Annotated in this window: 54 protein-coding genes and 2 pseudogenes (1 of these 56 only partly in view); 21 read left to right on the top strand and 35 right to left on the bottom strand. The window is 51.6% G+C overall.

Features of this window, described 5'->3' with window-relative positions:
• Together sbcC and araJ are read left to right on the top strand one after the other, a co-directional pair.
• On the top strand, window positions 1-2940 hold the 3' portion of the coding sequence (sbcC, locus tag G434_RS04015) for an exonuclease subunit SbcC (RefSeq protein WP_000698903.1). It extends 204 nt beyond the left edge of the window; only the last 2940 of its 3144 coding nucleotides appear in the window; the start codon falls outside the window, past its left edge; it ends in the stop codon at window positions 2938-2940.
• Between the two features lie 125 nt (window positions 2941-3065).
• The gene (gene araJ, locus G434_RS04020) at window positions 3066-4250 is read left to right on the top strand and encodes an MFS transporter AraJ (RefSeq protein ID WP_001323243.1); all 1185 of its coding nucleotides are present in this window, start codon (window positions 3066-3068) and stop codon (window positions 4248-4250) included.
• A 142-nt stretch (window positions 4251-4392) separates the two neighbouring features.
• On the opposite strand, the gene mak is transcribed toward araJ, so the two are convergent.
• The gene (mak, locus tag G434_RS04025) at window positions 4393-5301 is read right to left on the bottom strand and encodes a fructokinase (RefSeq protein WP_001219315.1); all 909 of its coding nucleotides are present in this window, start codon (window positions 5299-5301) and stop codon (window positions 4393-4395) included.
• Window positions 5302-5425: 124 nt separating this feature from the next.
• On the opposite strand from mak, the gene rdgC reads away from it, so the two are divergent.
• A complete protein-coding gene (gene rdgC, locus G434_RS04030; protein ID WP_001298537.1) occupies window positions 5426-6337 on the top strand; it encodes a recombination-associated protein RdgC in 912 nt (303 codons plus the stop codon).
• A 77-nt stretch (window positions 6338-6414) separates the two neighbouring features.
• On the opposite strand, the gene G434_RS30060 is transcribed toward rdgC, so the two are convergent.
• The 7 genes and pseudogenes from G434_RS30060 to G434_RS04060 form a co-directional block, all read right to left on the bottom strand.
• Entirely contained in the window at window positions 6415-6498 is an 84-nt protein-coding gene (locus tag G434_RS30060) for a protein YkiD (RefSeq protein ID WP_120795376.1), read from the bottom strand.
• Window positions 6495-6836, bottom strand: a pseudogene (locus G434_RS0126055) (DUF2773 domain-containing protein); the annotation flags it as partial. The gene G434_RS30060 and the pseudogene G434_RS0126055, both read right to left, overlap by 4 nt.
• A gap of 147 nt (window positions 6837-6983) precedes the next feature.
• Window positions 6984-7268, bottom strand: a complete 285-nt coding sequence (gene ppnP / locus G434_RS04040; protein WP_000941942.1) for a pyrimidine/purine nucleoside phosphorylase — start codon at window positions 7266-7268, stop codon at window positions 6984-6986.
• 71 nt (window positions 7269-7339) lie between these two features.
• Window positions 7340-8017: an AroM family protein gene (locus G434_RS04045; RefSeq protein ID WP_001276417.1), complete on the bottom strand. Its 678-nt coding sequence runs from the start codon at window positions 8015-8017 to the stop codon at window positions 7340-7342.
• Between the two features lie 257 nt (window positions 8018-8274).
• Complete coding sequence (gene yaiA / locus G434_RS04050; RefSeq protein ID WP_001142439.1) at window positions 8275-8466, bottom strand: protein YaiA; 192 nt, start codon at window positions 8464-8466, stop codon at window positions 8275-8277.
• A gap of 49 nt (window positions 8467-8515) precedes the next feature.
• Window positions 8516-9040 (bottom strand): shikimate kinase AroL, encoded by a 525-nt coding sequence (gene aroL / locus G434_RS04055; protein WP_000193393.1) that lies wholly within the window; start codon window positions 9038-9040, stop codon window positions 8516-8518.
• A 182-nt stretch (window positions 9041-9222) separates the two neighbouring features.
• Complete coding sequence (locus tag G434_RS04060; protein WP_000158145.1) at window positions 9223-9681, bottom strand: YaiI/YqxD family protein; 459 nt, start codon at window positions 9679-9681, stop codon at window positions 9223-9225.
• Between the two features lie 119 nt (window positions 9682-9800).
• On the opposite strand from G434_RS04060, the gene proC reads away from it, so the two are divergent.
• Window positions 9801-10610: a pyrroline-5-carboxylate reductase gene (proC, locus tag G434_RS04065; protein WP_001304841.1), complete on the top strand. Its 810-nt coding sequence runs from the start codon at window positions 9801-9803 to the stop codon at window positions 10608-10610.
• Window positions 10611-10626: 16 nt separating this feature from the next.
• Here the strand turns inward: proC and adrA are convergent, their stop codons facing one another.
• The 5 genes and pseudogenes from adrA to G434_RS30375 all read right to left on the bottom strand — a co-directional run bounded on the left by adrA (window position 10627) and on the right by G434_RS30375 (window position 14442).
• Window positions 10627-11742 (bottom strand): diguanylate cyclase AdrA, encoded by a 1116-nt coding sequence (adrA, locus tag G434_RS04070; protein WP_000484048.1) that lies wholly within the window; start codon window positions 11740-11742, stop codon window positions 10627-10629.
• Between the two features lie 101 nt (window positions 11743-11843).
• Window positions 11844-12164: a phosphate starvation-inducible protein PsiF gene (gene psiF / locus G434_RS04075; RefSeq protein WP_001295332.1), complete on the bottom strand. Its 321-nt coding sequence runs from the start codon at window positions 12162-12164 to the stop codon at window positions 11844-11846.
• Window positions 12165-12282: 118 nt separating this feature from the next.
• Window positions 12283-13698 (bottom strand): alkaline phosphatase, encoded by a 1416-nt coding sequence (phoA, locus tag G434_RS04080; protein ID WP_000814390.1) that lies wholly within the window; start codon window positions 13696-13698, stop codon window positions 12283-12285.
• Between the two features lie 99 nt (window positions 13699-13797).
• A complete protein-coding gene (gene iraP, locus G434_RS04085) occupies window positions 13798-14058 on the bottom strand; it encodes an anti-adapter protein IraP (protein WP_000792975.1) in 261 nt (86 codons plus the stop codon).
• 181 nt (window positions 14059-14239) lie between these two features.
• A pseudogene (locus tag G434_RS30375) lies at window positions 14240-14442 on the bottom strand (hypothetical protein).
• A 77-nt stretch (window positions 14443-14519) separates the two neighbouring features.
• Here G434_RS30375 and ddlA point away from each other — a divergent pair.
• Window positions 14520-15614, top strand: coding sequence for a D-alanine--D-alanine ligase (gene ddlA / locus G434_RS04090; RefSeq protein WP_000413693.1), 1095 nt, complete (start codon window positions 14520-14522; stop codon window positions 15612-15614).
• A gap of 202 nt (window positions 15615-15816) precedes the next feature.
• Here the strand turns inward: ddlA and G434_RS30055 are convergent, their stop codons facing one another.
• Window positions 15817-16029, bottom strand: a complete 213-nt coding sequence (locus G434_RS30055; RefSeq protein WP_001295334.1) for a DUF2754 domain-containing protein — start codon at window positions 16027-16029, stop codon at window positions 15817-15819.
• 259 nt (window positions 16030-16288) lie between these two features.
• Between G434_RS30055 and G434_RS04100 the strand changes: the two genes are divergently transcribed.
• Window positions 16289-16597 carry a YaiY family protein gene (locus G434_RS04100; RefSeq protein WP_000763151.1) on the top strand — a complete coding sequence of 103 codons (309 nt, stop codon included), beginning with the start codon at window positions 16289-16291 and terminating at the stop codon, window positions 16595-16597.
• 57 nt (window positions 16598-16654) lie between these two features.
• Here G434_RS04100 and yaiW read toward each other — a convergent pair whose 3' ends face one another.
• Both yaiW and sbmA read right to left on the bottom strand, forming a co-directional pair.
• The gene (gene yaiW, locus G434_RS04105; protein ID WP_000092043.1) at window positions 16655-17749 is read right to left on the bottom strand and encodes a surface-exposed outer membrane lipoprotein YaiW; all 1095 of its coding nucleotides are present in this window, start codon (window positions 17747-17749) and stop codon (window positions 16655-16657) included.
• Window positions 17750-17761: 12 nt separating this feature from the next.
• Window positions 17762-18982 (bottom strand): peptide antibiotic transporter SbmA, encoded by a 1221-nt coding sequence (sbmA, locus tag G434_RS04110; RefSeq protein WP_001304845.1) that lies wholly within the window; start codon window positions 18980-18982, stop codon window positions 17762-17764.
• A gap of 351 nt (window positions 18983-19333) precedes the next feature.
• On the opposite strand from sbmA, the gene ampH reads away from it, so the two are divergent.
• Window positions 19334-20491: a D-alanyl-D-alanine-carboxypeptidase/endopeptidase AmpH gene (gene ampH / locus G434_RS04115; protein WP_000830757.1), complete on the top strand. Its 1158-nt coding sequence runs from the start codon at window positions 19334-19336 to the stop codon at window positions 20489-20491.
• On the opposite strand, the gene iprA is transcribed toward ampH, so the two are convergent.
• Both iprA and G434_RS04125 read right to left on the bottom strand, forming a co-directional pair.
• Window positions 20492-21115, bottom strand: a complete 624-nt coding sequence (iprA, locus tag G434_RS04120; RefSeq protein ID WP_001295817.1) for a hydrogen peroxide resistance inhibitor IprA — start codon at window positions 21113-21115, stop codon at window positions 20492-20494.
• Between the two features lie 85 nt (window positions 21116-21200).
• Window positions 21201-24107 carry an autotransporter outer membrane beta-barrel domain-containing protein gene (locus G434_RS04125; RefSeq protein WP_000556534.1) on the bottom strand — a complete coding sequence of 969 codons (2907 nt, stop codon included), beginning with the start codon at window positions 24105-24107 and terminating at the stop codon, window positions 21201-21203.
• A 525-nt stretch (window positions 24108-24632) separates the two neighbouring features.
• Here G434_RS04125 and hemB point away from each other — a divergent pair.
• A complete protein-coding gene (gene hemB, locus G434_RS04130; RefSeq protein ID WP_001305473.1) occupies window positions 24633-25607 on the top strand; it encodes a porphobilinogen synthase in 975 nt (324 codons plus the stop codon).
• Between the two features lie 39 nt (window positions 25608-25646).
• Here the strand turns inward: hemB and tauD are convergent, their stop codons facing one another.
• From tauD to tauA, 4 genes are read right to left on the bottom strand one after another with little or no spacing between them, the layout of a single operon-like run.
• Entirely contained in the window at window positions 25647-26498 is an 852-nt protein-coding gene (gene tauD / locus G434_RS04135) for a taurine dioxygenase (RefSeq protein WP_000004074.1), read from the bottom strand.
• Window positions 26495-27322, bottom strand: a complete 828-nt coding sequence (gene tauC / locus G434_RS04140) for a taurine ABC transporter permease TauC (protein WP_000114601.1) — start codon at window positions 27320-27322, stop codon at window positions 26495-26497. The genes tauD and tauC overlap by 4 nt, the downstream gene beginning before the upstream one ends.
• Window positions 27319-28086 (bottom strand): taurine ABC transporter ATP-binding subunit, encoded by a 768-nt coding sequence (tauB, locus tag G434_RS04145; protein WP_000939335.1) that lies wholly within the window; start codon window positions 28084-28086, stop codon window positions 27319-27321. Before tauB ends, tauC begins: the two co-directional genes overlap by 4 nt.
• 12 nt (window positions 28087-28098) lie before the next feature.
• The gene (gene tauA / locus G434_RS04150) at window positions 28099-29061 is read right to left on the bottom strand and encodes a taurine ABC transporter substrate-binding protein (protein ID WP_001018416.1); all 963 of its coding nucleotides are present in this window, start codon (window positions 29059-29061) and stop codon (window positions 28099-28101) included.
• Window positions 29062-29669: 608 nt separating this feature from the next.
• Between tauA and G434_RS04155 the strand changes: the two genes are divergently transcribed.
• The 7 genes from G434_RS04155 to fghA all read left to right on the top strand — a co-directional run bounded on the left by G434_RS04155 (window position 29670) and on the right by fghA (window position 35413).
• Entirely contained in the window at window positions 29670-30341 is a 672-nt protein-coding gene (locus tag G434_RS04155) for a PIG-L deacetylase family protein (protein ID WP_000362009.1), read from the top strand.
• A gap of 9 nt (window positions 30342-30350) precedes the next feature.
• Complete coding sequence (locus tag G434_RS04160; protein WP_000860430.1) at window positions 30351-31547, top strand: glycosyltransferase family 2 protein; 1197 nt, start codon at window positions 30351-30353, stop codon at window positions 31545-31547.
• Window positions 31525-32106, top strand: coding sequence for an LbetaH domain-containing protein (locus G434_RS0126035; RefSeq protein WP_001308433.1), 582 nt, complete (start codon window positions 31525-31527; stop codon window positions 32104-32106). The genes G434_RS04160 and G434_RS0126035 overlap by 23 nt, the downstream gene beginning before the upstream one ends.
• Window position 32107: 1 nt before the next feature.
• Entirely contained in the window at window positions 32108-32881 is a 774-nt protein-coding gene (locus tag G434_RS04165) for a YaiO family outer membrane beta-barrel protein (protein WP_000596107.1), read from the top strand.
• Window positions 32882-33068: 187 nt separating this feature from the next.
• Complete coding sequence (gene frmR / locus G434_RS04170; protein WP_001141271.1) at window positions 33069-33344, top strand: formaldehyde-responsive transcriptional repressor FrmR; 276 nt, start codon at window positions 33069-33071, stop codon at window positions 33342-33344.
• A 34-nt stretch (window positions 33345-33378) separates the two neighbouring features.
• Complete coding sequence (gene frmA / locus G434_RS04175; protein WP_000842102.1) at window positions 33379-34488, top strand: S-(hydroxymethyl)glutathione dehydrogenase; 1110 nt, start codon at window positions 33379-33381, stop codon at window positions 34486-34488.
• A 91-nt stretch (window positions 34489-34579) separates the two neighbouring features.
• Window positions 34580-35413 carry an S-formylglutathione hydrolase gene (fghA, locus tag G434_RS04180; RefSeq protein ID WP_000419039.1) on the top strand — a complete coding sequence of 278 codons (834 nt, stop codon included), beginning with the start codon at window positions 34580-34582 and terminating at the stop codon, window positions 35411-35413.
• A 124-nt stretch (window positions 35414-35537) separates the two neighbouring features.
• Here fghA and G434_RS04185 read toward each other — a convergent pair whose 3' ends face one another.
• The 8 genes from G434_RS04185 to G434_RS04220 form a co-directional block, all read right to left on the bottom strand.
• Window positions 35538-36077 (bottom strand): DUF2058 domain-containing protein, encoded by a 540-nt coding sequence (locus tag G434_RS04185; protein WP_001096718.1) that lies wholly within the window; start codon window positions 36075-36077, stop codon window positions 35538-35540.
• A 100-nt stretch (window positions 36078-36177) separates the two neighbouring features.
• Window positions 36178-37389: a 3-(3-hydroxy-phenyl)propionate transporter MhpT gene (mhpT, locus tag G434_RS04190; protein WP_000107645.1), complete on the bottom strand. Its 1212-nt coding sequence runs from the start codon at window positions 37387-37389 to the stop codon at window positions 36178-36180.
• Window positions 37390-37564: 175 nt separating this feature from the next.
• Complete coding sequence (gene mhpE, locus G434_RS04195) at window positions 37565-38578, bottom strand: 4-hydroxy-2-oxovalerate aldolase (RefSeq protein ID WP_001013499.1); 1014 nt, start codon at window positions 38576-38578, stop codon at window positions 37565-37567.
• Window positions 38575-39525 carry an acetaldehyde dehydrogenase gene (gene mhpF, locus G434_RS04200; RefSeq protein ID WP_000044321.1) on the bottom strand — a complete coding sequence of 317 codons (951 nt, stop codon included), beginning with the start codon at window positions 39523-39525 and terminating at the stop codon, window positions 38575-38577. Before mhpF ends, mhpE begins: the two co-directional genes overlap by 4 nt.
• Window positions 39522-40331: a 2-keto-4-pentenoate hydratase gene (gene mhpD, locus G434_RS04205; protein ID WP_000160742.1), complete on the bottom strand. Its 810-nt coding sequence runs from the start codon at window positions 40329-40331 to the stop codon at window positions 39522-39524. The genes mhpF and mhpD overlap by 4 nt, the downstream gene beginning before the upstream one ends.
• Before the next feature lie 9 nt (window positions 40332-40340).
• Complete coding sequence (gene mhpC / locus G434_RS04210) at window positions 40341-41207, bottom strand: 2-hydroxy-6-oxonona-2,4-dienedioate hydrolase (protein WP_000121898.1); 867 nt, start codon at window positions 41205-41207, stop codon at window positions 40341-40343.
• A 17-nt stretch (window positions 41208-41224) separates the two neighbouring features.
• Window positions 41225-42169 carry a 2,3-dihydroxyphenylpropionate/2,3-dihydroxicinnamic acid 1,2-dioxygenase gene (gene mhpB / locus G434_RS04215; protein WP_000543457.1) on the bottom strand — a complete coding sequence of 315 codons (945 nt, stop codon included), beginning with the start codon at window positions 42167-42169 and terminating at the stop codon, window positions 41225-41227.
• A gap of 1 nt (window position 42170) precedes the next feature.
• Window positions 42171-43835, bottom strand: a complete 1665-nt coding sequence (locus tag G434_RS04220) for a bifunctional 3-(3-hydroxy-phenyl)propionate/3-hydroxycinnamic acid hydroxylase (RefSeq protein ID WP_001007420.1) — start codon at window positions 43833-43835, stop codon at window positions 42171-42173.
• Between the two features lie 190 nt (window positions 43836-44025).
• On the opposite strand from G434_RS04220, the gene G434_RS04225 reads away from it, so the two are divergent.
• The 5 genes from G434_RS04225 (at window position 44026) to lacA (ending at window position 51197) form a co-directional block, all read left to right on the top strand.
• Window positions 44026-44859 (top strand): DNA-binding transcriptional regulator, encoded by an 834-nt coding sequence (locus G434_RS04225; RefSeq protein WP_001309295.1) that lies wholly within the window; start codon window positions 44026-44028, stop codon window positions 44857-44859.
• Between the two features lie 76 nt (window positions 44860-44935).
• Complete coding sequence (gene lacI, locus G434_RS04230; RefSeq protein WP_000805899.1) at window positions 44936-46018, top strand: DNA-binding transcriptional repressor LacI; 1083 nt, start codon at window positions 44936-44938, stop codon at window positions 46016-46018.
• A gap of 122 nt (window positions 46019-46140) precedes the next feature.
• Entirely contained in the window at window positions 46141-49215 is a 3075-nt protein-coding gene (gene lacZ / locus G434_RS04235; protein ID WP_000177868.1) for a beta-galactosidase, read from the top strand.
• A gap of 51 nt (window positions 49216-49266) precedes the next feature.
• The gene (lacY, locus tag G434_RS04240) at window positions 49267-50520 is read left to right on the top strand and encodes a lactose permease (RefSeq protein ID WP_000291549.1); all 1254 of its coding nucleotides are present in this window, start codon (window positions 49267-49269) and stop codon (window positions 50518-50520) included.
• Window positions 50521-50585: 65 nt separating this feature from the next.
• Window positions 50586-51197: a galactoside O-acetyltransferase gene (gene lacA, locus G434_RS04245; protein ID WP_001445686.1), complete on the top strand. Its 612-nt coding sequence runs from the start codon at window positions 50586-50588 to the stop codon at window positions 51195-51197.
• Window positions 51198-51284: 87 nt separating this feature from the next.
• Here the strand turns inward: lacA and cynX are convergent, their stop codons facing one another.
• Genes cynX through cynT form a run of 3 tightly spaced genes read right to left on the bottom strand, consistent with a single transcriptional unit; the run spans window position 51285 to window position 53632 of the window.
• Window positions 51285-52466, bottom strand: coding sequence for a cyanate transporter CynX (gene cynX / locus G434_RS04250; RefSeq protein ID WP_001309293.1), 1182 nt, complete (start codon window positions 52464-52466; stop codon window positions 51285-51287).
• Window positions 52467-52471: 5 nt separating this feature from the next.
• Complete coding sequence (gene cynS / locus G434_RS04255; protein ID WP_000616247.1) at window positions 52472-52942, bottom strand: cyanase; 471 nt, start codon at window positions 52940-52942, stop codon at window positions 52472-52474.
• Between the two features lie 30 nt (window positions 52943-52972).
• Window positions 52973-53632: a carbonic anhydrase CynT gene (cynT, locus tag G434_RS04260; protein ID WP_000658644.1), complete on the bottom strand. Its 660-nt coding sequence runs from the start codon at window positions 53630-53632 to the stop codon at window positions 52973-52975.
• A 109-nt stretch (window positions 53633-53741) separates the two neighbouring features.
• On the opposite strand from cynT, the gene cynR reads away from it, so the two are divergent.
• A complete protein-coding gene (cynR, locus tag G434_RS04265; RefSeq protein ID WP_000952477.1) occupies window positions 53742-54641 on the top strand; it encodes a transcriptional regulator CynR in 900 nt (299 codons plus the stop codon).
• Between the two features lie 132 nt (window positions 54642-54773).
• Here the strand turns inward: cynR and codA are convergent, their stop codons facing one another.
• A complete protein-coding gene (gene codA / locus G434_RS04270; protein ID WP_001309292.1) occupies window positions 54774-56057 on the bottom strand; it encodes a cytosine/isoguanine deaminase in 1284 nt (427 codons plus the stop codon).
• Window positions 56047-57306: a cytosine permease gene (gene codB / locus G434_RS04275; protein ID WP_000076236.1), complete on the bottom strand. Its 1260-nt coding sequence runs from the start codon at window positions 57304-57306 to the stop codon at window positions 56047-56049. Before codB ends, codA begins: the two co-directional genes overlap by 11 nt.
• Between the last annotated feature and the right edge of the window lie 365 nt (window positions 57307-57671).

Raw genomic sequence — 57671 nt, 5'->3', positions numbered from 1 at the left:
AATGATCTCATGACCCGCGATACCGCCGAATGTCTGGCGGAAGTGGAGTTTGAAGTCAAAGGTGAAGCGTACCGTGCATTCTGGAGCCAGAATCGGGCGCGTAACCAGCCGGACGGTAATTTGCAGGTGCCACGCGTTGAGCTGGCGCGCTGTGCCGATGGCAAAATTCTCGCCGACAAAGTGAAAGATAAGCTGGAACTGACGGCGACGTTAACCGGACTGGATTACGGGCGCTTCACCCGTTCGATGCTGCTTTCGCAGGGGCAATTTGCTGCCTTCCTGAATGCCAAACCCAAAGAACGCGCGGAATTGCTCGAGGAGTTAACCGGCACTGAAATCTACGGGCAAATCTCGGCGATGGTTTTTGAGCAGCACAAATCGGCCCGCACAGAGCTGGAGAAGCTGCAAGCGCAGGCCAGCGGCGTCGCGTTGCTCACGCCAGAACAAGTGCAATCGCTGACAGCGAGTTTGCAGGTACTTACTGACGAAGAAAAACAGTTACTTACCGCGCAGCAGCAAGAACAACAATCACTAAACTGGTTAACGCGTCTGGACGAATTGCAGCAAGAAGCCAGCCGCCGTCAACAGGCCTTGCAACAGGCGTTAGCCGAAGAAGAAAAAGCGCAACCTCAACTGGCGGCGCTCAGTCTGGCACAACCGGCACGAAATCTTCGTCCGCACTGGGAACGCATCGCAGAACACAGCGCGGCGCTGGCGCATACTCGCCAGCAGATTGAAGAAGTAAATACTCGCTTACAGAGCACAATGGCGCTTCGCGCGAGCATTCGCCACCACGCGGCGAAGCAGTCAGCAGAATTACAGCAGCAGCAACAAAGCCTGAATACCTGGTTACAGGAACACGACCGCTTCCGTCAGTGGAACAACGAACTGGCGGGTTGGCGTGCGCAGTTCTCCCAACAAACCAGCGATCGCGAGCATCTGCGGCAATGGCAGCAACAGTTAACCCATGCAGAGCAAAAACTTAATGCGCTTGCGGCGATCACGTTGACGTTAACCGCCGATGAAGTTGCTAGCGCCCTGGCGCAACATGCTGAGCAACGCCCACTGCGTCAGCGCCTGGTCGCGCTGCATGGACAGATTGTTCCCCAACAAAAACGCCTGGCGCAATTACAGGTCACTATCCAGAATGTCACGCAAGAACAGACGCAACGTAACGCCGCACTTAACGAAATGCGCCAGCGTTATAAAGAAAAGACGCAGCAACTTGCCGATGTGAAAACCATTTGCGAGCAGGAAGCGCGCATCAAAACGCTGGAAGCTCAACGTGCACAGTTACAGGCGGGTCAGCCTTGTCCACTTTGTGGTTCCACCAGCCACCCGGCGGTCGAGGCGTATCAGGCGCTGGAGCCTGGCGTTAATCAGTCTCGATTACTGGCGCTGGAAAACGAAGTTAAAAAGCTCGGTGAAGAAGGTGCGACGCTACGTGGGCAACTGGACGCCTTAACAAAGCAACTTCAGCGTGATGAAAACGAAGCGCAAAGCCTCCGACAAGATGAGCAAGCACTTACTCAACAATGGCAAGCCGTCACGGCCAGCCTCAATATCACCTTGCAGCCACAGGACGATATTCAACCGTGGCTGGATGCACAAGATGAGCACGAACGCCAGCTGCGGTTACTCAGCCAACGGCATGAATTACAAGGGCAGATTGCCGCGCATAATCAGCAAATTATCCAGTATCAACAGCAAATTGAACAACGCCAGCAGCAGCTCTTAACGGCATTGGCGGGTTATGCGCTGACATTGCCACAGGAAGATGAAGAAGAGAGCTGGTTGGCGACGCGTCAGCAAGAAGCGCAGAGCTGGCAGCATCGCCAGAACGAATTAACCGCGCTGCAAAACTGTATTCAGCAACTGACGCCGATTCTGGAAACGTTGCCGCAAAGTGATGAACTCCCGCACAGCGAAGAAACTGTAGCGCTGGAAAACTGGCGGCAAGTTCACGAACAATGCCTCGCGTTGCAAAGCCAGCAGCAAACGTTGCAGCAACAGGAGGCTCTGGCAGCGCAAAGTCTGCAAAAAGCCCAGGCGCAGTTTGACACCGCGCTACAGGACAGCATTTTTGACGATCAGCAGGCATTTCTTGCGGCGTTAATGGATGAGCAGACGCTAACGCAGCTGGAACAGCTGAAACAGAATCTGGAAAACCAGCGTCGTCAGGCGCAAGCGTTGGCCATTCAGACAGCAGAAACGCTGACACAGCATCAGCAACACCGACCTGGCGGGTTGGCTCTCACTGTAACGGTGGAGCAGATTCAGCAAGAGTTAGCGCAAACTCAGCAAAAGTTGCGTGAAAACACCACCAGTCAGGGCGAGATTCGCCAGCAGCTGAAGCAGGATGCAGATAACCGTCAGCAACAACAAACCTTACTGCAGCAAATTGCTCAAATGACGCAGCAGGTTGAGGACTGGGGATATCTGAATTCGCTAATAGGTTCCAAAGAGGGCGATAAATTCCGCAAGTTTGCCCAGGGGCTGACGCTGGATAATTTAGTCCATCTCGCTAATCAGCAACTTACCCGGCTGCACGGGCGCTATCTGTTACAGCGCAAAGCCAGCGAGGCGCTGGAAGTCGAGGTTGTTGATACCTGGCAGGCAGATGCGGTACGCGACACCCGTACCCTTTCTGGCGGCGAAAGTTTCCTCGTCAGTCTGGCGCTGGCGCTGGCGCTTTCGGATCTGGTCAGCCATAAAACGCGTATTGACTCGCTGTTCCTTGATGAAGGTTTTGGCACACTGGATAGTGAAACGCTGGATACCGCCCTTGATGCGCTGGATGCCCTGAATGCCAGCGGCAAAACCATCGGTGTGATTAGCCACGTTGAAGCGATGAAAGAGCGTATTCCGGTGCAGATCAAAGTGAAGAAGATCAATGGACTGGGCTACAGCAAACTGGAAAGTGTGTTTGCAGTGAAATAACTATTCAGCAGGATAATGAATACAGAGGGGCGAATTATCTCTTGGCCTCGCTGGTCGTTATCCTGCAAGCTATCACTTTATTGGCTACGGTGATTAGTAGCCGTTCTGGTGGTTGTGATGGTGGTATGAAAAAAGTTATTTTATCTTTGGCTCTGGGCACGTTTGGTTTGGGGATGGCCGAATTTGGCATTATGGGCGTGCTCACGGAGCTGGCGCATAACGTAGGAATTTCAATTCCTGCTGCCGGGCATATGATCTCGTATTATGCGCTGGGGGTGGTGGTCGGTGCGCCAATCATCGCACTCTTTTCCAGCCGCTACTCACTCAAACATATCTTATTGTTTCTGGTGGCGTTGTGCGTCATTGGCAACGCCATGTTCACGCTCTCTTCGTCTTACCTGATGCTCGCCATTGGTCGGCTGGTTTCCGGCTTTCCGCATGGTGCATTTTTTGGCGTCGGCGCGATCGTGTTATCGAAAATTATCAAACCCGGCAAAGTCACCGCCGCCGTGGCGGGGATGGTTTCCGGGATGACAGTCGCCAATTTGCTGGGCATTCCGCTGGGAACGTATTTAAGTCAGGAATTTAGCTGGCGTTACACCTTTTTATTGATCGCTGTTTTTAATATTGCGGTGATGGCATCGGTCTATTTTTGGGTGCCGGATATTCGCGACGAGGCGAAAGGGAAGCTACGCGAACAATTTCACTTTTTGCGCAGCCCGGCCCCGTGGTTAATTTTCGCCGCCACCATGTTTGGCAACGCAGGTGTATTTGCCTGGTTCAGCTACGTAAAGCCATACATGATGTTTATTTCCGGTTTTTCGGAAACGGCGATGACTTTTATTATGATGTTAGTTGGGCTAGGGATGGTGCTGGGGAATGTGCTAAGTGGCCGGATTTCAGGACGTTATTCACCACTGCGCATTGCGGCAGTAACTGACTTTATTATTGTGCTGGCACTGCTGATGCTCTTTTTCTTCGGCGGCATGAAAACAACGTCGCTTATTTTTGCATTTTTTTGTTGCGCGGGATTATTTGCCCTTTCAGCACCACTGCAAATATTGTTACTGCAAAATGCCAAAGGCGGAGAGTTATTAGGTGCCGCAGGTGGGCAAATAGCGTTTAACCTCGGTAGCGCCGTCGGCGCATATTGCGGTGGTATGATGCTGACGCTGGGGCTGGCATATAATTACGTGGCGCTACCTGCCGCCCTGCTTTCGTTTGCTGCGATGTCGTCGTTGCTGCTGTATGGTCGCTATAAGCGCCAGCAAGCGGCGGATAGTCCGGTGCTGGCGAAACCAGTGGGGTAGATTGCAGTCACGGAGCACGTTGCTTATTGCCGGATGCGGCGTGAACGCCTTATCCGCCCTACGCGGTTCTGGCACATTTTGCAGGCCTGATAAGACGCGGCAAGCGTCGCATCAGGCATGATGAGCCAATTGCCTACGTTTTTTACTCTTGTGGCCATAACCATGCAGCGCCGCGTACGCCGCTGGAATCACCGTGCTTCGCCTTACGCACCGGCGTTTCACATTCGCCGCCGAAGACAAATTGTTTAATCAACTGCGGAACCGTTTGATATAAACGGTCTACATTGCTCATCCCGCCCCCCAGGACAATCACATCCGGATCGAGAATATTCACGACATGTGCCAGCGATTTTGCCAGCCGCAGCTCGTAGCGACGCAATGCCAGTTCCGCTACCGGATCGCTTTCTTCAACCAGGCGGATAATTTCACTGCCTTTCAGCGCATGTCCGCTCAAACGACGATAATCCGTCGCGAATCCCGTGCCCGAAATAAAGGTTTCAATACAACCTTGTTTACCGCAATAACAAGGGACTTCCTCGCGATAACGCAGTTCGTCTTCGTCCATCCACGGTAGCGGATTGTGTCCCCACTCACCTGCCGTGCCATTGCCGCCGATATGCGCCCGCCCATTGAATGCCACGCCCGCGCCGCATCCCGTGCCGATAATCACGGCAAATACCGTCTGCGCTCCCGCTGCCGCGCCATCTACTGCTTCTGAAACCGCCAGACAGTTGGCGTCATTTGCCAGCCGCACTTCCCGCTGCAACCGCGCGCTTAAGTCTTTATCGAATGGCTGACCGTTGAGCCAGGTTGAATTGGCATTCTTCACCACGCCGGTGTAAGGCGAAATTGAGCCAGGAATGCCCATCCCTACTGTTCCGCGCTGCCCTGTCGCCTGCTCCGCCATATCAACCAGCGTGGCGATCGTTTCAATGGTCTGGCGGTAATCATCACGCGGCGTGGGCAGACGATGGCGGTACAACTGCTCCCCTGCATCGCCCAGTGCAATCACTTCAGTTTTGGTGCCGCCTAAATCGATACCTATACGCACGGTACTCTCCTTATTTTTTTCAATATCAATAGCGTAGAGACGGACAACCGGATTGGCAATGCAAGGCCGCCGACAATTCGTTATCATGCCCGCTAAATTTAACGACAAGGCCGTGGAAATTATCATGCTGTGGTTCAAAAATTTAATGGTTTACCGTCTTAGCCGCGAGATTTCGCTGCGTGCAGAAGAGATGGAAAAACAGCTAGCCTCGATGGCATTTACCCCATGCGGCAGCCAGGACATGGCGAAGATGGGCTGGGTTCCTCCGATGGGATCGCACAGCGATGCGTTAACGCACGTTGCCAATGGTCAAATTGTTATCTGCGCGCGCAAAGAAGAAAAAATCCTCCCGTCTCCGGTGATTAAACAGGCGCTGGAAGCGAAAATCGCCAAACTGGAAGCGGAACAGGCGCGTAAGCTGAAGAAAACCGAAAAAGATTCGCTGAAAGACGAAGTGCTGCACTCTCTGCTGCCACGTGCTTTCAGCCGTTTTAGCCAGACAATGATGTGGATCGACACGGTTAACGGTTTGATTATGGTGGACTGCGCCAGTGCCAAAAAAGCGGAAGATACGCTGGCATTACTGCGTAAAAGCCTGGGGTCGTTACCGGTTGTACCATTGAGCATGGAAAACCCGATTGAACTGACGCTGACCGAATGGGTACGCTCCGGCAGCGCGGCACAGGGCTTCCAGCTGCTTGATGAAGCCGAGCTGAAATCGCTGCTGGAAGATGGTGGAGTGATCCGCGCGAAGAAACAAGATCTGACCAGCGAAGAGATCACCAATCACATTGAAGCCGGAAAAGTGGTGACTAAACTGGCGCTCGACTGGCAGCAGCGCATTCAGTTTGTGATGTGCGACGATGGTTCGCTCAAGCGTCTGAAGTTCTGCGACGAGCTGCGCGATCAAAACGAAGATATCGACCGTGAAGATTTCGCCCAGCGTTTTGATGCCGATTTCATCCTGATGACTGGTGAACTGGCAGCGTTAATTCAAAACCTGATTGAAGGATTAGGTGGCGAAGCACAACGTTAATTGCTGATTTACCTTTAATGCCGGATGCGACGCCTGCCGCGTCTTATCCGGCGTACGAAGCCACACCAGGCATATAATTATTCGCTACGGCGGGCAATAATTTTTAGCGCAGCAATATTATGCGTTTTACGCTGTAACTTGCTCCATGGGCGTTGTGTCATTGTTTTTCCTCAAGCCGGTGACGCGCTTCACTGCGAATTTTCCGCGTTGCCCCGGTTTTCACTAAATCCCGTAACTGCGAAAGAGCGGGTTGATCGACAAATAAGAGTAATGATGGATCATCTTTTAACCACATCGTTTTCACATCGGCAGCCAACTGTGGATTATTAATAACCAACGCCCGATCCTGAGGCTCAGTCAATGCCGTTAACAACGACGCCGGGGTATGTGCGTTGCGCAATGCCGTTTGGCGCAAATGATCATTGCGACTTTGCAGCAATGCACGCCACCATTCATCATCTGATTTATCTTTTATCGTCGCCAGTTCCGCAACAATATCTGGAGATCTTCGCTGATATTTATATCAACCTTGATGAATTATGAATATATCGGAAATCGAAAAAATCGCAGCAAAGGAAATATTATTATGGGTTTATGAGAGAACATTTCAGAAAAATGCCCTCCCGTTCAAGGGGAAGGCGAGGAATTACAGATAGCGGCACAGATAAGAGGTGGGTTCGGCAACTTGCAGATGAAACTCACTGTGACCGGGAACATTAAACACCGAACCGGCTTCATACACTTGCCAGTCGGTCGCGTCAGGCAGTAACACATTCAGCGCGCCACTGATTACCGTCATCTCTTCCGGCTCAGCGGTGCTGAAGGTGTATTCGCCTTCAACCATAACACCCACGCTGGCGCGACCAGTGCTGCTGCTGGAAAAGCCGATCGATTTCACTTTGCCGGAAAAGTACTCATTACTTTGAAGCATAAACTGGCCCTGTCTGGTAGTTGAACATCTACTTCACTATAGGGGCCAGAGGCGCTGGCTGTCACGCAAAATTACACCAGTAATTCCGCAGCCAGCCGTGCAATCAATACGTTAGAGAGCAAGACAGGAACATCGAGCTGTTTTTGCAGTAAATCGCGATGACGCTGGTTAAATCCCAAACAATCCAGCATGATGACATCTGCCCCTTTTGCCAGTAATTCTTTCCCGGCATCAATGATTTTTTGTTCTGAATCATGAATGGGGTTACCCAATGAAAATACTGGCGGTTTCTGCAAAATTTGCCATTTTTGCGCCTGAACGGTCAGCAACTCCTCAACCGGTACGATAACCCCCACCTGATGATCTTCAACAATAGAGGAAACCAGCGGTGGCAATATCCGCGACGGCTCAAGAAAGATCGTATTACGCGCAGTCATACTACTAATGTTTGCTGTACTCATTAATAAAATGACGTCATAACCCTGATTATCGAGCACTTCAACCACACCTTGCAGGTCTCGTTCCACTTTACGACGCGAAACATGGGCCAGCTGGTTGTCATTTAATAATGTGAGAATGGTGTCTTCGCCTGCTTCTGGCGCGTACTCCGCCATCACTTCTTCACGACTTAACTTCCCCAGCAGGCTATGATGGGAAATATTATCTTCGTCAATGTATTCTGTCAGGAGCGGCAAAACTTCCTGCATAGGTACAATGCCGATGGTCAGGATCGCCAACGACGCACTCATTGTTCTTCCACCTTACTTTTATTTCGTCGTTAATTACCGGGCAAGCGCTAAGCACCACTGCTGACACTTACCTGTGCTACAAATGACAAAAAGCGTAGCAGCAGACCTGCACGGCATAATGTAAAGATTCCAAATGATTCCAGTAATGGATTGTTATTGTCTAATATTCTAATTATTTGAAAAACATGAATTGTGAAAAATGTGACGCAGATCCCTTGTGGTGGCACTCAGAATCCCTTCCGAGCAGTCTGATGCGGTCACTCTTTGTCAGGGTCCTCATAGCGTTTTTTCGCATCCATCGCTTCCTGAGCGGTCGGATGTTCACTGATCAACGAGTCTGGTTTAGGATGATCGGCTCTGAGTTGGTACCAGGTTACCGTCTGTCCTGGTTTTCCTTTTTCAATCGTCACTATATATGCTTCACGAGGATAAGGCGGTTTCGTTGGCATCGTTCTTCCTTATTTCACGGGATGAACGTTAAGTATAGGCGCTCGAAAATCAACAATTGATCGTCTGTGCCAGGGCACTGCGAATTTCAGAAATCACCTGGCTGGGTTCGTTTGTTGCGTCGATGATAATATGCGCAACTTCGCGATATAGCGCATCGCGTTCTTCCAGCACTTCCTGAACTTCTTCGCTCAGCGGTTTCCCCGTTAAGGTTGGCCGTAAATCTTCTTCCGGTGCAGCTTGCAGTCGGTTAACCAGGACTGATACTGGCGCACACAAATAAACCACGATCCCGTTATTTTGCATAAAGTGACGATTAAATTCCGTCAGAATAATGCCGCCGCCCGTAGCGATAACGGTGGATGGCGCAGTTACCGCTTCCAGCGCCGCCGTTTCTCTGGCGCGGAATCCCGCCCACTCTTCCCTTTCGACGATCTCCGCGACCGTCATATTGAGCTGTGATTGCAACCACTGGTCGGTATCGACAAATCGACGGTTAAGCGAATCGGCAAGGGCCATTCCGACCGTTGTTTTACCACAGCCCCGAGGCCCGATCAGAAAAAGAGGTTGTGTCATCGTGGGTTTTCCCCAATAGGTCGCAATGCGGCGAAAGCCGGTGTCATGAGAATAGCGATCATACCATCAAACTAGTACAATTTCGATTGTAAAGAAAAAATTCCACTTAAAGTGAAAATTTTAATACATCCCTTACTATACCAATAAATATTCAAGAATGAAGTGTAAATAATAAATTACATTCAGCCACGACTACGTTGCACTTCCAGCCACCACTTCTCCAGCTCCGCGGCAAAGGCCTGGCGGTCACGTTGTGAAAGACTATCTGGTCCCCCGGTCTGGATCCCACTGGCGCGTAAGGTATCCATAAAATCGCGCATCGTCAGACGCTCACGAATGGTCGCTGGAGTGTAACGTTCGCCGCGTGGATTAAGCGCCGCCGCGCCTTTCTCGATGGCTTCAGCAGCCAAAGGAATATCTGCGGTGATCACCAAATCGCCCGCTTCACACTGCCGGACAATTTCGTTATCGGCAACGTCGAAACCTGCCGCGACGCGCAGCGTACGAATAAATCGCGATGGCGGCACGCGTAAACTCTGGTTTGCTACCAGTACCAGCGGCAACTGCATACGTTCAGCCGCGCGATACAAAATCTCTTTAATTACATTGGGACACGCGTCGGCATCCACCCAAATTGTCATAAAGTCATCCTTTGTTGGGTAATCCTCTATTGTGTCGCGCTTTTGCCTTCCGGCATAGTTCTGTTTATGCTTCTGCCAGCGATTATCAAAACAATGAATTTCACGGCAGGAGTGAGGCAATGGAAAAGAAAATCGGTTTTATTGGCTGCGGCAATATGGGAAAAGCCATTCTCGGCGGTCTGATTGCCAGCGGTCAGGTGCTTCCAGGGCAAATCTGGGTATATACCCCCTCCCCGGATAAAGTCGCCGCCCTGCATGACCAGTTCGGCATCAACGCCGCAGAATCGGCGCAAGAAGTGGCGCAAATCGCCGACATCATTTTTGCCGCCGTTAAACCTGGCATCATGATTAAAGTGCTTAGCGAAATCACCTCCAGCCTGAATAAAGACTCTCTGGTCGTTTCTATTGCTGCAGGTATCACACTCGACCAGCTTGCCCGCGCGCTGGGCCATGACCGGAAAATTATCCGCGCCATGCCGAACACTCCCGCGCTGGTTAATGCCGGGATGACCTCCGTAACGCCAAACGCGCTGGTAACCCCAGAAGATACCGCTGATGTGCTGAATATTTTCCGCTGCTTTGGCGAAGCGGAAGTAATTGCCGAGCCGATGATCCACCCGGTGGTCGGTGTGAGCGGTTCTTCGCCAGCCTACGTCTTTATGTTTATCGAAGCGATGGCCGACGCTGCCGTGCTGGGCGGGATGCCACGCGCCCAGGCGTATAAATTTGCCGCTCAGGCGGTAATGGGTTCCGCAAAAATGGTGCTGGAAACGGGAGAACATCCGGGGGCACTGAAAGATATGGTCTGCTCACCGGGAGGCACCACCATTGAGGCGGTACGCGTACTGGAAGAGAAAGGCTTCCGTGCCGCAGTGATCGAAGCGATGACGAAGTGTATGGAAAAATCAGAAAAACTCAGTAAATCCTGATGACTTTTGCCGGACGTCAGGCCGCCACTTCGGTGCGGTTACGTCCGGCTTTCTTTGCTTTGTAAAGCGCCAAATCTGCCGATTTCAACCACTCACGATAGTGACTCATTTGTGGGTTCAGCGGCGCAACCCCCACACTAATCCGTAAAGTTACCTGTGGCGTATTCGGCAGACGTAATGTATTTAGCCCTTCATGCACTCGTAACATGGCGGTAATGGCGCTCTCAGCTGGCGTACCGGACATGATTACCGCAAACTCATCGCCGCCAAACCGACCAATCACATCGCTACCGCGCAGGGTTATTTGTAATTGTCGGGTAAGCGCCACAATCGCTTCATCGCCCACATCATGGCCCCAGGTATCGTTGATGCTCTTGAAATGGTCGATATCGATAATCAGTAATGTCGCATCGCGGTTATGCCGCCGACAGTTATCAAATTCATTGCGTAACATAGTTTCCCAATGACGTCGGTTATACACGCCCGTCATACCGTCGCGGGTACTCATGACCTGCAACCTGCGTTTATGTTCCGCCAGTTTAGTCGCCGTCTGGTAGCTGACCCAGCCAAACAGCAGAGGATAAATGACGATAATGGGAAGGGAGAGCCACCATTCCAGCGGCGCACTATTGAACGACACGGTGATGCCCGTCAGTTCAAGGGTGACAAGACAGGAAACCACCATCAACACCAGACCCGCGACAAACAGACGGGGGCCGCCTGCCCCCATCAAATTCAGACACATAATCATCAACATCGCGGTGGAAGGCAGCACGTTTACGCCCATTACGCCTACCCACATTCCCGCTAATACTGCATCGGTTTTTAAGTTGTAAATTTCCCGGCTAAGCGGATCGACGGCCCTGCTCGCTATCTGCCAGGCTAAATGCGGCCAGACGAACGCCCAGCCGACCAACACCAGCCACCACCAGCCCGGCGGCGGGTGCGAAACCAGCGTTGAAGCAATCGGTAAGAACATACCAGCCAGGCCAACCGCGCGGGGTAGTCTGACGCGACGGGCGAAGCGCAGCCCGGACCGCTGATGTTCGTTTTGAGGAGTTAAAGGAGGTTCCTCCCCATGCGCCGCCGCTTTTTTGAAAAAGTTTTCATCATTCATTATTTTTGGGAACATTCAGAAACAATTTTCCCAAATTATAGAGACGGGGCTAAAGGCAGAAGTATGAAATTTCGGGTGAGCCATTTTCGTAGCTCACCCGTTAGCACTATCAGGTATCAGGCGGCTTTCTTGAGGCAGGCGCTCATAAACTTATTACGATCATCACCTTTCAGAGATTGTTGCGTTGCTTGATTATTACATTCGCGCATCTTTTGCTGCTGTGGCGTCAAACTTTTTTCACCAGGCGCAGACTTGCTGTTCTTCAGGCAATCACTCATGTAGGTCTTACGAGCATCCCCTTTCAACGCCTGCGCCGTCGCCTGCTGATTACAGGAGGTCATACGCTGTTGTTGCGGGGTTAAGGTTCTCTCGGCAGCGCCGACGGTGGTTAAAAAAACCAGACCGAAAAGCAAGGTAACCAGTAATGTTATTTTCATAGCACCATCCCTCTTCATGTTTTAACCATGAGCATATGCGCCCGTGATCTGCCATTAAGTCTGGTTGCTAACAGCAAAAAAACCACCCGACAGCGAAAATTCACTGCCGGGCGCGGTTTTATTTCAGCCCCAGGGCGGCTTTCATGGTGTAGAAGAGATCGGTCTGGTCGGTCAGTCCAACGACATTGGCGGCATGTGGGCCATACGCAGCAATACGCAGCTGACTACCGGTATGTTCTTGTGAATCCTCTTCAGAGTTCCCGTAACTCATCACCATCACTGCGCCATCTTTGGTATTTAGCGCCTGGGTGAGGCCCGGCGCTTTGGTGTCCGGCGCAACAATCTGGCTGGCGTGGGCGTGATCAGCGGTGACTATGACCAGCGTGTTGCCATCCTTTTTAGCGAATTCCAGCGCACGTTGTACGGCTTCATCGAGATCGACCGTCTCGCCAATTTGCCCACAAGGATTCGCAGCGTGATCCTGTTTATCGATTGATGCACCTTCAACTTGCAGGAAAAAACCTTTCTCATTTTTACTCAACAATTCAATGGCTTTGTCGGTCATCTGCGCCAGGGTCGGTACGCTGTCATTACGTTGCGGATTAGGCGTACAGGTAACTGCGGGCTTGTCGATATTGCCGTGGTACGTTGCTTTCGGTCCTAGCCAGCGCACTGGCATATTGCCGTCAGCAAACAGTCCTAGCAGGGGTTTTTGCTGGTTCGCTTCCGTCACCGCATTTAGCGAGGCAGCATCACTCACCAACTGATAACCACGCGCCTGTGCCTGTTCACGCAGCGTTTTTCCCTGCCATTCGCCGACGGTTGCCGTTTCAGCAAAGGTTTTTGCGCCGCCGCCAAGCGTAACATCGGCACGAGCGTTAAGCAGCTGTTCGGTAATCGATCCTTTCCCGCCTTTTTCCAGAGCGTTACCCGGACATTTTTCACTGGTCGCGCTCGGACCGTAGCATTTGCGCGAGGTCACATGCGCCACCAGCGCGGCGGGCGTGGCATCCTGCAACTCTGCGGTAGAAACGTTACCGGTCGCCAGACCTGCGGCTTTTGCCATTTCCAGAATCGTTGGGTGATCTTTTTCGTGAATATCGACGCCCAGCGCACCGTTATAGGTTTTGACACCGGTTGACCAGGCGGTTGCTGATGCAGCCGAGTCGGTAACGTAGTCCGGTTTGCCGGTTTTTTTATTCAGCGCATAGTGTGTGTATTGTCCGGTAAGCGGTAAGGCATCGATACCTTTAAAAAAGCCGCCCGCACCTTCGGCATAATTGCGTGCAGCAGTAATTTCCGAGTCCCCCATCCCATCGCCAATCAGCAAAATAATATTTTTTGCAGGTTTATCGCTAAGAGAATCACGCAGAGCAGCGGTCTGATCACCCGTTAAGCGGCGAGCACCGCCGGGTGCAGTAATATCGCCCTGAGCAGCCCGGTTTTCCAGAACAGGCATTTCTGGTGTCCGGGCTTTTGTCACAGGGGAAAACAGTAACGGTAAGAGTGCCAGTGCAATAGTGCTTTGTTTCACTTTATTTTCTCCATGTACAAATACATTAAAAATAAAAACAAAGCGACTATAAGTCTCGGCCGTGACAGCTTTATGACAGCTGTTGAAAAGATTAACTTTTTACTGACGAGGATGCTTCAATAACTTCTTTACATAATTGCGCAGCAGCTCCGTATCGTCGTCAGGAATGCTGGCATCGGGCTTTACCTCGTACAGCGCCCCCTCTACCTGATCAATCAACCTTTGTTGGTCATTTTGCGCCATATTGCGAAGCATTGCAGTGACGATAATCTCCAAAGCTTCTACCTGCGCGCACAGTTCTTTCGACTCTTCTTCTTTTTGGGCAAGCTTAAATAACAACTCAGCAATGAGATTTTTCATGTCTGTATTTCCTTATCCAAAGTATGGAGAAGTTAACATTATGTTTCACAACTTCATAGTGTCTGGAAGTATTATTTTTATGACAAAGGAAATACTTTGCGCAAATATTTTTTGTTTGATTACCAGCGAAACGTTTCTCTTATTTTAATAATTACCCACACAAAATATAGGCTTTTAATTATCAACCTTTATTATAAATAAAAGTTATGAAATATATTCTCTTCGTTAACTTATAATTAAGAGAAAAAACTCACTGCATGGCCATACAAGCCAGGAATAAATTAGCTTCCCGTTCATCATTTTTGTGATCTTGCGCACATCATTGAGATAACGCACTTTCTTCACCAGTACGTTGCACGCTTTGTCAGCAGAAGATTGCAACATTCTGTCAGAAGGCCGCGAATCCCCCGTTTTGTCGTGGTAATGTATGCACTTTGTGTTAGACGGGATAGGTTTTTAAGATGGAAAAACTGCGGGTAGGAATCGTTTTTGGTGGTAAATCAGCGGAACATGAAGTGTCTCTGCAATCGGCAAAAAACATTGTCGATGCCATTGATAAAAGTCGCTTCGACGTTGTGCTGCTGGGCATTGATAAACAAGGGCAATGGCACGTCAGCGATGCCAGCAATTATCTGCTAAATGCAGACGATCCTGCCCATATTGCATTGCGCCCTTCGGCGACCAGTCTTGCGCAGGTGCCTGGTAAACATGAACATCAGCTTATCGACACGCAAAACGGTCAGCCGTTGCCGACGGTGGATGTCATTTTCCCGATTGTCCACGGTACGCTGGGCGAAGATGGTTCTTTGCAGGGAATGCTGCGGGTCGCCAATTTACCGTTTGTAGGTTCTGATGTTCTGGCTTCAGCGGCCTGTATGGATAAAGATGTCACCAAACGTCTGCTGCGCGATGCCGGGCTGAACATTGCGCCATTTATTACCCTGACGCGCGCTAATCGTCACAACATCAGTTTTGCCGAAGTGGAGTCTAAACTGGGGTTACCGCTGTTTGTAAAACCGGCTAATCAGGGCTCTTCTGTTGGTGTCAGCAAAGTAACCAGTGAAGAACAGTACGCAATTGCCGTCGATCTGGCGTTCGAGTTCGACCATAAAGTGATCGTTGAGCAAGGGATCAAAGGTCGTGAGATCGAATGCGCAGTTCTGGGCAACGACAATCCGCAAGCCAGCACCTGTGGCGAGATCGTACTCACCAGCGATTTCTATGCCTACGACACCAAGTACATTGATGAAGATGGCGCGAAAGTGGTAGTTCCGGCAGCCATTGCGCCAGAAATCAACGATAAGATCCGGGCGATTGCCGTTCAGGCTTATCAGACGTTGGGATGCGCAGGCATGGCGCGTGTAGACGTGTTTTTAACCCCAGAGAACGAAGTGGTGATCAACGAGATCAACACACTGCCTGGCTTCACCAACATCAGTATGTATCCGAAGCTGTGGCAAGCCAGCGGTCTGGGTTACACCGACCTGATCACCCGTTTGATTGAACTGGCGCTGGAGCGTCACGCTGCGGATAACGCATTGAAAACCACAATGTAATTTTTAAATGCCTGATAACTTTTATTGGGCATTTAAGACTGATGGAAAAAGTAAGATTGCCTGATGCGCTTTGCTTATCAGGCCTACCAGATAATTGCAATATACTGATTTTGCATGATTTTGTAGGCAGGGTAAGGCGTTCGCGCCGCATCCGGCAAAAACAACGAGCACTTTGTCAGCTCCCAGAACGCCCAATCCTCTGTTATTGGGCGTTTTCAGTTTCTTCATCGCGACGACGAATAATCAGCCCCGCCAGCCAGAAACTAATCACCCACGTCACCAGACCGACGGCATAGGTCTGCCAACCTTTTGCTTCAAATCCCAGTAAACCCACCACGCCATTAAGAATGAATATAAGGCCAATGGCGAACGCATAGTAGTGCCAGTCACGGCGGATTTTTACAGGCAAGTTCATGGCAGCTCCGTTAACGAAAAACAACATCCTTGCATATTCTGCAACAACCGTCTGTGGCGTAGACAACACTTCCGTAATTGTTAATAAATTTAACTTAAGGTTATCATTTTGTGACTCACGACGAAGATTCACGCTTCGGGAATATTCCCAACATCAATTTACCATGATTCTGATATTGACAATCTAAATGTCCTGTCAGACTTGCCATAAGCCGCTGGTATCACACCAGAAGAGAAGCAGATGACTTCCGGAGGTTTTTATGGCTGATTTCACCCTGTCAAAATCGCTGTTTAGCGGAAAATATCGCAATGCCTCTTCAACGCCTGGCAATATTGCCTATGCGTTGTTTGTGCTGTTTTGCTTTTGGGCTGGGGCGCAATTGCTGAACCTGTTAGTGCATGCGCCCGGCGTCTATGAGCGTTTAATGCAGGTCCAGGAAACAGGTCGCCCACGGGTGGAAATTGGTTTAGGTGTCGGCACCATTTTCGGGCTGATCCCGTTTTTAGTAGGCTGCCTCATTTTTGCAGTAGTGGCGCTATGGCTGCACTGGCGACATCGTCGCCAGTAAGATTTACTTGCCAGATAGGGCCTAAAACGCCTTATCTGGCATGACATTCCTGTTTGATCACTGTTTCATACAACGCGCCCGCCGTTCGTCTACGCGCTTCGCAAACCAGGCCGTAGTCAGGTTGCGGGTGATTTTCGGGCTTTCCAGTTGAATGCCAGGCAACATTTCGCGGGGTAGTGATTTCCCCGTTTTCGCTTCGGCAAGTTGATAAACTTTCTTGTACAGCGCCGTCTCCTCAAAAGAGAAGCTGTCGCCTTTCTCTAACTGGCGGCGAATTTCACTGTCGCTCATCCCCAGTTTTCCCGCCAGTTTGCGCGTTGCCAGTTCGGTTTTCCCGGGCTCTTTACTGTCGTAACGAATTAAATCACCGTCCAGTGCCAGCTTCACGCCGCTGGCCTTACTGACCGCGTTCTGAAACGCGGCATTACGGCTGGCGTACCAGCCAGCGTTAAAATCAGCAAAACGGTATATCGGCGCGCTATAGCTGGCGGGATAATTCAGTAAATGGTAAGTACCAAACCACAACCCGCCGCGACGACTGAAGACTTCCTGACGGACTGTACCGTCCATTTTCCACGGATACCCTTTGGTATGCTGTTCGGCAAAAGCAATGCTGACCTGCATCGGCCCACCGGTGCGCACCGGATTAAGCGAACCAAACAACGTCTGCCCCATTGGCACCATGCTGATCAGATCGTCAAAAATCGCGCTCAATTGCTTTTCTGTACGCACCGAATCTAACCGCTCGCTATAGCTTTTGCCGTTTGGCGATTTGATTTTTAGCGCGGTATGCACCAGAAAAGCAGGAATGTGCATCCGTTCAGCACGACGGTCAATCTCTTGCCAGGCGATCTTGCTTAAGCCCGGAACGGCCGGATCTGCCTGATAATTTGACTCCTGCTGCGCCACCGCCAGCACCGAGCAGACGTTTTCCAGCGTCGGTGCCAGCCCCTGACTTTCAAACGTGGTGGCGAGATCTTTCGCCCAGGCATCGCGGTCTTTCACGCTCGCAGGCATCTTCTGCCGCACGACGCTCGCCACATCTATCGCTTTTTCGCCCTTTTTCAACGGTTGCGGAGCCTGACTACTACACCCCGCTAAAACCAGAACCGCCAACAATGACAGCGAAGATAGATGATTGACGCGCGACATTACTTCTCCTTTTTAGCTCAAGGTATGGGTTACTTCCTGAATTTTGTCACCATCCAGCTCATGTTCAAAGCTGCGCAGACGTTTGTAGATAGACATCAACTCAACCAGTGTGGTCCATGAGTTAATCAGGTACTGGAAAGCTCCGCGAACCTGACCAAAAACGTTGGTAATCTGCGTCATCAGGCCGAGCGTAATCGTACCGGCAACAATTGACGGAAACAGCAAGAACAAACCGAAAACGTTATCGACCTGCAAATAGAGAATGCGGGCGATGTTGAAATACATATAGTGAAAATAGAGGCGGAAATAGTTTTTCCGTACGGCGCTAAACAGCTCGCGTACCGTAGGCGGCGTCGCGCGCGTGGCATCGTCTTCACCATAAACCAGCTCTTTACGGTAGGCAGCCTCTACACGCTGGTTTTTAAACTCCAGCCCCGGCAGTTTGATCCCTACCACTGCCAGCAATCCGGTCCCCATCAGCGACCAGACGATAGCGGCAATCACCAGGCCATACGGAATGTGCCCGACAATCGGCAGCTCCGGCACATGCGCGGAGAGCGTTACCAGCACCGGCAGGAAGGCGATCAACGTCATGATAGCGTTGATAAAGCTGACGCCCATATTCTCCAGCGTTGAAGCAAAACGCATGGTGTCTTCCTGCACACGCTGTGCGGCACCTTCGATATGACGCAGTTGTTGCCAGTTCGCCATGTAATATTCGTTCATCGCTGTACGCCAGCGGAACACGTAGTGACTGACAAAGAAGTTGTTCAGCACACTGATCACCACCGCGATCAGCGCAATCCCCAGAAAGACGCCCACTTCGCGGTAAAATTGTTCGATGGTGACTTTATGCGGCGAACTTAGCGCGGTTTGAATCAGATCATAGAACGGCGCATACCAGGCGTTGACGGCGACCCCGACTTCCACCAAAAACCAGGTGACGAAGATGATCAGTGCAGTACCGAGTATTGACCAGTATTGCCAACGATGCGGGCTGTAGATAAACCAGAACAATGCAAAAAGTCCTACACAAACAATGTAGTAAGCGTAAAAAATCAGAAAATCCAACGACCAGAAACGCGCGGCGCTAATCGGGATTTGCCCGGAAGCTCCGGTGATACGCGCCACCCAGTCACCCCCACCTGCTTGCCAGAAGATAACGGCAATCAATGCCCAAACAAAGGCCGAGAGAAAAAACGTTCCCGGCTTTGGGAAAAAAGACTTAAACATATGCACTCCTGCTAACTTCTTATCGTTTTAACAACTGCTGTGTATTAACCGCATGACCGCTACAAAGAGTCAGCCAAATGAAACCGCCCATTGTGACCCATAGCAAGGCGCTTAGTTCGCCAGCCTGAGCATAAGAATTGTTTCGACGGATTTCACAAACCAAAGATTGTTTACATAAGCGGATTAACACGCGCAGGATCACAAATGCAGGCATTGGTGAGCAGGAAAAAGATCGTGTTTACGCGCCGTTACGTTTTTAACACTATTATTGCACTAATTCGCCCTTTGCAATCCATCAATGAGTAGTATAAATACGCTCAGTTACCTTCATTCAATCTATGGACACCACCGTTGAAACGTAGTCTGCTTTTTTCTGCCGTGCTGTGTGCGGCGTCATTGACCTCCGTCCATGCGGCGCAGCCGATCACTGAACCGGAGTTTGCCTCTGATATTGTCGATCGTTATGCCGATTATATTTTTTACGGCAGCGGTGCCACGGGGATGGCGCTGGTAGTTATCGACGGTAACCAGCGCGTCTTTCGTAGTTATGGCGAAACGCGACCTGGTAATAACGTTCGCCCGCAGCTGGATTCGGTCATACGTATTGCTTCCCTCACCAAGTTAATGACCAGTGAGATGCTGGTGAAATTGCTCGATCAGGGGACCGTGAAGTTAAACGATCCGCTAAGTAAATATGCTCCGCCAGGCGCACGCGTACCGACCTACAATGGGACGCCCATTACGCTAGTGAATCTGGCAACCCATACCAGCGCCCTGCCCCGTGAACAGCCCGGTGGCGCGGCACATCGTCCGGTATTTGTCTGGCCAACGCGCGAGCAACGCTGGAAATACCTTTCCACTGCCAAACTAAAAGCCGCGCCGGGCAGCCAGGCCGCGTACTCCAACCTTGCGTTCGACCTGCTGGCAGATGCACTGGCGAATGCGTCCGGCAAGCCTTATACCCAGTTGTTTGAAGAGCAGATTACCCGCCCATTGGGGATGAAAGACACCACCTACACCCCCTCGCCGGACCAGTGCCGCCGTTTAATGGTTGCTGAGCGTGGTGCCAGTCCGTGCAATAACACGCTGGCGGCAATTGGCAGCGGCGGAGTCTATTCCACGCCTGGCGATATGATGCGCTGGATGCAGCAGTATTTGTCATCTGATTTTTATCAGCGCAGTAACCAGGCAGATCGCATGCAGACGTTGATTTATCAGCGCGCGCAGTTTACGAAAGTGATTGGCATGGATGTCCCCGGCAAAGCGGACGCGCTTGGTTTAGGCTGGGTATATATGGCCCCGAAAGAGGGTCGTCCAGGGATTATTCAGAAGACAGGTGGTGGTGGCGGTTTCATTACCTATATGGCGATGATCCCGCAGAAGAACATTGGCGCATTTGTGGTGGTCACTCGTTCGCCATTGACGCGCTTTAAAAATATGAGCGATGGCATCAATGACCTGGTGACCGAACTGAGCGGGAATAAACCGTTGGTCATCCCCGCATCCTGATTAATACTCTGAAGGCAAACGGTTGATAGCGACCAGTTTGCCTTTATTCATTTCGATATAGCCGCCTTTACGTAAAGCAGCGAGAACTTCTGCGACGACAGAACGCGATATGCGTGTACGTTGATGGATGTAATTCATCACACCAATACGTGAGCGTAATTCTTCATTCCAGTCAATCATTGATAATAACGTTGCGCGGATTTGTTCGTAGGAATTATGCCCAATGAGCTGTACGTCACGTAATTCCAGAATTCTATTTTGCCAGGCTAACCAATAAAAAGCGTCTCGCCAGAGTTGATTTTGTTCAATAAGGGTAATGGTTTGTTTGGCTGGTAGATGATATCCCGTACAATTTCCTTCTGATATTAATTTGTATGGTATATCGTTTTTCATTAAACCATCAGCCAGTCCCATAATATAAGGAGCCTGGGTAATACCGATAAGAACGTTTTCTTCTCTACGCAGAGAGATAACGCCCTCTAAAATAACGAAAGTATCTTCGCTATTGACATCACTTGAAAATATAACTTGCTTTTCATTATTAAACTCGAAGCGCGTGCCATATCTGGACAAACATTTATCGAGCTTACCAAATTCCTGAAGAGGTTTAACTACAGATAACATTTGCGCGTCCTTTGCAGTAATGCCCGTCAAATCCTTGACGGGCATTATTTAGATTAAATAACCTATTTCTTCAGAGTGAAGAATATTACCAGGTATATTTAACACCCACGTTCGCGGACCAGTCTTGATCTACGTCACCACCACCGAGGTAGTTAGCATCGGTATAGGCGCTGAAGTTCTTGGTGAAGCTGAACTGAGTACCCAGACCAACACGTACCGCAGACCCTTCAGTACCGTTATCGATGGAATCACCGTTCACATCGTTATCGTTGTTAGAGTCGTCGTAGACGTAAGCCAGTTTGAAGTACGGAGTCAGAGCCTGGTCTTCGCTGTAGGTGAAGGTATAACCTGCATCTACACCCAGTTCATAACGCATGCTGTCGTAAGACTGACCGTCAACTTTCATGTCGTTGCTCAGCTGGTAGTCATCACCAGACTGGAACAGACCAGAAACGCTGCCGTAAGGAGTCACGTAACCAGCATCACCCAGTTTGAAGTCGTAACCGGCTTTCAAACCGAAGCCCCAAGCGTCGGAGTTGGTGCTACCGTCAACGTAAGTACCGTTGCTCATGGTTGCAGACAGGTCGTTGTTGAAGTGAGAGTAGCTCAAGCTACCATCAACAAAGACGTTGTTCGCGAAGTGAGCAGAAGAGTAGATGTAGGCAGTCTGGCTGTCTTGATCCACCTGACCAGAACGGTCATTCATGTCACCTTTAGCGAAGCCTGCAGCCGCACCGACGATCCACTTAGCGTTGTTACCGTCAATTTTGGTATCCACACCGACCATGATGCCGTTAACATCCTGATCATAGTTGATGGTGCCGTTGTCGCCGTTGAAGTTACCACCGAAGTAGCTTACCCATGCGCCGCCGTTATCAGCCAGGCCATGACGAGAGTTGGTCAGACGAGTGCCAACGGTGTCTTGTTCCAGGTTCCAGATATTGGTGTTCGCAGACGGGATGCTCAGCGCCATGTTAGCGTAGTCGGTCAGCTCCATCTGTTGCAGAACAACGGTGTTACCGCGCTGTTCAGCCTGATAGGTGTATGCACCCAAGTCAGCTTTGTTAGCAGCAGAGAAGGTTGCGTTGGTGTTGACGTCGTTTACGTAGATAATTTCTTTATCTTTGTAATCAGCGATTGCGCCAGCGCCAGTTGCGTTGTCGATACGAACTTTGTAGTTACCGGTTGCAGCAACAACGTTGTCTACAGAACTGTTATCCAGTTCGTCGCCGTTGTTGATGTCGCCGTTACCATTGATAGTCAGGTGACCATCAGAGTTCATAGCAACAATACCGTAGCCGTAGTTAGCCTGAGCAGTGTCCCAGGTACGGTCGTTCACCAAATCCGCGTTCAGAACGTAATCGCTGCTGTGGATATCGAATACACCAGACACTACGTTGCCGTTATTGTCAGCAATGTTGCCGCTGGTCAGTTCCAGTTTGTCAGTACGGAAAGCTTCAGTATCGAACTGATCAACGTTCACATCCAATACACCACCGTTAGTTACGGTGATGGTATTGGCGTACAGGTTGTAATCAGCACCCCAACCTGTAGATTCGGTCAACGCAACAGTACTGTAGGAGTTAATAGTCAGATGATCGGTATCAACGTAACCATCTTCACCAATGTTCAGCGAAGAACCGTTAGTTAAATCGATAGTATCTGAAGTTAATTTAGATTCCGAAACATTAACCTGAGAAGCATTATTAACTGTCAAGGTATCAACGATGGAACGACCTGTAGTATCCCATTCAGAACCGTTGTTCAACGCTACGTTAAATACACCGCTCTGGAAGACCTTGTCATCAACAACACGTTTCCAGTCATTGTTTTCATATGTTGCATTAGGAGTAAGGCTGTTTGTAGCAACATCATACATTGCTGACGTTTCAGCAACGTTATAAATTGCCTGACCAACCCACTTGCTTCCGTTATCAAGAGTGAGGTTCAGTTCATCAACGTTGAGGCCATCATCAGTCCAACCACCGTTGGTATCTTTCAGCCCGTCACCGTTGGAATCATGACCATTCGGATCAAAATTACTATTCCAAGTGCTGTTAAATGCAACATCGCCCATCAGCGTTGAATTGCTGAAGTATACGTTGTTCTTCATTGCATAGTCGGAACCTGAATCAGTGAAGGACATTGCAACATCTCCCGGACCGGTATAATCACTCGGTTCACTAGAGTTGCCAAAGTGTCCTGTTTTGACATAAGTATCGCTATCCAGAATAATGTCTGAACCAGAAGTCACTGTGGAATCTTTTACAGAGATATTGTTATCCCAAGTATGAGATTCGGTAGTATAAGTTTCGTTGTAAGTATTACCTTGAGATAATGCAATACCTGCAATGCGGGAGTTATTTGAAATATTGATGTTACTTTCTACATCAAGATTAACAGCAACACCTTCACTGGTATCAAATGTCTCATTTGTGTGTTTGGTTACATCACCATCTTTATAAGAATCAGTGAAGTAAAACGCTTCATAATCATCATCAATGGTAGTGTTAGCAATGTTAAGAGTGAAAACATCACCATCACGCCAGTTTGTGTCAACAAAAGCATCAGTGTAAAAATCATATCCAACCAGAAGATCACTATCTGCATCCAAACGATCATAATAACCGCCTGGCTTCAAAGAAGTAATCGAACCGTGAATCACTGAATTACTGATATCAAGCTGATTAGCAGTACTGTCTGCATAATCATGGTTCAAATAATAGGTTGAGATCGTGCCGTTAACGGTATCGCCGTTAAAGGACTGATCGAAATCACCATTGGTGTTGTTGTAATAGACAAAACCACTATAGTTTACATAGTTGCCATCTACAGTGCCTGCCTTATCCATATGATCCCAATCAAGTGCAGTAACGGGATTGTCGTAATAAGTCCAGGTGTCATAAGTAGTTGCATTAGCCTGAGAGGTGATAGCCAGAGTGCAAGCCAATGCTAATTGTGATACTACAAGTTTCTTTTTCCAGGAGTGCATTTGTCATCCCTCCTCAGGGACGTAATAAGTTGATCCATCAATTATCAATGCATAGAAAACATCTTATGTTTCGCGTTGACGATTATGCGGCGTTATAGAGGAATGGTTCAATTATTCTTTCCCCGAAGTCCGGTTACGGACATATATAAAGCACGGAGGAACACACAAAGAAAAAATTGATAAAGGCTTGATGTTTCAACAAGTTAACAGGAGTTCCATTTTTAAAGCATATGCATTTAAAATATCAAACACACAAACCAGACAAATAATCTATCAATAACCAATGAACTTTAAATCATTCTGTTTTTGATAACGCAATCAAATCCGTAAAAACAATAATCCAGGGATATAAATAAAAATTAAAAATATTTTCAGTGAATATGAAATTATTGCTGTTTCTATTACAAAGATGTCATGGACTCTCTTTCATTCTCTTCTTGTCAACATCGCGACAACTTTCGTAAAACATCCCCACCCTGCTTCAGGTATACTATGCCCCTCGATTCCACAAACATCAGGCAGACCATGACAGACTTAATCCAACGCCCTCGTCGCCTGCGCAAATCTCCTGCGCTGCGCGCTATGTTTGAAGAGACAACACTTAGCCTTAACGACCTGGTGTTGCCGATCTTTGTTGAAGAAGAAATTGACGACTACAAAGCCGTTGAAGCCATGCCAGGCGTGATGCGCATTCCTGAGAAACATCTGGCACGCGAAATTGAACGCATCGCCAACGCCGGTATTCGTTCCGTGATGACTTTCGGCATCTCTCACCATACCGATGAAACCGGCAGCGATGCCTGGCGGGAAGATGGACTGGTGGCGCGGATGTCGCGCATCTGCAAGCAGACCGTGCCTGAAATGATCGTGATGTCAGACACCTGCTTTTGTGAATACACTTCTCACGGTCACTGCGGTGTGCTGTGCGAGCATGGCGTCGACAACGACGCGACTCTGGAAAATTTAGGCAAGCAAGCCGTGGTTGCAGCTGCTGCAGGTGCGGACTTCATCGCCCCTTCCGCCGCGATGGATGGTCAGGTACAGGCGATTCGCCAGGCGCTGGACGCTGCGGGCTTTAAAGATACGGCGATTATGTCGTATTCGACCAAGTTTGCCTCTTCCTTTTATGGCCCGTTCCGCGAAGCGGCAGGAAGCGCATTAAAAGGCGACCGCAAAAGCTATCAGATGAACCCAATGAACCGTCGTGAGGCGATTCGTGAATCATTGCTGGATGAAGCCCAGGGCGCAGACTGCCTGATGGTGAAACCAGCTGGAGCGTACCTCGACATCGTGCGTGAGCTGCGTGGACGTACTGAATTGCCGATTGGCGCGTATCAGGTGAGCGGTGAGTATGCGATGATTAAGTTCGCCGCGCTGGCGGGTGCTATAGATGAAGAGAAAGTCGTGCTCGAAAGCTTAGGTTCGATTAAGCGTGCGGGTGCGGATCTGATTTTCAGCTACTTTGCGCTGGATTTGGCTGAGAAGAAGATTCTGCGTTAATGATCATTATGCCGGGTTATCCAACCCGGCATTTCCCCCTTACCCCGCCCGATAAAACGGTTTATCCCCAAGGATTGTCGCCCGATGCATTATCCGCCGCTGTGGCAGGTAATCCGCATTGGCATAGTGCTGAGTCACGCGGTTATCCCAAATCGCAATATCATTTGGTTGCCAGCGCCAGCGCACCTGAAACTCCGGTTTGGTGATATGGGCAAACAAAAAACTTAACAAGGCTTCGCTCTCTTTCTCGCTGACATCAACAATTCGCGTAGTAAAGCCTTCATTCACAAACAGCGCCTGTTTACCGCTCACCGGATGCGTTCGCACCACCGGATGTAGTAACGGCGGATTTTTCGCGACCGCCTCGCGCCAGCGTTGATGCTCCTCCTCCGTTTTGCGGTATTTGTATTCTGGGAACGATTTACGGAAATCATGCTCCGCACGCAGCCCGCTCAACAGCTGGCGGAAGGGAACAGAGAGTGCCTCATACGCCGCAATACCGCTGGTCCATAGCGTATCGCCGCCAGTCGAGGGTAACTCTTTCGCCGCCAGAATCGCCCCAGCAGGAGGCGTTTCAATAAATGTCACATCGGTATGCCAGTTGTCGTTATCTGGCGGATTATCGTTATGAGTATCCAGTACGATAATCTCGTCAACCCCTTCGGCATGAGGGTAAACAGGATGAATATGCAGCTCGCCAAAACGCTGGGCCAGCGCGCGTTGCTGCTGCGGCGTAATGGCCTGTTCACGCAGAAACACCACCTGATGACGCAGTACCGCATGGTAAAGCTGTTCAAACTGGTTATCACTTAACGGGCGCGTCAGGTCGGCACCCGTAATTTGTGCGCCAATATACGGCCCCAGCGGGGTAATGCTCAGACGTTCACTCATTGTACTTCTCCATGCCAGGGCGTGAGGCGGCGCTGTAACGCGCGCAGACCCAGTTCTAAAAGAAAGGCGATAATCGCAATCACCGCGATCCCCGCCAGCACCACGTCAGTCGCGAGAAATTCACCCGCTGACTGGACCATAAAACCCAAACCGCGCGTCGCGGCAATCAGCTCCGCCGCCACCAGGGTAGACCAGCCCACACCCAGACCAATGCGTAATCCGGTGAGAATTTCCGGCAGCGCACCGGGCAAAATAACAAACCACAGCACCTGCGCACGGCTGGCACCCAGCGACTGGGCGGCACGAATGCGAACCTGCTGCGCGCTTTTCACCCCCGCCAGCGCCGACATCGCCACAGGTGCAAAAATCGCTAAATAGATCAGTAAGATCTTCGAGGTTTCACCAATACCAAACCAGATCACCATCAGCGGCAAATACGCCAGCGGCGGCACCGGGCGATACAATTCAATTATCGGATCCAGAATGCCGCGCACCGTCGGGCTTAGCCCCATGGCGATCCCAACCGGAATGCCGATCAACACCGCCGCAAGTAGCGCCAGCACAATGCGCGTCAGGCTGGCTGCCAGATGCTGCCACAGGGTGGCGTCCATAAATCCCTGCGGTCCGGCAATGGTGAGCAGTTTTGCCAGTACTTGTTGCGGCGGCGGCAAAAACAGCGGGCTAATCAGTTGCAGCGCCGCCACCGTCCACCATACAGTGAGTAAAACCGCTAACGTGCCAATGCTTAAGGTCACCTGACGCGAGAGCGGCCAGCGCCATTTCAGCCGCCGCGAATGCAGTTTTTCATTAATGAGCACACTCATGAGAACGCCTCCCGTTGCTCAAATACGCGGCTTAAAACATATTCGCGCATGGCGATGAATTGTGGATCGGACTTGATGCTGCGGCTCGACTCTCCCGCAACAAAGCGGCGAGCAAAGTTGAGCGGCAGCCGCTCCAGCACACGGCCTGGGCCGGGTGAAAGCAGAACCAGTTCGGTTGCCATAAACACCGCTTCTTCTATATCGTGGGTAATCAACAGCACCTGCTTACCTGTCTCCTGCCAGAGTTTCAGCAGCAGAGTTTGCATCTGATCGCGGGTGAAGGCGTCCAGCGCGCCAAACGGTTCGTCGAGTAATAACAGCTGGGGATTCGCCGCCAGCGCGCGGGCAATCCCTACCCGCTGACGTTGACCGCCGGAAAGCTGCCAGATATAGCGTTTTTCTGCGCCTTCCAGCCCCACTTTTTTCAGCATCTGGTGCGCGATTTCCAGGCGCAGTGCTTTCTCTACACCTGCCAGTTGCAGGCCGAACGCCACGTTGTCTACCACATTACGCCACGGCAACAGCCCTTCATTCTGAAAAACCACGCCCCGCTCTGCTCCCGGTCCCTCAATGCACTTACCCGCCAGTTGAATGCTGCCATGCTGATAAGGCACAAAACCGGCAATCAGATTCAGCAAGGTGGTTTTGCCGCAGCCAGACGGCCCCAGCACCACCAGCAGCTCGCCGCTTTCCAGCGTCAGGTTGATATCTTCCAACGCCAGTTTGCCGCCATAATCGGCATAGAGATGAGAGATTTGCAGCATCCGCGCCTCCTTTTATTGTACGAAGCGCGAGGTAACGTACTGGCTGTAATCATTCGCCACGGCGGGGACTTTGCCCTGCTCTTTCAAAAACTGCGCGGTGTCGATAATTGCTTTGTTCACCGGTCCGGTCAGTTCTGCCGTTTGTTGCTGCGGCGTCAGATAGGTATTCCCCTTCACCAGCCCCGGCACGTCACCTTCCGGCACGCCGCTTAAACGCGCCAGCTTGCTGATGTTTTCCGGCTGTTTCAGCCACGCGTCTGGGTTAGCAATGTACGGTTGCTGAGCATCGATGGCGCTTTTAGCGAACGCTTTCACGACCTCAGGATGTTTCTCGGCAAAATCTTTGCGCACTACCCAAACATCCAGCGTCGGCGCGCCCCACTGCCCGACCTGTTCAGAATCGGTCAGCACCTTGCCGTCTTTTTCCAGGGCGTTAACCGCCGGTGCCCAGACATAAGCACCATCAATGTCTCCCCGTTGCCATGCGGCGATAATCGCGGGTGGCTGCAGGTTCACTATCTCCACTTGTCCGGGTTTTATACCCCAGTGTTTCAGCGCCGCCAGCAGGCTGTAATGGGTGGTGGAGATAAACGGTACGGCGATGCGTTTGCCAATCAGATCTTCCGGTTTGCTGATAGTTTTCTTTACCACCAGCGCTTCGGAGTTACCCAGTTTTGACGCCAGTAAGAAGACTTCAATCGGCACCTGTTGGCTGGCTGCCACCGCTAATGGGCTGGAACCGAGGTTACCGATTTGGACATCGCCTGAAGCCAGCGCCCGCACGATGCTGGCTCCGCTGTCAAACTTACGCCAGTCCACCGTCGCCCCGCTCTCTTTAGCAAAGGTGTTATCAGCCTGAGCCACTTTCGCCGGTTCAGCGGAGGTTTGATAGGCCACGGTGACGTTCACCGCCTGTGCCTGAAAAGCGATGAATGCCAGTGCGGCAAGAAGTGTGTTACGCGATGAAATTGCCATGATTGTCTGCTCCCCTGTCTTGTTATAGGAGCAGTATTCAGGAATAAAAACATTCATTAAAAGAATTAGTCGTTATCGCACAGATGATTTTATTCTTAGCAAAAAAGCGGCAAAGGAAAGATTAAATATGCAATTACACCCACGCTGACAATTCAGTAAGTTACTGCACTTCATTTTTATTAATGCATAAACAAGCAGAACATAATGTCTTTTATTTTATTAACAGCAATACATATAATGAAATCATTATATTCACATTGCATATATAACTGTATCATTCTCAATCAACCACATAATACATTCACATAATGTATATAATCCATATTTGTGCCTAGAACATATTTTTAATATGTAATTAATTGACAAACTAAATCACATCTAAATACAATATATAAAACAAAATAACTATACAAACCAAACACACAAACACTTAACATATGAACTACATAAAAGATTACGCAGTCGTATCCCCGTACCTGAAAGCCCCTTATTTTTCAGCTATCAGTAATTTTTAACACTTAAAAATTAGCATCTGTCTGTGCCAGAGATTACGTCTCTGCGGGCATCGTTGTGCTTGTAGTATAATAAATAAAATGGAGTGTCATTAAGTGGATAAGGTTTTAGATTCAGCCATCCTTTCTTCGGCAAATAAAAGAAAGGGTATCCTTGCTATTGACGCACATCCTGACGATATAGAATTGGGCTGTGGCGCGTCGCTTGCTCGTCTTGCGCAAAAAGGAATTTATATCGCAGCCGTGGTGATGACTACCGGCAACTCTGGCACAGATGGAATAATCGATCGCCATGAAGAATCGCGCAACGCCCTAAAGATATTAGGGTGCCACCAAACTATTCATCTTAATTTTGCTGACACCCGCGCGCATTTGCAGCTCAATGATATGATTTCCGCCCTGGAAGACATCATTAAAAATCAAATTCCTTCTGATGTTGAAATCATGCGGGTATATACCATGCATGATGCCGACCGCCATCAGGATCATCTTGCTGTTTATCAAGCTTCAATGGTTGCCTGCCGAACTATTCCACAAATTCTCGGCTACGAAACCCCAAGCACCTGGCTTTCATTTATGCCTCAGGTTTTTGAATCCGTTAAAGAAGAATATTTCACAGTCAAACTTGCTGCATTAAAAAAACATAAAAGCCAGGAACGACGCGATTATATGCGTCATGATCGCCTGCGTGCAGTTGCACAATTTCGCGGGCAACAGGTCAATAGCGATCTGGGTGAAGGCTTTGTAATTCATAAAATGATTCTTTGAGCAAATTGCATGAAAACCTGGATATTTATCTGTATGTCCATAGCAATGTTGCTATGGTTTTTAAGTACGCTAAAACGTAAACCCAGTCAAAAGAAAGGCTGTATTGACGCCATTATACCTGCTTATAACGAAGGCCCGTGTCTGGCACAGTCACTGGATAATCTGCTGCGTAATCCTTATTTTTGCCGGGTAATTTGCGTAAACGACGGCTCCACGGACAATACCGAAGCGGTCATGGCGGAAGTCAAACGCAAATGGGGCGACCGCTTTGTTGCCGTCACGCAAAAAAATACCGGTAAAGGTGGTGCGCTGATGAATGGCCTCAATTACGCCACCTGCGACCAGGTTTTTTTAAGTGATGCCGACACCTATGTTCCGCCCGATCAAGACGGAATGGGCTATATGCTTGCAGAAATAGAGCGCGGTGCTGATGCCGTAGGCGGCATTCCCTCTACTGCGTTGAAAGGCGCGGGTCTGTTACCGCACATCCGCGCGACCGTAAAGTTGCCGATGATTGTTATGAAGCGCACGCTACAGCAGCTCCTGGGCGGCGCACCGTTTATTATCAGCGGTGCCTGCGGGATGTTCCGTACTGATGTATTGCGTAAGTTCGGTTTCTCTGATCGTACTAAAGTCGAAGACCTTGATCTCACCTGGACATTGGTGGCAAACGGCTATCGTATTCGGCAGGCGAATCGCTGCATCGTATACCCACAGGAATGCAACAGCCCGCGTGAGGAATGGCGTCGCTGGCGGCGTTGGATTGTGGGCTACGCGGTCTGTATGCGCCTGCATAAAAGGCTTTTATTTAGCCGCTTCGGTATCTTCAGTATATTTCCTATGCTGTTGGTTGTGCTTTATGGCGTTGGGATTTATCTCACTACCTGGTTTAATGAATTCATCACCACCGGGCCGTATGGTGTGGTGTTGGCAATGTTTCCGCTTATCTGGGTCGGCGTAGTTTGTGTTATTGGTGCTTTTAGCGCCTGGTTTCATCGTTGCTGGTTGTTGGTGCCTTTAGCACCGCTTTCCGTTGTGTATGTATTATTAGCTTATGCCATCTGGATTATTTATGGACTTATTGCCTTTTTTACTGGACGCGAACCTCAGCGCGACAAACCCACCCGCTATTCCGCACTGGTGGAAGCGTCAACCTCTTATTCCCAACCTTCTGTCACAGGAACTGAAAAACTTTCTGAAGCTTAATGTTAAAGAGAAAAATATTCAGATTGCAGACCAGGTAATTATTGATGAAACTGCAGGTGAAGTTGTTATCGGCGCGAATACCCGTATTTGTCACGGTGCCGTTATTCAGGGTCCGGTAGTGATTGGCGCAAACTGCCTGATAGGTAATTATGCGTTTATTCGTCCTGGCACAATAATCAGCAATGGCGTAAAAATTGGTTTCGCCACCGAAATTAAAAATGCGGTTATTGAAGCGGAAGCAACGATTGGTCCGCAATGCTTTATCGCCGACTCGGTAGTTGCAAACCAGGCATATTTGGGCGCACAAGTACGTACCAGTAATCATCGTCTGGATCAACAGCCCGTGTCTGTTCGAACTCCAGAGGGAATTATCGCTACCGGATGCGATAAATTAGGTTGTTATATCGGGCAGCGTTCACGCCTTGGCGTACAAGTTATTATTTTGCCTGGGCGAATTATTTCCCCGAACACGCAACTTGGCCCGCGCGTGATTGTAGAACGTAATTTACCTCCCGGAACTTATTCACTCCGACAAGAACTTATCCGTACAGGAGATTAAAATGATAAAACGGACGTTATTAGCGGCAGCAATTTTTAGCACATTGCCCGCTTATGCCGGGTTAACTTCCATTACCGCGGGCTACGATTTTACCGATTATTCTGGCGATCATGGCAACCGTAATTTAGCGTATGCTGAACTGGTGGCGAAAGTTGAAAACGCAACGCTGCTTTTTAATCTTTCCCAGGGGCGTCGTGATTATGAAACTGAACATTTCAATGCCACTCGCGGTCAGGGTGCGGTCTGGTATAAATGGAATAACTGGCTGACAACCCGAATGGGTATTGCCTTTGCGGATAATACGCCGGTCTTTGCCCGCCAGGATTTTCGTCAGGATATTAACCTGGCACTGTTGCCAAAAACGCTTTTCACGACCGGTTATCGCTACACTAAATATTACGATGATGTCGAAGTCGATGCCTGGCAAGGCGGCGTATCACTCTATACTGGCCCGGTGATCTCCAGCTACCGCTATACCCATTATGACTCCAGCGATGCAGGTGGTAGTTACAGCAATATGATTTCCGTGCGTCTGAATGACCCGCGCGGCACTGGTTATACGCAACTATGGCTAAGCCGCGGAACAGGTGCTTACACCTATGACTGGACGCCAGAAACACGCTACGGCAGCATGAAGAGCGTCAGTTTGCAACGTATTCAACCGCTGACTGAGCAACTTAATCTCGGGCTGACGGCAGGTAAAGTGTGGTACGACACCCCAACCGATGATTATAACGGTCTGCAACTTGCAGCCCATCTGACCTGGAAATTCTGATTGCTTCTGCCGCCCGCTATCCGGGGCGGCCTTCCCTGCCGATTAGCCCCACCCCCTTTCCTCTTTGTTTTCCGACCACATTCACCGGATAAATTTTATTCTCCAGTGTTATATACTATAGGGGGGTATGCATTGACATATAGCATACCCCCCTATAGTATATTGCATGCAGATGATGAGGTGCGAAATGCCCAGTACTCCGGAAGAGAAGAAAAAGGTCCTTACTCGAGTTCGTCGTATTCGGGGGCAGATTGATGCTCTGGAACGGTCGCTGGAGGGTGATGCCGAATGCCGTGCCATACTCCAACAGATCGCTGCCGTTCGGGGCGCGGCTAACGGGCTGATGGCAGAAGTGCTTGAAAGCCATATCCGGGAAACGTTTGACCGAAATGACTGCTACAGCCGCGAAGTCAGCCAATCCGTTGACGACACTATTGAACTGGTTCGTGCCTATCTTAAATAGCTGAATCTATTACCATATTGAGGAAGAGCGAGAGATGAAATCACGTGCTGCCGTTGCATTTGCTCCCGGTAAACCGCTGGAAATCGTTGAAATTGACGTTGCACCACCGAAAAAAGGTGAAGTGCTGATTAAAGTCACCCATACCGGCGTTTGCCATACCGACGCATTTACCCTCTCCGGCGATGACCCGGAAGGTGTATTCCCGGTAGTTCTCGGTCACGAAGGGGCCGGCGTTGTGGTTGAAGTCGGTGAAGGCGTAACCAGCGTCAAACCTGGCGACCATGTGATCCCGCTTTACACCGCAGAGTGCGGCGAGTGTGAGTTCTGTCGTTCCGGCAAAACCAACCTCTGTGTTGCGGTTCGCGAAACCCAGGGTAAAGGCCTGATGCCAGACGGCACCACCCGTTTTTCTTACAACGGGCAGCCGCTTTATCACTACATGGGATGCTCTACATTCAGTGAATACACCGTGGTCGCGGAAGTGTCTCTGGCCAAAATTAATCCAGAAGCAAACCATGAACACGTCTGCCTGCTGGGCTGTGGCGTGACCACCGGTATTGGCGCGGTACACAACACGGCTAAAGTCCAGCCAGGTGATTCTGTTGCCGTATTTGGTCTTGGCGCGATTGGTCTGGCAGTGGTTCAGGGCGCGCGTCAGGCGAAAGCGGGACGGATTATCGCTATTGATACGAACCCGAAGAAATTCGATCTGGCGCGTCGCTTCGGTGCCACCGACTGCATTAACCCGAATGACTACGACAAACCGATTAAAGATGTCCTGCTGGATATCAACAAATGGGGTATCGACCATACCTTTGAATGCATCGGTAACGTCAACGTGATGCGTGCGGCGCTGGAAAGTGCGCACCGCGGCTGGGGTCAGTCGGTGATCATCGGGGTAGCTGGTTCTGGTCAGGAAATCTCCACCCGTCCATTCCAGTTGGTCACCGGTCGCGTATGGAAAGGTTCCGCGTTTGGCGGCGTGAAAGGTCGTTCCCAGTTACCGGGTATGGTTGAAGATGCGATGAAAGGCGATATCGATCTGGAACCGTTTGTCACGCATACCATGAGCCTGGATGAAATTAATGACGCCTTTGACCTGATGCATGAAGGCAAATCCATTCGAACCGTAATTCGTTACTGATTTCCCGCAGGTTTACCCGTCCAGTTCAGACGGGGTTCTTAATACTCTCCCCGGGCAGCCGTCCGGGGGATTAACCGTGAGATAATGACTGATGGAACTCATTGAAAAACATGCCAGCTTTGGCGGCTGGCAAAATGTGTATCGGCATTATTCCCCATCACTGAAATGTGAAATGAATGTCGGCGTCTATCTCCCACCAAAAGCCGCAAGTGAAAAATTGCCGGTGTTGTACTGGCTTTCAGGGCTGACTTGCAACGAGCAGAATTTCATTACTAAATCGGGGATGCAACGTTACGCGGCTGAGCACAACATTATTGTTGTTGCGCCGGACACCAGTCCGCGAGGCAGTCATGTCGCAGATGCTGACCGTTACGATCTCGGGCAAGGTGCCGGGTTTTACCTGAACGCAACGCAAGCGCCGTGGAATGAACATTACAAAATGTATGACTATATCCGCAACGAGCTGCCGGATTTAGTGATGCAACATTTTCCGGCAACGGCCAGAAAGTCTATCTCAGGTCATTCTATGGGCGGGCTGGGCGCACTGGTGCTGGCGTTACGTAATCCAGATGAATATGTCAGCGTCTCAGCGTTTTCGCCCATTGTCTCCCCATCGCAAGTACCGTGGGGACAGCAAGCCTTTACCGCATATCTTGGTGAAAATAAAGAAGCCTGGTTGGATTACGACCCGGTGAGCCTTATTTCACAAGGTCAACGCGTTGCGGAAATCATGGTTGATCAGGGGTTGAGTGATGATTTTTACGCAGAACAGCTGCGGACTCCAAATCTTGAAAAGATCTGCCAGGAGATGAATATCAAGACGTTAATCCGTTATCACGAGGGTTATGATCACAGCTATTATTTTGTCTCCAGTTTTATTGGCGAGCATATTGCCTATCACGCCAATAAACTGAATATGCGTTAATAATAGTGCACGACTGCCGGATGCGGCGTGAACGCCTTATCCGCCTACATTTCGCCCGCAGGCCGTAGGCATGATAAGACGCGCATAGCGTCGCATCAGGCATCTGCGCACGACTTATCTATGTTTACCACATCAAATCATCAGGCACTTTGAAGTCGGCATACGGATCGTCTTCATCCTGCTCTTCGGCACTGAGCGCGCTGTGCAACACAATACTGCTGGCATCACGCTGAGCAATTTTATCGGCAACGCTGGCGGGAATAATGGCGTATTCACCTTCGCTATTGTTATCGAGCAACAAGCGGGCAATCGCCAGACGACCATTAATTAACTGCGCTTGCGTGAGCTTATCGACAAAGATTTTCTTAATCAGATTACCGTCAGTGAAGTTAAAACCAATATCGCCATTAACAATGGTGATTCGGTTCATTTCAATGAGCTGCTTCACCTGAGCTTTATATTCTTTCGCCAACGCCGCTTGTTTTTGCTGCTCGCTAAGCTGTTTATCACGTTCAAGCTGTGCCTTTTTATTTTCTTCTACCGCCGCCCGAGCTTCACGCGCCTGAACGCGCGATTTTTTCGCCGTTCTCTCGACCTTCGCCGCTTTTTTGCTGGTGACTAATCCTGCTTTGAGCAACTGCTCTTGTAAGGTAAGTTTTGCCATCTTTGTTTCCAAACCCGCTGAATAATTTTTAGCGAGTATACCTGTAAACGCCGTAGGTGTATTGGGGCAAGTCCCTTTCGTCCCTGCTTAATAAGGCGCGTCAGGCATCGGCGCACGGCTGCATTCGTGATCTCCGGCTCATCAAAATAAACACTGCCAGGCCAGCAACAAGAATACCCGGCGCAGAAGCGGCCATTACGCCAACCGTGCCAGTGCCTAATGCCAGCATTTTCCCGGCCAGTAACGGACCGCTCATAGCCCCCAGACGCCCTACCGCCACGGCTGTTCCCACACCTGTTGCGCGGATCTGCGAACTGTAAAACAACGGTGCCAGGGCATACAAAACGCTTTGCCCACCTGTCGCAAACAACCCCGCGACGAATCCCGCCAGCAACATACCGTTAAATGACGACACCGTTCCCAGCGCCAGCAGCGAAGCTAACATGCCGCTATAAATCAGTAGCGACATGGTTACTGGACGCAGCTTATCCATCAATGCGCCCAACATTAACGTCCCGCTTGCCGCACCCATTTGCAGTGCAAACATCACCCCTGCCGCCTGCGATGGCTGGAATCCTTGCTCCACCAAAAGCAGCGGTAGCCAGTTGATCAACATGTAGACCACCAGCAGAGTGAAGAAATAACACAACCACAGCAGCAGCGTCGCGGTTGCCGTTTCTGGCGCAAATAACGCACGCAGTGGAGGCGCGGCCTGTTTTTCGCCAGCGAACACCGCCGACTCCGGCAGCCAGCGCATTAATAGCGGCACCAGAATCAACGGCACCACACCACCTACCCAAAACACCGTTTGCCATGCTAAGTTTGCCCCCGCGAAACCCAGTGTCGCCGCCAGCGCCGCGCCAATGGGAACACCGCAATACATCAGGCTCACTGCCGTCCCACGAAAACGTGGCCCCGCGGCTTCAGACGTCAGGGCGATCAGATTCGGCAACGCCGCCCCCAGCCCGACACCGGTAATCAGTCGCGCAAAGACCAGTGAGGGGAAATCCCAGGCAATCGCCGTTGCCAGTGAGAACAAACCAAACAGCGCAACTGAGCTAATTAAAATACGCTTACGACCATAACGGTCCGCCAGCATTCCGCCAACCAGCGCGCCGGGTAGCAAACCGAGTATTCCGGCGCTGAATATCCAGCCCATTTGCATTTTATCGAGTGCGAAAGCCTGGGCGATGCCACCCGCCGCAATGCCAGCCGCCTGAAGATCCAGCCCTTCCATCAGAGCGACCAAAAAACAAAGCCCGATGGTCAGCATCAGGCGGGTTGAAGATGATGAAGGGGTACGAGTCGACATAAGATGAACCTCGTTGCGAGTGCAGGTGAATCGCGGCTGATACATTGTCAGCCGCGTAATCAGAACCATTTAATGACTGCCTACGGGCGAAATATAGGCCGGATAAGGCGTTTACGCCGCATCCGGCAGTCGTGCTGGGATGGGCATACAAAATGCACGTTCTCGGCAGTCATCATTATTTGTTGTTGCGCAGATCCAGCGCCACATCGACGATCATATCCTCCTGACCGCCAACCATCCGGCGTTTGCCCAACTCAACGAGAATATCCACCGCGCTTAAGCCATAACGCGCCGCCGCCGTTTCACAGTGACGCAGGAAGCTGGAGTAAACACCAGCGTATCCCAGCGCCAGCGTTTCGCGATCGACTCGTACCGGTCGATCCTGCAACGGACGCACCAGGTCGTCAGCGGCATCCATTAACGCATAGAGATCGGTCCCATGCTGCCAACCCAGTTTATCCGCGGCGGCAATAAATACTTCCAGCGGCGCGTTACCTGCGCCCGCTCCCATTCCCGCGAGGCTGGCGTCGATTCGGTCACAGCCCTCTTCCACCGCCGCGATAGAGTTCGCCACGCCAAGACTCAGGTTATGGTGAGCGTGCATGCCGGTTTGCGTTTCTGGTTTCAGCTCTGCTTTCAGGGCGCGGAAACGGTCACGGATATCGCTCATGTTCATCGCACCGCCAGAATCCACCACATAAATACAGGTCGCACCGTAGCCTTCCATCAGCTTTGCCTGCTTTGCGAGATTCTCCGGCGTGGTCATATGGCTCATCATCAGAAAACCAACGGTGTCCATTCCGAGCTCGCGGGCATACTGAATATGCTGGGCGGAAACATCAGCTTCGGTACAGTGCGTTGCCACACGAACCACCCGCGCGCCAGCCTGCCAGGCATTTTTCAGATCGTGAATAGTGCCGATTCCTGGCAGCAACAACGTCGCGATTTTGGCGTGCTTCACCACATCCGCCGCTGCTTCAATCCATTCTAGGTCGCTATGTGCGCCGAAACCATAGTTAAAGCTGGAACCTTGCAAACCGTCGCCGTGGGCCACTTCAATCGAATCCACGCGGGCATCGTCCAGTGCTTTGGCAATCTGGCGGACATTTTCCAGCGAATACTGATGACGAATGGCGTGCATACCGTCACGCAACGTGACGTCCGAAATATAAAGTTTTTTACCGTTCATGCCGCTTCTCCTGCCTTGCGCGCCAGTGACTGGGCCATTTTTTCCGCTGTCGCCAGCGCACTGGAAGTCATAATGTCGAGGTTGCCCGCATAGGCAGGCAGATAATGCGCTGCGCCTTCGACTTCCAGCCAGACCGCTGTTTTCAGCCCGGAGAACTGCCCCACGCCCGGCAAATTAACCGGTTTATCCTGCGGGATAACTTCAAACTGCACGCGCTGTTTCAGGCGATAACCCGGTACGTAAGCCTGCACCGCCTCAGCCATTTCATTGATTGAGGCTTCGATATCATCTTGTGAAGCTTCGTCGCTCAATACATACACCGTGTCACGCATCATCAACGGTGGCTCTGCTGGGTTAAGCACGATAATTGCCTTCCCTTTTGCCGCGCCACCCACCACTTCAATGGCGCGCGAAGTGGTTTCCGTAAATTCATCGATATTGGCACGCGTGCCAGGTCCGGCAGATTTACTGGCAATAGAAGCGATAATTTCGGCGTAATGAACACGCGCCACGCGTGAAACTGCCGCCACCATTGGAATGGTGGCCTGGCCGCCGCAGGTGACCATGTTGACGTTCAGTTGATCGACGTTCTCCTCGAGGTTAACCACCGGCACGCAGTAAGGGCCGATGGCAGCAGGCGTCAGGTCAATTAAGCGAATATCCGGTTTCGCTTCGCGCAAAGCGGCATCGTTTTTCACATGAGCACCGGCGCTGGTCGCATCAAATACAATGTCGATATCAGCAAATTCAGGCATGTTCATCAGCCCGATCACCCCTTCATGGGTGGTGGCGACGCCCATACGTCTGGCACGCGCCAGACCGTCGGACTGAGGATCAATGCCGACCATCACCGCCATCTCCAGATGCTGACCGTGACGCAAAATTTTAATCATCAGATCGGTGCCAATGTTGCCAGAACCGATAATGGCGACTTTACGCTTACTCATGACAGACTTCCTTTTGGGGCTGCGCTTGAAAATGTCGCAGCAACTGAACCTATGCCTTCGATATGGGCTTCAAAACGATCGCCCGCATTCACCGCCACCATCGGACCTAATGCCCCGGTAAGAATGATATCTCCGGCGCGCAGCGGTTCACCCAGGCTGGCCATTTTGCGTGCCAGCCAGACGGCGGCATTAAGCGGATGTCCCAGGCATTCGCTGCCGCGCCCGCTGGAAACCTCTTCGTTATTACGCGTCATCTTCATGGCGCAGTTTTTCAGGTCTAACCCCGCCGGACGTTGCGCCGGACCGCCGATGACATACACCCCACAGGAGGCGTTATCTGCCACGGTATCGACAAACTGAATCGACCAGTCGCGAATGCGGCTACCCACCACCTCCAGCGCCGGAAGTACCCATTCAATGACGTTATACAGTTCGTCGAAGGTGATATCGGTTGCGGGCAAATCGCGGTTCAACACCAGTGCAATCTCCGCTTCAATGCGGGGTTGCAGAACACGGGAAAAAGGAATGGTTTCGTTATCGCCATAACACATGTCGGCAAATAATGTCCCGAAATCCGGTTGATCAACGCCCAGTTGTTGCTGCACTTTCGGATGCGTCAGGCCCACTTTACGCCCCACCACGCGACGCCCCTGCGCAACGTCATGTTGCACATTGATGCGCTGAATGGCGTAGGCCGCTTCAGCGTTTTCAATACCAATCAGATCGCGCAGCGGCGCAATCGCTTCGCCCTGCTCTGCGGCGCGGCGTAAATCCGCCGCCAGTTGCTCAAGAGTATGCTTCGTCATGACCGTTCCTTAAGGGCGTGCGAGGAAATTCAGCACCAGTTGATTGAAAGCGTCGGCATGTTCCCACTGCGCCCAGTGACCACAGTCGCGGAAGATATGCAGTTCAGAACCGGCAATGCCGGACAGCAGACGCAGACCCGCATCCATCGGCACAAAGCGGTCGTTGCGCCCCCAGACAATCAGGGTTTGCGCTTTGATTTCCGCCAGACGTGGGCCAAAATCCGGGAACTGTTTCGGATTGGCTTCCAGGCTCTTAACGAAGTTTTCCAGGTGATCGCGGCGCGACAGCATATTATTCAGGCGCGCTTCAAACAGGGCGTCGGTCAAATCGCTGGTATCAAAAACGAAGATATCCATCATCAGCTTCAGGTTTTCGATAGTCGGCTGACGATAAAGCTGATTCAGTCGCTTAATACCTTCGGTTGGCATCGGCGTAAACAAACTCATGCCGCCCGTACCGCCGCCCATCAGCACCAGTTTGCCGACGCGCTCCGGCCAGTTAAGAGTGAACGCCACAGAACTGTGGCCGCCCATCGAGTTGCCCAGCAGGTGGATTTTGGCGATATCCAGTTGATCCACCACGCTTTTCAGGATTCGCGCATTAAGATCCGATCGCGAACCACTATTAACGATCGAATCGCTCTTACCCCAACCCGGACAATCCAGCAGGATCACCCGATAGCCCGCCTCTACCAGCGGATCGATATTGCGGCTGAAGTTCGCCCAGCCAGTAGCACCCGGGCCGGAACCATGCAGCAGGACAACAGTTTCGTCGCCTTGTCCGCAGTCATTAAAATGGATGCGCAGCGTTTTACCCGCTTCTTCTACATTCAGAAAACGACTGGTGGCGGCTTCGGTTTGTGGCTGATAACTCATCATCTTCTCCTGCATATTCAGTTCTCTGTTCTGGCGCTTAACGAGCCAAATCCGGCAATCCACTCCGGGATTGGGCGGTAATAACGCCCTTCGCTACGCCAGTTGCCAAACGCAGAAATAGCGGCAAAAGCGGCGACCCAGGTTTTGATTTCATGTGTCGACTTTCCGGCAATGGCGGAAAGCTCTTCGTTACTGACGGCATCCAGTTCCTGTATGCGTCCCTGCTCCAGCAAAGTCATGAACTGGTTATCCCAAATCGGGTTGAGGGGATGCAGCGTTCTCTGATCCTCAACAAACTTCTCAGCGGCGCTAATCACCCGTTGCTGACGCAATTCGCGCTCACTGGCGGGTAAATCTTTCCCGCTCCCCAACAGACGGTCGCGCATATGGGCATCGGCTTTCGCCAGTTCTGGCACCGGCGGCTGATGGGAAAGCCCACCGGAACCCAGGAACAGCACGCGTTTATTGAGAGTACTGGTGAAACGTCCAATGGCTTCACCCAACATGCGGGTACGCTGGAAACCGGGCAACGGCGTGGCGACACCGTTGATGAACACAGGCAAAACCGGCACCTTATCCAGCCCGCCGAGCAGGAACTCCAGCGGCTGGGCGAACCCGTGGTCCACCTGCATACAGTAAGAAACGGCAAGATCGATCCCGCTCTTCATGACGGCATGCGCACAGGCCTCCGCCAGCTCAACAGGCACGGGCAGCTCTCCTGCCGCACTACCGAAATCACCAATTGCCGTCGCTCCAACGCCTAAACAGAACGGTGGCATCACGTCATAGAAAAAGCCGTTGTAGTGATCTGGCGCAAACAGCACCACCAGTTCAGGGGAGAAAGCCGCAATACGCTCGCGGGCGCTGGCAATCACGCCATTGACCTCATCGAGCACCTCTTGCGCCGGGTCGACATACCCCACCAGCGGCGAGTGGGAAAGACAGTGAAGATAAGCGTGCATATCAGGCTACCTTTTCGACAGAAACGTCGGCATCAGGGCGGGTCAGCGTCATCACCGACGCCAGTTTATTCAGGGTCTTGCCCAGGGTTTGCGGAATGGCGGTGGCGGCAACAAAGCGATCCGGGCGCATCACCACCAGCGAAGCATTGTGTTGCGCGAACCAGCTACGCAGGCGACCTTGCGTATCGCCCACGCGTAGTACGCCGTCGTGGTTATCCTGTGCGGTATGAATTTGCACTTCCGGCACCACCTGAATGAAGCGTGTGCCCAACGCGCGCCACTGCTGGATTTGCTCGTCGCTCATCCCCCACAGTGGATTGCATCCCCAGCCAATTACCGCGAAGTTCGCGCCGATCGCGTTATCGAGCAGCGTCACGTCGCCGTTTTCCAGCGTGACTTTCGGCTGAATAAACATCTTGCCGACCGGAGAGTGCTTCGCTTCGCCCTCACGCACCAGCGCACCGCCGTAATATTGCGGCATCGGCTTGAAGCGCATTTCGAGGAAGTAGCGTTTTACTGGCGGCAGATAATTCAACAGCCAGGAAACGCCGTCACGTAACGTACCCTGCCAGCGTTTCGGCGGAGCCAGCACGTTGCCCGCCGTCACGGACAGGTCAATCATCGCTTTGGCGTGATCGCGACGTTCTTGTTGATAGGTATCGAGCAGCGCATCACGGGCTTTCCCCTGGATAACCAACGCCAGTTTCCATGCGAGGTTAAAGGCGTCGCGCATACCACTGTTATAGCCCTGCCCCTGCCACACCGGCATGATGTGCGCGGCATCGCCCGCCAGCAGTACGCGATCAATACGGAAACGTTGCGCCAGTCGCGCGTTATGGGTATAGACACGCTGGCGAATCAATTCAACATTGTCCGGATTAGGCAGCACTTTGCTTAACAGCTTGCGCATATTTTGCGGCTCACGCAGCTGTTCTTCGGTTTCTCCCGGCATCACCATAAATTCAAAGCGACGTACCGCATGAGGCAGCGCGGCAGAAACATACGGGCGCACCGGATCACAACACAAATAGATATGGGGCGTACTTAACGGATCGTTGGCGATATCTACCACAATCCACTGATTTGGCGCAGTTTTACCTTCAAACGGCACATTCAGGGTGCGACGGACAAAACTTGCCCCACCATCACAGGCCACCAGCCACTGGGCTTTGACCGTTTCCCGCTGCCCTTCTTCCGTTTTCAGGTGCAAGGTCACTTCGTCATCTTGCTGGCTGAAGGCCTCCAGCTCGCGGGAAAACAGGCAGCGCACATTCGGAAAACGCGACAATCCTTCCAGCATCACCGCATCGACCTGAGGCTGAATAAAGGCGTTACGGCGCGGCCAGCCAAATTCATCGGTCATTGGCTGAATATCAGCAAAACAGCGGCCTTTCGGGGTGAGAAAACGCATCGCGTGCCACGGCGTAGTGTGCGGCAGAACATTATCGACCAGGCCAACCGACTGCATGGTGCGCAGCGCCTCGTCATCAATACCAATCGCCCGCGGGTAGTCGATCAACTTATCGAGTTTCTCCACCACCAGCACGTCAATGCCCATCTGGCCGAGATAGTTCGCCATCATCAGCCCGACCGGACCGGCACCAGCGATCGCCACCTGAACGCTATGGTTAACAGCAGGCTGGATGTCAGGGTGTTGTATTGCCATTTCAGTACCTCACGACTCGGACAAAATGCCGTTGCGCGCACAGTACAGCGCAACTTATTTTGTTAAAAACATGTAAATGATTTTTTATTGTGCGCTCAGTATAGGAAGGGTGTTTTCGGCTACAATCAAAACATGCCCGAATGTGCACCAGGTGCACAACGTTGTTTTAACTATAGAAATGTCAATTAATATGCAGAACAATGAGCAGACGGAATACAAAACCGTGCGCGGCTTAACCCGCGGTCTAATGTTATTAAATATGTTAAATAAACTTGATGGCGGTGCCAGCGTCGGGCTGCTGGCGGAACTCAGCGGCCTGCATCGCACCACTGTGCGGCGACTGCTGGAGACGCTGCAGGAAGAGGGATATGTCCGGCGTAGTCCCTCCGATGACAGTTTTCGTCTGACCATCAAAGTGCGGCAATTAAGCGAAGGATTTCGTGACGAACAGTGGATTTCTGCACTGGCGGCCCCACTGCTGGGCGATCTGTTGCGCGAAGTGGTATGGCCGACAGATGTGTCCACGCTGGATGTTGATGCAATGGTGGTACGCGAAACCACTCACCGTTTCAGCCGCTTATCCTTTCACCGGGCAATGGTCGGGCGACGTTTACCGCTCCTGAAAACCGCCTCGGGCCTGACCTGGCTGGCCTTTTGCCCGGAACAAGAACGCAAGGAATTAATCGAGATGTTAGCCTCCCGCCCCGGTGATGACTATCAACTGGCACGGGAACCGTTAAAGCTGGAAGCCATTCTGGCGCGCGCGCGCAAAGAGGGGTACGGACAGAACTACCGCGGCTGGGATCAAGAAGAAAAGATCGCCTCTATTGCCGTACCGCTGCGCAGTGAACAACGGGTGATTGGCTGTCTGAATCTGGTGTATATGGCGAGCGCAATGACCATTGAACAGGCAGCGGAAAAGCATCTTCCGGCGCTACAACGGGTGGCAAAACAGATCGAAGAAGGGGTTGAATCGCAGGCTATTCTGGTGGCCGGACGGCGAAGCGGCATGCATTTACGTTGACACCATCGAATGGCGCAAAACCTTTCGCGGTATGGCATGATAGCGCCCGGAAGAGAGTCAATTCAGGGTGGTGAATGTGAAACCAGTAACGCTATACGATGTCGCAGAGTATGCCGGTGTCTCTTATCAGACCGTTTCCCGCGTGGTGAACCAGGCCAGCCACGTTTCTGCGAAAACGCGGGAAAAAGTAGAAGCGGCGATGGCGGAGCTGAATTACATTCCCAACCGCGTGGCACAACAACTGGCGGGCAAGCAGTCGTTGCTGATTGGCGTTGCCACCTCCAGTCTGGCCCTGCACGCGCCGTCGCAAATTGTCGCGGCGATTAAATCTCGCGCCGATCAACTGGGTGCCAGCGTGGTGGTGTCGATGGTAGAACGAAGCGGCGTCGAAGCCTGTAAAGCGGCGGTGCACAATCTTCTCGCGCAACGCGTCAGTGGGCTGATCATTAACTATCCGCTGGATGACCAGGATGCCATTGCTGTGGAAGCTGCCTGCACTAATGTTCCGGCTTTATTTCTTGATGTCTCTGACCAGACACCCATCAACAGTATTATTTTCTCCCATGAAGACGGTACGCGACTGGGCGTGGAGCATCTGGTCGCATTGGGTCACCAGCAAATCGCGCTGTTAGCAGGTCCATTAAGTTCTGTCTCGGCACGTCTGCGCCTGGCGGGCTGGCATAAATATCTCACTCGCAATCAAATTCAGCCGATAGCGGAACGGGAAGGCGACTGGAGTGCCATGTCCGGTTTTCAACAAACCATGCAAATGCTGAATGAGGACATCGTTCCTACTGCGATGCTGGTTGCCAACGATCAGATGGCGCTGGGCGCAATGCGCGCCATTACCGAGTCCGGGCTGCACGTTGGTGCGGATATCTCGGTAGTGGGATACGACGATACCGAAGACAGCTCGTGTTATATCCCGCCGTTAACCACCATCAAACAGGATTTTCGCCTGCTGGGGCAAACCAGCGTGGACCGCTTGCTGCAACTCTCTCAGGGCCAGGCGGTGAAGGGCAATCAGCTGTTGCCCGTCTCACTGGTGAAAAGAAAAACCACCCTTCCGCCCAATACGCAAACCGCTTCTCCCCAGGCGTTGGCAGATTCTTTAATGCAGCTGGCGCGACAAATTTCCCGACTCGAAAGCGGGCAGTGAGCGCAACGCAATTAATGTGAGTCAGCTCACTCATTAGGCACCCCAGGCTTTACACTTTATGCGTCCGGCTCGTATGTTGTGTGGAATTGTGAGCGGATAACAATTTCACACAGGATACAGCTATGACTATGATTACGGATTCACTGGCCGTCGTATTACAACGTCGTGACTGGGAAAACCCTGGCGTTACCCAACTTAATCGCCTTGCGGCACATCCCCCTTTCGCCAGCTGGCGTAATAGCGAAGAGGCCCGCACCGATCGCCCTTCCCAACAGTTGCGCAGCCTGAATGGCGAATGGCGCTTTGCCTGGTTTCCGGCACCAGAAGCGGTGCCGGAAAGCTGGCTGGAGTGCGATCTTCCTGACGCCGATACTATCGTCGTCCCCTCAAACTGGCAGATGCACGGTTACGACGCGCCCATCTACACCAACGTGACCTATCCCATTACGGTCAATCCGCCGTTTGTTCCCGTGGAGAATCCGACAGGTTGTTACTCGCTCACATTTAATGTTGATGAAAGCTGGCTACAGGAAGGCCAGACGCGAATTATTTTTGATGGCGTTAATTCGGCGTTTCATTTGTGGTGCAACGGGCGCTGGGTCGGTTACGGCCAGGACAGCCGTTTGCCGTCTGAATTTGACCTGAGCGCATTTTTACGCGCCGGAGAAAACCGCCTCGCGGTGATGGTACTGCGCTGGAGTGACGGCAGTTATCTGGAAGATCAGGATATGTGGCGGATGAGCGGCATTTTCCGTGACGTCTCGTTGCTGCACAAACCGACCACACAAATCAGCGATTTCCATGTTGCCACTCGCTTTAATGATGATTTCAGCCGCGCGGTACTGGAGGCAGAAGTTCAGATGTGCGGCGAACTGCGCGATGAGCTGCGGGTGACGGTTTCTTTGTGGCAGGGTGAAACGCAGGTCGCCAGCGGCACCACGCCTTTCGGCGGTGAAATTATCGATGAGCGTGGTGGTTATGCCGATCGCGTCACGCTACGTCTGAACGTCGAAAACCCGGCGCTGTGGAGCGCCGAAATCCCGAATCTCTATCGTGCGGTGGTTAAACTGCACACCGCCGACGGCACGCTGATTGAAGCAGAAGCCTGCGATGTCGGTTTCCGCGAAGTGCGGATTGAAAATGGTCTGCTGCTGCTGAACGGCAAGCCGTTGCTGATTCGCGGCGTTAACCGTCACGAGCATCATCCTCTGCATGGTCAGGTCATGGATGAGCAGACGATGGTGCAGGATATCCTGCTGATGAAGCAGAACAACTTTAACGCCGTGCGCTGTTCGCATTATCCGAATCATCCGCTGTGGTACACGTTGTGCGACCGCTACGGCCTGTATGTGGTGGATGAAGCCAATATTGAAACCCACGGCATGGTGCCAATGAATCGTCTGACCGATGATCCGCGCTGGCTACCCGCGATGAGCGAACGCGTAACGCGAATGGTGCAGCGCGATCGTAATCACCCGAGTGTGATCATCTGGTCGCTGGGGAATGAATCAGGCCACGGCGCTAATCACGACGCACTGTATCGCTGGATCAAATCTGTCGATCCTTCCCGCCCGGTGCAGTATGAAGGCGGCGGAGCCGACACCTCCGCAACTGATATTATTTGCCCGATGTACGCGCGCGTGGATGAAGACCAGCCCTTCCCGGCTGTGCCGAAATGGTCCATCAAAAAATGGCTTTCGCTGCCTGGAGAACTGCGCCCGCTGATCCTTTGCGAATATGCCCACGCAATGGGTAACAGTCTTGGCGGCTTCGCTAAATACTGGCAGGCATTTCGTCAGTACCCCCGTTTACAGGGCGGCTTCGTCTGGGACTGGGTGGATCAGTCGCTGATTAAATATGATGAAAACGGCAACCCGTGGTCGGCTTACGGCGGTGATTTTGGCGATACGCCGAACGATCGCCAGTTCTGCATGAACGGTCTGGTCTTTGCCGACCGCACGCCGCATCCGGCGCTGACGGAAGCAAAACACCAGCAGCAGTTTTTCCAGTTCCGTTTATCCGGGCGAACCATCGAAGTGACCAGCGAATACCTGTTCCGTCATAGCGATAACGAGCTCCTGCACTGGACGGTGGCACTGGATGGCAAGCCGCTGGCAAGCGGTGAAGTGCCTCTGGATGTCGCTCCACAAGGTAAACAGGTAATTGAACTGCCTGTACTACCGCAGCCGGAAAGCACCGGGCAACTCTGGCTAACGGTACACGTAGTGCAACCGAACGCGACCGCATGGTCAGAAGCCGGACACATCAGCGCCTGGCATCAGTGGCGTCTGGCGGAAAACCTCAGCGTGACACTCCCCGCCGCGTCCCACTCCATCCCGCATCTGACCACCAGCGAAATGGATTTTTGCATCGAGCTGGGTAATAAGCGTTGGCAATTTAACCGCCAGTCAGGCTTTCTTTCACAGATGTGGATTGGCGATGAAAAACAACTGCTGACGCCGCTGCGCGCTCAGTTCACCCGTGCACCGCTGGATAACGACATTGGCGTAAGTGAAGCGACCCGCATTGACCCTAACGCCTGGGTCGAACGCTGGAAGGCGGCGGGCCATTACCAGGCCGAAGCAGCGTTGTTGCAGTGCACGGCAGATACACTTGCCGACGCGGTGCTGATTACGACCGCTCACGCGTGGCAGCATCAGGGGAAAACCTTATTTATCAGCCGGAAAACCTACCGGATTGATGGTAGTGGTCAAATGGCGATTACCGTTGATGTTGAAGTAGCGAGCGATACACCGCATCCGGCACGGATTGGCCTGACCTGCCAGCTGGCGCAGGTCGCAGAGCGGGTAAACTGGCTCGGATTAGGGCCGCAAGAAAACTATCCCGACCGCCTTACTGCGGCCTGTTTTGACCGCTGGGATCTGCCATTGTCAGACATGTATACCCCGTACGTCTTCCCGAGCGAAAACGGTCTGCGCTGCGGGACGCGCGAATTGAATTATGGCCCACACCAGTGGCGCGGCGACTTCCAGTTCAATATCAGTCGCTACAGCCAACAACAACTGATGGAAACCAGCCATCGCCATCTGCTGCACGCGGAAGAAGGCACATGGCTGAATATCGACGGTTTCCATATGGGGATTGGTGGCGACGACTCCTGGAGCCCGTCAGTGTCGGCGGAATTCCAGCTGAGCGCCGGTCGCTACCATTACCAGTTGGTCTGGTGTCAAAAATAATAATAACCGGGCAGGCCATGTCTGCCCGTATTTCGCGTAAGGAAATCCATTATGTACTATTTAAAAAACACAAACTTTTGGATGTTCGGTTTATTCTTTTTCTTTTACTTTTTTATCATGGGAGCCTACTTCCCGTTTTTCCCGATTTGGCTACATGACATCAACCATATCAGCAAAAGTGATACGGGTATTATTTTTGCTGCTATTTCTCTGTTCTCGCTATTATTCCAACCGCTGTTTGGTCTGCTTTCTGACAAACTCGGGCTGCGCAAATACCTGCTGTGGATTATTACCGGCATGTTAGTGATGTTTGCGCCGTTCTTTATTTTTATCTTCGGGCCACTGTTACAATACAACATTTTAGTAGGATCGATTGTTGGTGGTATTTATCTTGGCTTTTGTTTTAACGCCGGTGCGCCAGCAGTAGAGGCATTTATCGAGAAAGTCAGCCGTCGCAGTAATTTCGAATTTGGTCGCGCGCGGATGTTTGGCTGTGTTGGCTGGGCGCTGTGTGCCTCGATTGTCGGCATCATGTTCACCATCAATAATCAGTTTGTTTTCTGGCTGGGTTCTGGCTGTGCACTCATCCTCGCCGTTTTGCTCTTTTTCGCCAAAACGGATGCACCCTCTTCCGCCACGGTTGCCAATGCGGTAGGTGCCAACCATTCGGCATTTAGCCTTAAGCTGGCGCTGGAACTGTTCAGACAGCCAAAACTGTGGTTTTTGTCACTGTATGTTATTGGCGTTTCCTGCACCTACGATGTTTTTGACCAACAGTTTGCTAATTTCTTTACTTCGTTCTTTGCCACCGGTGAACAGGGTACGCGGGTATTTGGCTACGTAACGACAATGGGCGAATTACTTAACGCCTCGATTATGTTCTTCGCGCCGCTGATCATTAATCGCATCGGTGGGAAAAACGCCCTGCTGCTGGCTGGCACTATTATGTCTGTACGTATTATTGGCTCATCGTTCGCCACCTCAGCGCTGGAAGTGGTTATTCTGAAAACGCTGCATATGTTTGAAGTACCGTTCCTGCTGGTGGGCTGCTTTAAATATATTACCAGCCAGTTTGAAGTGCGTTTTTCAGCGACGATTTATCTGGTCTGTTTCTGCTTCTTTAAGCAACTGGCGATGATTTTTATGTCTGTACTGGCGGGCAATATGTATGAAAGCATCGGTTTCCAGGGCGCTTATCTGGTGCTGGGTCTGGTGGCGTTGGGCTTCACCTTAATTTCCGTGTTCACGCTTAGCGGCCCCGGTCCGCTTTCTCTACTGCGTCGTCAGGTGAATGAAGTCGCTTAAGCAATCAATGTCGGATGCGGCGCGAGCGCCTTATCCGACCAACATATCATAACGGAATGATCGCAATGAACATGCCAATGACCGAAAGAATAAAAGCAGGCAAGCTATTTACCGATATGTGCGAAGGCTTACCGGAAAAAAGACTTCGTGGGAAAACGTTAATGTATGAGTTTAATCACTCGCATCCATCAGAAGTTGAAAAAAGAGAAAGCCTGATTAAAGAAATGTTTGCCACGGTAGGGGAAAACGCCTGGGTAGAACCTCCCGTCTATTTCTCTTACGGTTCCAACATCCATATAGGCCGCAATTTTTATGCAAATTTTAATTTAACCATTGTCGATGACTACACGGTAACAATCGGTGATAACGTACTGATTGCACCCAACGTTACTCTTTCCGTTACGGGACACCCGGTACACCATGAATTAAGAAAAAACGGTGAGATGTACTCTTTTCCGATAACGATTGGCAATAACGTCTGGATCGGAAGTCATGTGGTCATTAATCCAGGCGTCACCATCGGGGATAATTCTGTTATTGGCGCGGGTAGTGTCGTCATAAAAGACATTCCACCAAACGTCGTGGCTGCTGGCGTTCCTTGCCGGGTTATTCGCGAAATAAACGACCGGGATAAGCACTATTATTACAAAGATTATAAAGTTGAACCTTCAGTTTAAATTAGCACTGAAATAAATGTCGGATGCGCCATTGGGCACATCCGACAATAATTCACTCTTCCATTATCTGGCGAAACAAGCGTCGCATCATGCCTCTTTGACCCACAGCTGCGGAAAACGTGCTGGTGCAAAACGCAGGGTTATGATCATCAGCCCAACGACGCACAGCGCATGAAACGCCCAGTCCATCAAGTAATTGCCACTGATACTACGCAGCACACCAGAAAACCACGGGGCAAGCCCGGCGATGATAAAACCGATCCCCTGCATAAACGCCACCAGTTTGCCAGCAATAGCGGGTTGCGCAGAGTGATCGAGCGCCAGCAGCAAACAGAGCGGAAATGCGCCGCCCAGACCTAACCCACACACCATTGCCCACAATACCGGCAATTGCAGCGGCAGCCAGATAAAGCCGCAGAACCCCACCAGTTGTAACGCCAGCGCCAGCATCAAAAGTTTGCGCCGATCCTGATGGCGAGCCATAGCAGGCATTAGCAATGCCCCTGCTGCTTGCCCAAGCGTCATCAATGCCAGCAAGGAACCGCTGTACTGCGCGCTGGCACCAATCTCAATATAGAAAGCGGGTAACCAGGCAATCAGGCTGGCGTAACCGCCGTTAATCAGACCGAAGTAAACACCCAGCGTCCAGGCGCGGGGAGTAAATACCACGCGAACCGGAGTGGTTGTTGTCTTGTGAGAAGAGGCGACCTCGCGGGCGCTTTGCCACCACCAGGCAAAGAGCGCAACAACGGCAGGCAGCGCCCACCAGGCGAGTGTTTGATACCAGGTTTCGCTATGTTGAACTAACCAGGGCGTAATGGCGGCACCAAGTCCACCGCCGCCCATCAGAGCCGCGGACCACAGCCCCATCACCAGTGGCGTACGGTGCTGAAACCGCCGCTTAATTACCGAAGGCATCACTGCCTGAATGATGCCGATCCCCACTCCACCAAGCAGTGCGCTGCTAAGCAGCAGCGCACTTTGGGGGTAAAGCTCACGCATCAATGCACCGACGGCAATCAGTAACAAACTGATGGCGACGCTGCGACGTTCGCTGACATGCTGATGAAGCCAGCTTCCGGCCAGCGCCAGCCCGCCCATGGTAACCACCGGCAGAGCAGTCAACAGGGCTGCCACGCTAAAGCTCATTCCACTCGCCTGACGCAATTGCGGTAGCAGTGGTCCGACGGAGGTGAGCAGTGGTCGCATATTAAGACCAATCAGCACCAGAACCAGCAGCATCGTGAACGTCTTTTGATGGTCGCGCATGGTTGTCAGAACGGTTTGGTCGGCAGATATTTGCCATCTAAGGTGATGACCGCGCGTTCGCCACCTTCCGGATCCGCCACTTTCTTAACGTCGAGTTTGAAGTTAATCGCGCTGATAATGCCATCGCCAAACTTCTCATGAACCAACGCTTTCAGGGTTGTGCCGTACACCTGCAACATTTCATAGAAACGATACATCGTTGGGTCGGTTGGAATACGGTCATCAATGCAGCCACGCAGTGGAATCATCTGCAACAGTAGAATAGCGTCTTCGTCGAGATCCAGCTTCGCCCCGACCTGGCGGGCGGCGTCGGCAGGAAGCGCCTGCTGACCCAGCAAAGCCGCGGTTACGAAGGCTTCTGCCAGACCGGTGCCGTCGGCAATCTCGGCAAATGAGAGATCTTTTTTAGCTTTGCTGAGCAAAATGGCATCGGCAAGATCAAGACGAATATTGCGGTTAATTTGCGACTGAATCATGGAGGATCTCCTGATGGTTTAAAAATAAGGTTACGCTGCGGTCGGTTGGCGTAGCGGTATGGCACAAACGCGAGGATTAGCGGCCAGTGGCACAAACTGGCGGGTTGCGCCGTCAAAAGCTGCGATGCTGCCGCTTTCAATGTCGTAGACCCAGCCGTGCAGGGCGATCCGCCCCTCTTCGAGCGCCAGGCGCACCGATGGATGCGTTTGCAGATTAGCCAACTGAGCAATCACGTTTTCACGCACCATCGCCGCAGCTTTTGACGGTAAATCACGATGCGGGCGCGCCTCATTAACGACGCGGGCAGAATCGGCATAACGCAGCCAGTGAGAGACGGCAGGCATATGGTCCATGCACTGGCAGCTGGCAATAGCGGTCATTGCGCCACAGTTGGAATGACCGCAAATCACAATGTCAGATACCCGAAGCGCAGCGACGGCGTACTCCACCGAAGCAGAAACGCCACCGGGTTCTGGCCCGTAGGAAGGAACGATATTGCCCGCGTTGCGAATAACGAACAGATCGCCAGGCTCACGTTGCGTCACCAGCTCAGGGACCAGACGGCTGTCGGAGCAGGAGATAAAAAGTGTGCGCGGGCTTTGCTGTGTCGCCAGCTGTTTAAACAAGGCTTCCCGCTTCGGAAATGCCTCGCGCTGGAATTTAAGGAATCCATCAATAATCTCTTTCACCGTTAACCTCTGTCTGTCTCTGGAATGAGAGGCAGACTACTCGCCGATTGTCATAAGGTAAAAGTCTCATTTATGATGAGTTCTATTGGATTTACTTATAGGTTGGCGAATGCTCTCTCGACATATCAATTATTTTCTTGCCGTGGCTGAACATGGCAGCTTTACCCGTGCCGCCAGTGCGTTGCACGTCTCCCAGCCTGCGCTTTCCCAGCAGATTCGCCAGTTAGAGGAGAGTTTAGGCGTGCCGCTGTTTGACCGTAGCGGGCGAACGATTCGTCTCACTGATGCAGGAGAAGTCTGGCGACAGTACGCCAGCCGGGCGTTACAGGAACTGGGGGCGGGTAAACGGGCGATTCATGATGTTGCCGATCTGACGCGAGGATCGCTGCGTATCGCCGTCACCCCCACCTTTACGAGCTACTTTATCGGCCCTTTAATGGCGGATTTCTATGCGCGCTACCCCGGCATCACGCTCAAGCTACAGGAAATGTCGCAGGAGAAAATCGAAGATCTGCTTTGTCGCGACGAGTTGGACGTTGGGATTGCCTTCGCGCCTGTGCATTCGCCGGAGCTGGAGGCAATTCCTTTACTGACAGAAAGTTTAGCGTTAGTCGTGGCGCAACATCATCCGCTGGCTGCCTGTGAACAGGTGGCGTTGAGTCGCTTGCATGATGAAAAACTGGTCCTGCTCAGCGCGGAATTTGCCACCAGAGAGCAAATTGACCACTACTGTGAGAAAGCGGGGCTACATCCACAGGTGGTCATTGAGGCGAACTCAATTAGCGCGGTTCTGGAGCTGATTCGCCGCACTTCCCTTTCCACATTGTTGCCAGCAGCGATTGCCACACAACATGAAGGGCTTAAAGCTATTTCTCTTGCCCCACCACTACTGAAGAGAACGGCGGTTTTGTTGCGGCGGAAAAATAGCTGGCAGACAGCCGCCGCGAAGGCATTTTTGCAAATGGCGTTGGATAAATGCGCGGTTGTTGGCGGGAATGAATCGCGGTAACCACTGACACAATTGCCTGATGCGCTACGCTTATCAGGCCTACGAGTTCAGTGCTCTACGTAGGCCGGATAAGGCGTTCACGCCGCATCCGGCATAAACTACGCTCGCTTTGTCAACACACAGCCCAGCCGATCACCGTTTGTAATCGATGGCTTCTGGCTGCTCCAGATATACGGTGGTTTGTGCTGGTTGGGTGCTGGCAATCACCTTACCGCCACGTACCGAATAGCGCACCGGAACCTGACGGCGCAGCGCATCAAACCCATTTTCTGCAGGCAGGATAATCAGGTTGGCGCTGTTTCCGGCGGCAATGCCGTAATCCTGCAAATTCAACGTCCTGGCGCTGTGGTGGGTGATTAAATTCAGACCGTCGTTAATCTGCCCGTAGCCCATCAGCTGGCAAACATGCAGCCCCATATGCAGCACTTGCAGCATATTCGCCGTTCCCAGCGGATACCACGGATCGAAGACATCATCGTGACCAAAGCAGACGTTAATGCCGGACTCCAGCATCTCTTTAACGCGCGTGATGCCGCGACGTTTTGGATACGTATCGAAACGTCCTTGCAGATGAATATTGACCAGCGGGTTGGCGACAAAGTTAATACCGGACATTTTCAGCAAGCGGAACAGGCGTGAGGTATACGCCCCGTTATAGGAGTGCATTGCCGTTGTGTGGCTGGCGGTGACTCGCGCGCCCATGCCTTCACGGTGCGCCAGGGCTGCAACGGTTTCGACAAAGCGCGACTGTTCGTCATCAATCTCATCACAGTGAACGTCGATGAGACGGTCGTATTTTTGCGACAGGGCGAAGGTTTTATGCAGCGACTCCACGCCGTATTCACGGGTAAATTCAAAATGCGGAATCGCCCCCACTACATCTGCCCCTAAGCGTAACGCCTCTTCCAGCAACGCTTCACCGTTGGGATACGACAAAATCCCTTCCTGAGGGAAGGCGACAATTTGCAGATCAATCCACGGCGCGACTTCCTGCTTCACTTCCAGCATTGCTTTCAGCGCAGTTAGCGTTGCATCCGAAACATCGACATGGGTACGCACATGCTGAATGCCGTTGGCAATCTGCCATTTCAGCGTTTGCCAGGCGCGTTGTTTCACATCGTCATGGGTTAATAACGCTTTGCGCTCGGCCCAGCGTTCAATGCCTTCAAACAGCGTGCCGGACTGATTCCAGTTCGGTTGTCCGGCGGTTTGCGTGGTGTCCAGGTGAATATGCGGCTCCACAAACGGCGGTATAACTAAACCTTGTTCGGCATCCAGGCTGTTTTCAGTTATGGGCATCACGCCGGATTGCGCATCAATGGCGCTGATTTTTCCGTCCTGCAGATGAATCTGCCACAGCCCCTCTTTGCCTGGTAACCGGGCGTTAATAATTGTTTGTAAAGCGTTATTCGACACTGTTAACCTCCACATGCGTCATTGCTGCTGTCGTTTTACGATTCAAAATCGGGTTAAGGATCAGATAGCTCAGCGCGCCACCTAATACCGCGTTGACCGGAACAATTCCCGGTAACCAGTGGCCTGCGGCAATCCCCAGCGCGACCGCCAGAATCGCCACCCAATTGACACTCATCATACGCGTGGTCGCAAAGTGCTCATAGCGGCGACGGTTCATCAGATAGTCGGCAATGATCACGCCACCTACCGGAGGAATAGCTGCCGAAAGGAAGGTCAACCAGCCGACAAAATTGTTATACAGCCATAATGCGCAGACCGTACCGATAATACCGTTAATCACCGAAAGGGTTTTGCTCGACATACCAGTAATGTTGGCGAAACCTAAACCCGACGCATAGAGTGCGTTATCGTTGGTGGTCCAGATATTCAGCCCCAGCACCACAATCGCAGGCAGCAGCAGGCCCTGAGCAATCATCACATCAGAGATATCCGCCATCCCCAGTGCCGCAGCGCCCGCTGCACCGAAAATAAACATCAACGAGTTGCCGAGGAAAAAGGCCACCATCGCCACCAGCACCGCCAGTTTGGCATTGCGACCAAACCGGACAAAGTCAGCGGTGAGCGTACCCGCACTGATAAATGACCCCACAACCAGCGCCAGCGCGACATTGAAATCTAACGGTTGTGCGGGAACGACCGCTTTTAATGCGTCCAGGCCGCCCATGCCGTTAACAGCCAGCCACACGGAATAACCGCCCAGGCAGGCGATAGCCGGAACCGCAATCACCGAAAGAACCGTCAGCGCCGAAATGCCAAAAAAGACGGTGACGGTCATCAGTAAACCGGAAACGGCAATCAGCAAATTAATATCCAGCCCGGTTGCCTTACCCACCGGAATAGCAAACATCGCCACACCGACGCCAAACCAGCCAACCTGAGTTCCGCCCAGTAGCAGTGAAGGCAGCCATGAGCCTTTAACACCAAACGAGAAGCGAGCAAGAAGATGAGTGGTCAGGCCGGTTTTTGCGCCAATGTAACCGAGAAATGAAGTGTAAATACCGAGGAGAAGATTACCGATGAGAACTGCGAGGAAGAAATCATGATAGCTAAGACCGGTTCCGAGAGTGCCGCCGGTCCACATACTGGCGGAAAAGAAGGTTAATCCCAGCATGACGAACGTCAATGCCAATACCCCTTTCCGCGCCGACTGCGGGACTGGCCCCTGGCTAAAGTTGTTATCTTGCGACACGAAATTCCCCCTTTTTGCTGTTTGAAACCCAAAAAATTCGCCGCATTCTATTCATCTGAAGATAAAAAGCAATCGTTTTCGTGGGGAAATATATTTTTTATATGAATGAGTGCAAAAAGGTGGGGGAAAAATTATCGGTGTAAAAACAGTGGGTAGTGGGTAGGCCTGATAAGACGCGTCAGCGTCGCATCAGGCATCTGCGCACGGTGTCGGATGCGGCGCGAGCGCCTTATCCGACCTACGGTTCAGGCCTGTAGGCATGATAAGACGCACCAGCGTCGCATCAGGCATCGGCGCACGGTGTCGGATGCGGCGCGAGCGCCTTATCCGACCTACGGTTCAGGCCTGTAGGCATGATAAGACGC

Origin of the sequence: Escherichia sp. KTE172, assembly GCF_000408845.1 — a bacterium.
GTDB classification, from domain to species: Bacteria; Pseudomonadota; Gammaproteobacteria; order Enterobacterales; family Enterobacteriaceae; genus Escherichia; species Escherichia coli.
Note: the sequence above shows the minus strand (reverse complement) of the source record. Positions and strands in the feature narration are given on the sequence as shown.

Coding starts and splice junctions, on each gene's coding strand:
- yaiW (WP_000092043.1), bottom strand. CDS start 17,749: ATGTCGCGCGTCAATCATCTATCTTCGCTGTCATTGTTGGCGGTTCTG.
- cynS (WP_000616247.1), bottom strand. CDS start 52,942: ATGATTCAGTCGCAAATTAACCGCAATATTCGTCTTGATCTTGCCGAT.
- rdgC (WP_001298537.1), top strand. CDS start 5,426: ATGCTGTGGTTCAAAAATTTAATGGTTTACCGTCTTAGCCGCGAGATT.
- fghA (WP_000419039.1), top strand. CDS start 34,580: ATGGAACTCATTGAAAAACATGCCAGCTTTGGCGGCTGGCAAAATGTG.
- G434_RS04100 (WP_000763151.1), top strand. CDS start 16,289: ATGGCTGATTTCACCCTGTCAAAATCGCTGTTTAGCGGAAAATATCGC.
- sbmA (WP_001304845.1), bottom strand. CDS start 18,982: ATGTTTAAGTCTTTTTTCCCAAAGCCGGGAACGTTTTTTCTCTCGGCC.
- G434_RS04060 (WP_000158145.1), bottom strand. CDS start 9,681: ATGACAATTTGGGTGGATGCCGACGCGTGTCCCAATGTAATTAAAGAG.
- G434_RS04220 (WP_001007420.1), bottom strand. CDS start 43,835: ATGGCAATACAACACCCTGACATCCAGCCTGCTGTTAACCATAGCGTT.
- hemB (WP_001305473.1), top strand. CDS start 24,633: ATGACAGACTTAATCCAACGCCCTCGTCGCCTGCGCAAATCTCCTGCG.
- araJ (WP_001323243.1), top strand. CDS start 3,066: ATGAAAAAAGTTATTTTATCTTTGGCTCTGGGCACGTTTGGTTTGGGG.
- G434_RS04045 (WP_001276417.1), bottom strand. CDS start 8,017: ATGAGTGCGTCGTTGGCGATCCTGACCATCGGCATTGTACCTATGCAG.
- iraP (WP_000792975.1), bottom strand. CDS start 14,058: ATGAAAAATCTCATTGCTGAGTTGTTATTTAAGCTTGCCCAAAAAGAA.
- tauB (WP_000939335.1), bottom strand. CDS start 28,086: ATGCTGCAAATCTCTCATCTCTATGCCGATTATGGCGGCAAACTGGCG.
- lacZ (WP_000177868.1), top strand. CDS start 46,141: ATGACTATGATTACGGATTCACTGGCCGTCGTATTACAACGTCGTGAC.
- G434_RS04165 (WP_000596107.1), top strand. CDS start 32,108: ATGATAAAACGGACGTTATTAGCGGCAGCAATTTTTAGCACATTGCCC.
- adrA (WP_000484048.1), bottom strand. CDS start 11,742: ATGTTCCCAAAAATAATGAATGATGAAAACTTTTTCAAAAAAGCGGCG.
- mhpD (WP_000160742.1), bottom strand. CDS start 40,331: ATGACGAAGCATACTCTTGAGCAACTGGCGGCGGATTTACGCCGCGCC.
- mhpB (WP_000543457.1), bottom strand. CDS start 42,169: ATGCACGCTTATCTTCACTGTCTTTCCCACTCGCCGCTGGTGGGGTAT.
- psiF (WP_001295332.1), bottom strand. CDS start 12,164: ATGAAAATAACATTACTGGTTACCTTGCTTTTCGGTCTGGTTTTTTTA.
- cynX (WP_001309293.1), bottom strand. CDS start 52,466: ATGCGCGACCATCAAAAGACGTTCACGATGCTGCTGGTTCTGGTGCTG.
- ppnP (WP_000941942.1), bottom strand. CDS start 7,268: ATGCTTCAAAGTAATGAGTACTTTTCCGGCAAAGTGAAATCGATCGGC.
- tauA (WP_001018416.1), bottom strand. CDS start 29,061: ATGGCAATTTCATCGCGTAACACACTTCTTGCCGCACTGGCATTCATC.
- mhpE (WP_001013499.1), bottom strand. CDS start 38,578: ATGAACGGTAAAAAACTTTATATTTCGGACGTCACGTTGCGTGACGGT.
- cynR (WP_000952477.1), top strand. CDS start 53,742: ATGCTCTCTCGACATATCAATTATTTTCTTGCCGTGGCTGAACATGGC.
- proC (WP_001304841.1), top strand. CDS start 9,801: ATGGAAAAGAAAATCGGTTTTATTGGCTGCGGCAATATGGGAAAAGCC.
- lacA (WP_001445686.1), top strand. CDS start 50,586: ATGAACATGCCAATGACCGAAAGAATAAAAGCAGGCAAGCTATTTACC.
- G434_RS04225 (WP_001309295.1), top strand. CDS start 44,026: ATGCAGAACAATGAGCAGACGGAATACAAAACCGTGCGCGGCTTAACC.
- iprA (WP_001295817.1), bottom strand. CDS start 21,115: ATGTTATCTGTAGTTAAACCTCTTCAGGAATTTGGTAAGCTCGATAAA.
- G434_RS04160 (WP_000860430.1), top strand. CDS start 30,351: ATGAAAACCTGGATATTTATCTGTATGTCCATAGCAATGTTGCTATGG.
- tauD (WP_000004074.1), bottom strand. CDS start 26,498: ATGAGTGAACGTCTGAGCATTACCCCGCTGGGGCCGTATATTGGCGCA.
- G434_RS04125 (WP_000556534.1), bottom strand. CDS start 24,107: ATGCACTCCTGGAAAAAGAAACTTGTAGTATCACAATTAGCATTGGCT.
- tauC (WP_000114601.1), bottom strand. CDS start 27,322: ATGAGTGTGCTCATTAATGAAAAACTGCATTCGCGGCGGCTGAAATGG.
- mhpF (WP_000044321.1), bottom strand. CDS start 39,525: ATGAGTAAGCGTAAAGTCGCCATTATCGGTTCTGGCAACATTGGCACC.
- G434_RS30055 (WP_001295334.1), bottom strand. CDS start 16,029: ATGAACTTGCCTGTAAAAATCCGCCGTGACTGGCACTACTATGCGTTC.
- mhpC (WP_000121898.1), bottom strand. CDS start 41,207: ATGAGTTATCAGCCACAAACCGAAGCCGCCACCAGTCGTTTTCTGAAT.
- G434_RS30060 (WP_120795376.1), bottom strand. CDS start 6,498: ATGACACAACGCCCATGGAGCAAGTTACAGCGTAAAACGCATAATATT.
- lacY (WP_000291549.1), top strand. CDS start 49,267: ATGTACTATTTAAAAAACACAAACTTTTGGATGTTCGGTTTATTCTTT.
- mhpT (WP_000107645.1), bottom strand. CDS start 37,389: ATGTCGACTCGTACCCCTTCATCATCTTCAACCCGCCTGATGCTGACC.
- G434_RS04185 (WP_001096718.1), bottom strand. CDS start 36,077: ATGGCAAAACTTACCTTACAAGAGCAGTTGCTCAAAGCAGGATTAGTC.
- yaiA (WP_001142439.1), bottom strand. CDS start 8,466: ATGCCAACGAAACCGCCTTATCCTCGTGAAGCATATATAGTGACGATT.
- frmR (WP_001141271.1), top strand. CDS start 33,069: ATGCCCAGTACTCCGGAAGAGAAGAAAAAGGTCCTTACTCGAGTTCGT.
- aroL (WP_000193393.1), bottom strand. CDS start 9,040: ATGACACAACCTCTTTTTCTGATCGGGCCTCGGGGCTGTGGTAAAACA.
- ddlA (WP_000413693.1), top strand. CDS start 14,520: ATGGAAAAACTGCGGGTAGGAATCGTTTTTGGTGGTAAATCAGCGGAA.
- frmA (WP_000842102.1), top strand. CDS start 33,379: ATGAAATCACGTGCTGCCGTTGCATTTGCTCCCGGTAAACCGCTGGAA.